Here is a 57,671-nt window from a genome sequence, read left to right as displayed (position 1 = left end):
AATACCAATCCGTCGCTGCCATTCTTGAATAGCCTTCACCCCAATGGGTTGTCCCTGAAGAACTGCTTCCCCATTCATCCGTTTCATTGGCTAGAGGGGCGCGCCAAACATTGATGGAGGGGCCACTCTTAATTACAGTTTTCCCGTTAAAGTGAAGAACAGCCAGTTTTCCCGTTTTCCTGTCAAACCGGTAATCGAACTGAACACATTTTATTATTAAGGTATCGTTGATTTCAGTTACTGTAATTCCGGGTGTATTAATCTTTGCGCTGGTTTCCGGATTCACCTTCCAGGGAAGTGTAAACTGCTCAAAGGCAATTTCAAATCCGGCTTTTGCCCATGGTTTGTCCATTTTCTGATGGAAACTGATTGTCAGAAAATATTCCTTACCGGGAGTAATTTCAGGTTTTGTGTAAGGAACAGAAATCAAAATGGTATCCAGGGGAGCCGCATCAATAGTAAGAACGCCCTGTGCAATGCTTTGTCCATCGGATTCAATTGACCACCTGGTTTCAAGTTCACTTAGCCGGGTAAACAGGTACCTGTTGATTACCTGTATCTTCCCTGAACCGCCATCAAGCAGTCTTACACTCACCGGCTGTCCTGCCTTTTTGATCTGCCACATTTCCGGCTGAGGCCTCCTGTCCGGCCAGATGGCACCATAACTTCTGGCGCCGATACCCAGGCTGAAAAATTCGCCTTCTGCTTTTTCTTTTTCAAAGTCAAGCCACAATGATGCTTTTTGTTTGACAGCCGGATCAGGATTCAGTAATAACTGCGGATCCATTACTTTTGAAAATATTGCCACCTCATCGAAAATACCGTCACAAAGGTATTCCGATGTCTCCTGACCGTGTATTTGAGCGTTACGTCCGACGTTCACAGGATACGGAAAATTCCGGATGTTGCCGGTAGCCGGCTTTTCTCCTGATTTTTTTCCATCGATAAACAGTTGCATTGTAATTCCGTTGTACACTGCGGCAATATGATGCCAGTTATTTTCCCAGTCAGCCGGAAGAGCAACATCCAGTGACTCTCTTCGCTGTGTGGTTATGTAGAATTCAAGTGACCGGGTTCCTTTCTGCACCAGTCCGTACTGATAACTTCCTTTGGTAAGTAACGTGCCGGCCGAACTGTTGAATTTGCGAGGATAAACCCACATAGACAGTGTCAGGGAATCATTTTCGATTTCAACGGCATTATCACGGTAAACTTCAACCCACTGATCATGCCCGTTCAGATCAATGCCTGATCCGGCTTTGCCTTTGGTAAGAAAGGCCCTGCCCATTATGTGAGCCGGTACTTTTGAAGGGGATGCATCGTCAAGTGCACGCACCTTTTCACGCAGACCGGGACTCACAAAATCCCACAGCGCACCGCCCATACTCCTGGGGTATTCATAGATCATGTCCCAGTATTCGTCAAGTCCCCCACCCCCGTTGCCGGCAAGTGACAGGTATTCATCCATGAACGAAGGGCGTGGATCTTCAGATGTAGGCACCATGCCAACCATCAAACGCATTTCAAAAGGAGTATAATAGCGGGGGCCGATGATTTCCTCACACGGGTGGGCGAAGGCATTGCCGCCATACATCCAGAACCGGGTCGGATCGTACTTTTTACCTTCCTCAATAACGGCACAAATGTTTTTCCCTTCTCCACTTTCATTTCCGGCGCTCCAGAATAATATACAGGGATGGTTTCTGTCACGAAGTACCATTTTCCTTACTCTTTCCCTGTACATGTTTTCCCATTCGGGCAGGTTGGAAACATACTCCGTGGCATGCGATTCATCCCCGGTTTCATCCACGATATATATTCCGTATTCATCAGCCAGGTCGAGATAAGCGTTGACAGGCGGATAGTGTGATGTGCGTACACAATTGATGTTGAATTGCTTAAGGAGTTCGAAATCTTTTCTTATTGTTTCAAGATCCATTGTATGTCCCTTATCAGGATGCTGCATATGACTGTTGATAGCATTGAGCTTAACAGGCTTGCCGTTCAGGTAGAAAACCTGGTCCCTGATCTCTGTTTCTTTGAATCCGATGCGCCCGGAAACTATTTCAGTGGTTTTCCCTGATGCATCGATCAATTCCATGACAAGGGTATAGAGATCGGGGGATTCAGCGGACCATTTAAGTGGATTCATTATGCTGTCTGAAAGCATTACGCTATGAGCCGATCCGCCTTCAACTGTAAAAGGAGCCGATGTAATGACCTTCACAGGCTGTTGCTGAGAATTGTAAAGAGTGGCCCTTGCTGTGTATTTCGGTGAGACAGATGAGCCATAGTCCTTCACTTTCATTTCTATTCTGAGTATGGCATCCTCATATTTTTCATCCAGGTCGGTGGTAGCAAACCAATCGTTAATATGAATTTCAGGAACGGCAAAGAGCCACACTTTGTCAAAAATACCCGCCAGGCGCCAGTAATCCTGGTTCTCGAGATAATACCCGTCGGAGTATTTCATCACATTCACGGCAATAGTATTCTTTCCAGGTTTAAGGAAGGAGGTTATATTATATTCTGCAGGTTCCTGGCCGCCTTCGTTATATCCCACCTGTCGGCCATTAATCCAGACAAACGATGCGGAAGCAACCTTCTCGAATCGCAGAAAAACCTGTTTTCCTTTCCATGTTGCCGGCTGTGAAAAGCTTCGCCTGTAAGAACCCGTTGGGTTATATTCATGCGGCACTTTTGGCGGATTGGGTTTAAATGGAGTGGTAACATTTCTGAACATTGGATCACCAAAGCCCTGCATCTCCCAGTTGCCGGGAACTATGATATCAGCCCAGCTCTTATCGTTGAATTTGTCTTCATAAAAATTCCGGGGTGTTCCTTCGGGTGTGTCGGAATAAAAGAATTTCCAGGTGCCGTTAAGGAACAGGCAGCTCGCTGATGCTTTCATATTCTGACCCAGCGCCTCCTGGAGAGTAGCAAAAGGAATCAGCGGTACATGGCCTTCTTCCTGGCCCTGTTCAAACACTGATGTGTTTTCTATGTAATCGTAAACATGATCCAGGTAATTTTTTTGTTGGGCTGAAACAGCCAGGCAGTATGCCAATGCAACTGCTGTGAAAAACGCTTTATTCATGGCAGGGTATTAATTAATGCGTACAAGGTAAAAATAAATAGGCTTGGACACAAATCCAAAATCACTAGCCCCGGCCTTCAGGCCCGGGGCCCACGGACCGAACGATTCCGTCGAATCCCCCGGCCTGAAGGCCGGGGCTAGTGAATCCAGAGAGATTCCTCCTTTCAGTCGGAATGACAGGATTATTAATTAAACATGTGGGGGAACAGGGCGCGGCTCCGCCGCGCCCTGTTCCCCCACACCACCCGGTCACTGCCTGTCATTTCGAGCGAAGCGAGAAACCTCAGTACTCGCTCACCTGGTAAGGATATGCCAGTGCGGGCAGATTGCTTCGTCGCATTTTATTAATACTATAATCAATTATCTGTCCGGCTCCTCGCAATGACGAGCACTTTGCAACGTTCTGCGAGTAATTGCCCTAAAACTTTTTAATATAAAAAGTATTATTTACTTTTAATCCTGATTTGAAAAACCAGTCAGATATGAAATACCTTGCATTCCTTTTGCTCGTATCATTGCTCTTCTGCTTTGATACCCGATCACAATCCGTTGGCCCGATGCCGGCAGGTTTCGATATAGTACGCCCTGTCGTTCCCCACGGGAAAATCGACACCATCGCTTATCCGTCAAAGACCGTTGGTGTCACGCGAAAAGCCCTTATTTACACTCCTCCCGGCTTTGATAAAGAAAAGAAATACCCGGTGCTCTACCTGTTGCACGGGATCGGTGGCGACATGAAAGAATGGCTCAACGGCGGTCAGCCGCAGATCATTTTTGATAACCTTTACGCAGAAGGAAAAATAGAGCCGATGATTGTGGTGATGCCAAACGGACGTGCTATGAAAGACGACAGGGCCATCGGCAACATTTTCGACAAGGACAAAGTGGAAGCCTTTGCCACATTCGAAAAAGACCTGCTCAATGACCTCATACCTTATATTGAAAAGAAATTTCCTGTACTTAAGGATCAGGAACACCGTGCAATCGCCGGTTTATCCATGGGCGGCGGACAGTCACTTAACTTCGGATTCGGCAACATGGATAAATTTGCCTGGGTGGGAGGATTTTCATCTGCACCAAACACCAAATTGCCGGGACAGCTTATCCCTGATCCCGCAAAAACAAAGGCAAGCCTGAAACTGATTTACCTGATCTGCGGTAATAAAGACCGGCTCATCACCTTCAGCGACCGCACCAGTAAGTACCTGACGAAAAACAGCATTCCGCATATATATTATGTCGATAATGGGTACCACGACTTCAAAGTCTGGAAAGACGGCCTTTACATGTTTTCGCAACTGATATTCAAACCGGTTGATCCGTCAACATTTGCCGCCATAAGCAATGCAGGAACCCGTGCCGAATCCAATGTACGCTCGGCTCAATATCCCCAGCTCCGCCCTGACGGAACGGCTGTATTTCGTGTGAAAGCCCCCGATGCTCAAAAGGTGCAGCTTGACCTGGTTAAGAAATACGACATGGTGAAGAACAGCGAAGGAGTCTGGGAGGCAACAACTGATTCCCTGAGCGAAGGATTCCACTATTATTCGCTTATCATCGACGGTGTTGCTGTGTGTGATCCGTCAAGTGAAGCATTCTACGGTATGGGCCGGATGGCCAGCGGTATTGAAGTGCCGTTTGCAGGAGATTCGTATTACGAAACACGGAATGTGCCTCATGGAGATATACGGATCAAACGCTACTTTTCTACAGTAACGAACTCCTGGCGACAATTTTATCTTTATACGCCCCCGGGATACGATCAAAATACTTCTGAGAAATACCCTGTGCTTTATATTCAGCATGGCGGTGGCGAAGACCAGCGCGGCTGGGCAACCCAGGGAAAAACTGACCTCATACTCGACAACCTGATAGCCGAAAAGAAAGCAGTACCTATGATTGTAGTTATGGCCGACGGTAACATGCCGGCTGCCACATTCGGCGAAGAAATCCTTAAACTGTTCGAGGCTGAATTAAAGCAGTGTGTCATTCCCTTTGTGGAGCAAAATTACAGGGTGAAAACCGAAAAGGATTACCGGGCATTGGCAGGACTTTCAATGGGTGGTATCCAGACCCTGTACACCGGAATAAACAATACCCAGCTTTTCTCTTACCTGGGCGTTTTCAGCTCGGGATGGATCAAACCCATGCAGGATGAACTTGCCGGCAGGCAATACGACTTCATGAAGGCCAACGCCGGCATGATCAACTCAAACCTCAAAAAATTCTGGATATCCATGGGCGGCCAGGAAGATATCGCCTGGAAAAATTGCCAGGCCATGATGTCCAAGTTTGATGAGATGAACATCAAGTACACTTACAGCGAGTACCCGGGGGGTCACAGCTGGCCTGTGTGGAGAAATAACCTGTACAACTTTGCCCAGGTGCTGTTTAAATAATTTCCGAAAAACTATCATAACCATGAATACAATGAGATTGCTGCAATCCTTTGCACTAGCCGCTTTTGTCACTTCCTCCGCATTGTTCGGAAATCAAAATTCCGCCGGAGATCCCCCCGTATTTACAAAGGTTGTTTACCTTGGTGACGACCAGGTTTATAAGGATTTCCCGTTGAAAGCGGATGAGTTTTATAATCCGATATTACAGGGATGTTATCCCGACCCAAGTATTACAAGAAAAGGCGACGACTATTACCTCGTGTGCTCATCGTTTGCCATGTTTCCGGGTGTGCCGATTTTTCATTCCCGCGACCTGGTGAACTGGGACCAGGTAGGGCATGTGCTTGACAGAACTTCACAGCTCAAGGTTGCAGATTGCGGCATCAGTGCCGGTATTTATGCTCCCCAGATCCTGTACAATCCCAACAACGAGACGTTTTACATGATTACAACCCAGTTTTCGGGTGGATTCGGAAATATAGTGGTAAAAACAAAAGACCCGATGAAAGGCTGGAGCGATCCTATAAAACTGGCTTTTAACGGTATCGATCCCTCGCTTTTCTTTGATGACAACGGAAAAGGGTATGTTATTCATAACGATGCGCCCGACAGGGGAAAGGAATTATACAACGGTCACCGGGTTATTAAGATCTGGGATTATGATGTGGAAAATGATAAGGTAATTCCGGGAACCGATAAAATTATTGTAGATGGAGGCGTCGATCTGTCGAAAAAGCCCATCTGGATTGAAGCTCCGCATATTTATAAAAAGAACGGAAAGTATTATTTAATGTGTGCCGAAGGCGGCACGGGCGACTGGCACAGTGAAGTAATTTTTATAAGCGACAACCCCAGGGGACCTTATACCCCGGCTAAGAATAATCCTATTCTTACCCAACGGTATTTTCCCCGTAACAGGCCAAACATGGTTGACTGGGCAGGTCATGCTGATCTGGTTACCACTCCCGACGGCAGGTATTACGGGGTTTTCCTGGCTATCCGTCCTAATGAAAAGGGACGTGTGAACATTGGCAGGGAAACGTTTATCCTGCCAGTTGACTGGTCAGGTGAATTTCCGGTTTTTGAGAACGGGCTGATTCCGATGGAACCCAAGCTTAAAATGCCCAAAGGTGTAGCCGAAAACAAAACAGGGAAAGAGGGTTTCTTCCCTAACGGCAACTTCACCTTTACAGAAAACTTCACTGCTGAAAAGCTGGATTATCGCTGGATTGGGTTAAGAGGTCCCCGTGAAGATTTCATATCCGTAACTAAAAAGGGATTGCAGATCACACCTTTTGCGGCCACAGTGAAAGAGGTAAAGCCCACATCAACTCTGTTTATGAGGCAGCAGCACGGCAATTTTTCATTCACCACCGCACTCGACTATAAGCCGGCCACAGAGAAAGATCTCGCCGGTATAACATGCCTTCAGAGTGAAAAATTCAATTATGTATTCGGAATCACTAAAAAAGCCGATTCCTATTACCTGGTTTTAGAAAGAACAGAAAAGGGACAGTCGAAGATACTTGCAAGCACTGAAATTAAGCTGAGTCAGCCTGTTCAATTGCAGGTAAAAGCAGTTGGCGACAATTATACATTCAGTTATTCGCTTAATGGAACCGACTTTATAAACCTGGGTGGCACGGTTTCAGGCGATATTCTGTCAACCAATGTTGCAGGAGGTTTTACCGGAGCCTTAATCGGATTGTATGCCACAGCGGCGAATGATATAGTGCTCTAAGCAGTTTAATATTGAGATAACAGAATAGCAATGAAACAAATAATGATCTTCATCCTGGTTCTGGCCGGAATGCTAGTTTATGGCAGTTTGAGCGGAAATGCACAGCAACTTTATGTGGGATGCAATTATCATCCTCATGACAATAAAAATTCAGTAAAAATAAAAAGTGACATTGAGTTGATGAAAGCTGCCGGATTTTCTGTTGTCAGGTTAGGCCATCTGGCATGGGACAGCTACGAACCATCCGATGGTCATTTCGACTTTGAATGGTTTGATACGGTCATGAACGAATTCAGTAAAGCCGGTATCAAAGTAATTCTTGATATTGCCATTCGTCCTGCCCCGCTTTGGATCCATCAAAAGTACCCGTCAATAAACATTACCGATGTAAACGGGGATACAAAGTACCCTAACCACCGTTACATGGATGACGTAGGCGACCCGAACTATCAGAAATATGCTCTGCGGTTTACCGATGCCATTTCAAAACGGTATGCAAACCACCCGGCGTTGCTGGCATTCGGCATTGACAACGAATCGGGAGACGGACCCATTTCTTATTCTGAAACGGTCAGGCTACGTTTTATTCAATGGTTAAAAATTAAATATACCAATCTTGAAAACTTAAATGAAGCCTGGGCTACACAACGGTGGTCACGCAGAATAAATCAATGGGAAGAAATCGGATTACCGGCAGAAGGTTCCAGGGGCGGAGCTCCGGAGAAAATACTGGATTTCAGACGCTTTATTTCGGATGAGATCAATCAGTTGCTTTTTAAGGTAATTGATTTGGTCAAAGCCAATGCACCCAATGCGAACACCAATACAAATGCGTGGTATTACAGTTGGATGAAATATTTTGATTATTCAGATATTGCCTATTCCGGAAAAATGACCCGCGAGGGTTGCGGTTTCTACCCGGGAAACAATTTAATCACCAATTTCGGGGTTATGAATGCGGCATTCGGAATAGCCCGGATTCAGTTCGAAAGCACAAATCCCTTCTGGTGCAGTGAATTTACCACACACAGTGCTGTACCAAATTCAATACGCAAATCGGCTTATGCCAGCTTGATGTATGGCAACCAGATGGTATGCGGCTGGACATGGCAGAGTATGGTTGCCGGGGAAGAACAGTTTCTTGAAGGAATGGTTGATTGGGATGGCCTTCCAAACCGGAAATATGATGAATACAAAAAAATTGCCACGGAATTTAAAAAGATAGAAAGGTTCTTCCCATACAAACTCCAGGCAGAAGTCGGTTTGGCCTTTTCATTTCCCAGCCAGATTGTCAGTTCCGCTTTTCCTGAACAACATGATAGCCAATTACAGGCCTGCTGGGATCTGTTTTATTGGAGAAATATGGATGCCAGGGTCGCAGAGATCAGCAAAAGTTCACTGGATTATAAAATCTTAATTGTTCCGGGTGTCGCAGTAATGGATGAAACAACAGCAACCAAAATACGCAACTTTGTTAAGAATGGCGGAACCGTTATTATGACCAGTAATTCGGCCATTGTTGACGAATCGGGACAAGTGTTCTCCACCACCCGGCCGGGCCGTTTAAGTGATGTTTTTGGCATCCGTGTCGGAAGTTTTGAAGAAACGGAGTTAATGAACGAATTATCCCGTAAGGCCTATACAGGGAAAAAGATTGAATTTACCTATAAGGGAAAAGCAATGGATACCGAATCGTCGAGGTTTGATATAATTCAACCTGGAGGCGCTGAGGTGATCGGATCACTTACCAGCCTCGATAAGGATTATCCGATAATGACCTCAAATTCCTATGGTAAAGGAAGGGCCATTTATGTAGGTCTTCCGGCAAACGGAGACGTTCTTGGGAGCCTGATTGATGATTTGATTATTGACCTTAAAATTAAAAAGGGACCTGATGTTCCGTCAGGTATTATGGCAAGGCAAATCGACAAAAACCATTATCTATACCTTAATGTAAGCGGGGAACCAAGGGAAATTCAAATTAAGGGAAGTTCACACAGTATCCTGACTGATAAGGATTACGCAGGAAATTTTGTGATTGCCCCGTATGAACCAGAATTTATTGAGATCCGATAATTAACTTACTGTTAAAAAGATGATTAAGCATTTAGCCATACTGTTTCTCGCAGCTGTAACATTAGGAAATAATGTAAAATCACAGGATGCCAGTCCATATTTCCCTGAAAAGGAACTGATAACGACAGGCATTTACTATTACCCTGAACATTGGAACGAAAGCCAGTGGGAGCGAGATATCCGGAAAATTGCTGATATGGGTTTTGAGTTTGTCCACCTGGCGGAGTTTGCCTGGTTTAAAATGGAACCCGAGGAAGGCCGGTTCGATTTTGTATGGCTCGATAAAGTGGTAAGCCTTTGTGCAAAGTATAACCTGAAAGTACTGATGTGCACCCCATCGGCAACCACACCCACCTGGATGCGGTTAAACTACCCGGAGACCTTTATAATGGACGGTCATTACATACGGGGCGAGAATGGTACCCGCGGGTTAGAATCTATTGTCAATCCTAAGTTCCGTATGTTTACCGAGAGAATTGTAACCGAAATGGCCAAACGATACGGTCAAAATAACAATGTGATCGGATGGCAATTAGATAATGAACCCCAGGCACAGGCCGATTACAGTCCTTCTTCGCAGGAGGCATTCAGGCAATGGTTAAGAAACGAATACAAAACAATTGATGCACTGAATTCTTCCTGGGGAACCGCTTTTTGGAGCCAGTGGTTCAACAGTTTCGACGAGGTAATTATTCCCAATACAAACCTTGTAGGTTGGTGGGGGAATAATCCACATGCTTTACTCGATTTTAAAAGGTATTTAGCTGATTCGCAGGCTGATTTTCTCGATTTCCAGGCCGGGATTTTACGAAAATACATTTCGAAAAATCAGTACATCACGACTAATTACACGGCCGTATGCACTGGCTCCGATCCACGGAGGACAAAAATGCTTGATTTTGCAACCTACACGGCATACCCGAATGGCGGCAGCGATAATATAGGTGAGCTGGGCTTTCGCTTAGGCAATAGTTCCGCTGTTTTATTTGCGTCAGAGTACTACAAATCGGTTGGAAGTGTTACCGGGGTAATGGAGATGCAACCTGGTCCTGTTAACTGGGGATCGTATAATCCCCTCCTTTTGCCCGGTACGGTGCGGATGTGGCTGTACCATTCCTTTGCAGCCGGTGGAAAAGTGGCCTGTTCCTACCGGTTCCGTCAAATCCTTTACAGTGCTGAACAATACCATTCTGGCGTGATCCAGACAGACGGTGTAACTCCGTCTCCCGGCGGTGAAGATTATATCCAATTCAACAAAGAGATCAACGGATTACGACAACAATACAAACCGGGTGCTAAGCTTCCTGAAAAACTGGCTGCCAGGTCAACGGCTATTCTCTGGAACCTCGAAAATTACTGGTCAATCGACCGGCAGAAGCAGACCTACCAATGGGATACATGGAATTACCCGGTTAAATTTCTTGCACTGGGGAAATCCCTGGGCGCTCCTGTTGATGTAATCCGGGAATCGGATGATTTTTCCAACTATAAATTTTTAATTGTTCCGGCTTACGAAATGGTCGATTCCGCATTGGTTAAAAAATGGAATGATTATGCTGCCAATGGCGGAAACCTGATAATCACCTGTCGCACGGCGACCAAAGACAGGAGAGGTCATTTCTGGGAAGCGGAAACGGCGGCACCGATATCAGGTCTGATCGGAGCACATGTTAAAGCCACCGACATGCTTTCCAATAACGGGAAGGGTGACATTCTGATGGGATCAAATCATTACAACTGGAATAACTGGGCCGATCTGCTTGAACCGGATAAGAATGAAGATGTACTTGCCACATATGATAATCAGTTCTATAAAGGCAAAACTGCCGTTGTAAAACACAGGATTGGCAAAGGTTCTGTTACGTATATCGGTGTCAGTACCGATGATTTTAAGTTGGAAAAGGATATTTTAACTCAGTTATATACCAACAACGGAGCCACCACTGAAGATTATCCGCAAGGTGTGTATGTTTACTGGCGCGACGGTTTTTATGTTGCCGTGAATTATTCTTCGGATGACTTCACCATGAAAATTCCTGAAAGTTCTAAAATATTTGTAGGTGAAAAAGTATTAAAACCCGCGGGTGTATTGGTTTGGAGGGAGTGAATGCAATAGCCCCGGCCTTCACTAGCCCCGCCTTCACTACCCCGCCTTCACTGGCCCCGGCCTTCAGGCCGGGGCCCACACGACACAAATAATCCGTAGAATCCCCCGGCCTTCAGGCCGGGGCTAGTGAAGGGGGTTACAGGTTAATTTTTTGAAATTCATTCGGTGTTTTTTTGGGACCCATGAGACGAATGGGACCAATGAGACGCGAAAACTACCTGGTACATTTATTGAATTCAGGTTCCTCCTTTCAGTCGGAATGACAATATTATGTTGTTAAAGGTTACAACTTGTCATTTCGAGCGAAGCGAGAAACCTAAGTATTAGCTCACTTGGCAATGAACTTCCTGTTCGGGCAGATTGCTTCTGACCGTAGGAACCGGTCATCGCAATGACGTGCTTTTTATAAAATTACTATCTTTAATTACCCAAATTAAAACCGCATGTTAAAAGCAAGGCCGCAAAAATCCGGTTCCATTTAAACCTGGAGGGGTTTTGATTTGAAACGAGTAAAAATGAAGTGATTATTTTAAATGGTATACACATAAAATGAAACCCGTAGTTTTTTTCCTGTTGTTCTTATTCCCTTTGTTTTGCCAGGGACAGGTATTCAAAAGTTTCAACAAAGTAAAGGACGGAGTTGAATTGATATCGTCCGGAGGCATACTGGGAATTTATCCTTTATCGGATAATACAGTCAGGGTTAAGTTCTTTACACGGGAAACAATGGCATTGCCGGAGCTTGTGTTTATTTTCCCAACAATCACACCTGAATTTACAACCGTTGAATCGGAAAAGAAAATAAAGATTAACTGTAAAAAACTTTCGGTTATAATTGATAAACAAAACGGGAAAATAGAATTTGCTGATTCAGTGGGAAGAATCTTCCTGAGTGAACTGGCTGGTTCGCGCAAACTGATACCGGATTCTGTCATGGGTGAGCCTTGTTTTAAGGCAGAACTCAGCTTTAAATCCCCTGTAAATGAGGCTCTATTCGGCTTAGGTCAGTTCCAGGATGGATTTAATTCGATTCGTAGCGTCAGTCGTCGTTTAACCCAGGTTAACTCGCAGATTTCCATTCCTTTTATATATTCAGACAAAGGGTATGGTTTGCTTTGGCATCAATATGGATTGACCGATTTTAACCCCGCAGATAACAAGATTAACCTCGAAAAGCAGGACACTGAAAACCCGGGTGAAACGAACAAGGCCGATGTTACAACCATATCCGGAACACAAAAAGTATCGCAAAATCAAACATTGTATCACGGCCGGTTTACTATTAAGGAGGATGGCGTTTATTCAATTTTTATGGATCTGGAGGATATGGGTAATCGTCATTTTGTTTCAATTGACGGAAATCCATGCATTGATCAGACCAATATGTGGTTACCGCCAACGGCCAGTGCATTGCTTCATCTGAAAGCTGGAGAACACCGGGTACAATTGATATGCAAATCCGATAACAAACCCGGATTATACTGGAAACTAACGGACAATAATACAACTTTCCGTTCCCCCAATGCAAAAGTTCTTGATTATGTGGTGTTTTACGGACCTTCAGCCGACAGCGTAATAAAATCATACCGGAATCTGACAGGAAATGTTCCGATGTTTCCCAAATGGGCATATGGATTCTGGCAATGCCGTGAAAGATATACTTCGGGATCTCAACTGGTTGAAACAGTCAGGGAGTTCAGAAACAGAAAACTTCCGCTGGACGTTATTGTACAGGACTGGCAATATTGGGGAAACAGCGGTTGGGGCGTTCCTCAATTCGACACTGTTAATTATTCCAATCCATCAGGATTCATCAGCGCATTGCATGATCTGAATGCTCATTTTAACATTTCGATATGGTCGAATCCCGATAAGAATTCGGAAATCGGTAAAGAATTCGTGACAAACAACCGTTTTATACCAGATACCAAATGGCTGGATTACTTCAATCCTGAAACACGAAAAGACTATTGGAGTATCTTAAACAGGAATATGTTTGTTCCTGGTGTGGATTCATGGTGGATGGATGCAGTGGAACCGGAGAATGACGCATTAAAGGGAGTACGAACCTACGTGGGTTTAGGAGACTTTTACCGTTTAACCTATCCCTTAATGGTAAGCCAGGCAGTATACGAAGGCCAACGCAGTGCAACTTCTGAAAAGAGGGTTTGCATCCTGACACGCTCTGCTTTTTCTGGCCAGCAAAGATATGGAATCATCAACTGGTCGGGTGATATTGGCGGCACATGGGATGCTTTCAAACGTCAGATTGTAGCAGGATTGAACTTTAGCATTACCGGTCTGCCTTATTGGACAACGGATATTGGTGGGTTCTTCCGCCCGGGCAGTTCGCAATATACCGACGAAAAGTATCATGAACTGCTTACCCGTTGGTATCAGTGGGGTGCATTCAATCCGGTATTCCGGATACACGGTTACCAATCCGAAACAGAGCCATGGAAATACGGACAAGTCGTTGAAGAAAATATGCGCAGTATGCTGAATCTGAGATACCGCTTACTTCCCTATATTTATTCAGAAGCATGGCAGGTTACCAAAAACGGATCAACCATGATGCGGCCTATGGTTATGGATTTCAGTGAGGATACAACAGCACTGGACCAACCATTCGAATATTTATTCGGAAAATCGATGCTCGTTGCCCCGGTCACAGAAGCCGGAGTGAAAGACCGGATAGTATACCTGCCCAAACAGGCTGAGTGGTTTGATTTTTGGACGGGAAGAAGATACAGTGGCGGACATAGTATTAAGGCAGAAGCCCCGCTGAATAAAATACCCCTGTTTATAAAAGCAGGATCTATCATTCCGATGGGTAAAATAGTGCAGTACGTATCTGAAAAACCTGCAGACACTTTGGAGATACACCTATATAAAGGAAAAGATGCTCAATTCGATCTTTATGAGGATGAAGGCGATAACTACAACTATGAAAAAGGAATTTATACCATCATACCCTTTATCTGGAATGAGAGTCAGCAGACACTGACAATCGGTAAAAGGCAGGGAAATTATCCGGGCTGCCTTTCGAAGAGGACCTTTACTATAGTTCTTGCAGATGGATCGGGTAAAAGTGTACCTAATAAATGCGTTGCTTATTCGGGCGAAAGAATGGACATCAAATTCTGACAGGCCGGGCCTATTGAAACGGGTTACAGATAGATCCACTGTTCAGGTTCCTCCTTTCAGTTGGAATGACAGGCCTCTGCGCCCCAGGTGCCTCAGCGGTTTTCCGAAAGCTGCTTAAACAACTCCGCATCCACCTCTTCCAAACCGGTGATGCTGTAAAGATGATTTGCAGTCACCCAGGGAAGCCAGAACCGGTGACCGCCGACACCGCGACCCGGACCTCCGGGACCCATGCGCCAGTGCTCCTGCTGCCAGCCCGGACCTTTCATATCGTACAATCGGCCTGGAATGGCCACCATTGCCTTTGTATTATGCAGAAGAATACGGGCAACGTTAAGGTAATGCCTGTCATTTGTGTATTTATATAACCTTGCATAAGAAGATGCCGACCAATCGAGGTATTCGTCCACCCCGCCCGGATGAAGGGCTGATATGCCCTGCAGTCCAATCGTAGGCACCCCTTTCTTCCAATGCAGAGATGAATCTTCCGCATCCACCGGCATGGGTACGTTCCATATCCATATCCAGCTTTCTGCAAAATCAGCGGCGGTTTTGGCCCTTTCGAGCCATTTATTTTCCCCGGTTGATTCAAAAAGGCTCAGGAAAGCCTCCAAGCTTAACATCCCGGCTTCCTTATCCGTGATATTCGGGTTATCACTAGCACCGCCAATAAAAAGCCCCCGCTTCCCCCAGTTCTCCCATACATAATCGGCAGCCCTTACAGCAGCCTCCCTGTATTTGGGATCTCCTGTTTCTTCTGACATCAGCACCAGCAAAGGTACCGGGCAGTAGCTTGTTGTTCCTGTAGGTTCGGCCACCTCATTACTACCAGCAACCCATCTTCGGGGGAATGACCCGTCATCCCGTTGCTGCAGCAATAACCAGTCGATATACGTTTTGACCCACCCAAACCATTCGGGGTGATCATATCCATGGGTTCGCTCCCGACGATATGCCCTTATCAATACCCGCATGTCTTCAGTTGCATTTCTTAGCCAGGGAGCCACCCAAACATGATTCCATGGTTTGCCGGTTGCAAAATCATACCCTGTTCCCTGTAAAGGTACTGTCGGCAGTGCACCGATAAGCGATGAAATGATGGATAATCCTGTCTGTCGCATTCTCCGACCTCTTTCTGAAGTATCCCTGTCACTTTCGCGTAGTAACTGGTCGGCACACTCGATTGTTTTCCCCACAAAACCCATGGCCGACATGGTCCAGTTCCATTGCCGGTGCTTGGCAGTGTCCATAGGCGAAATCACAAAAGGAATGGCAGTCCGGCCTTCAATGGTTACCGCCTGGGAAACCATGTGATCGGTAAGAATTCTCCGCATCTGCTCTACATCAATCGGGTAAACTTCCGGGTTCAGGGTGCTCCATGCCCAACGCCACGATTGCCGTGTTACTTCGCTGAACGAGGCACTGTTTCCGAACCGGAATGATACCGCGTATTTATGAACCACACCTTCCGTAACCGGATGATAGCGGCGTATCCATCGTGGCTGCTGGTTGGTCTTATTTACGCGTGGATAAACATTTGCCGTACCGGGAAAAATAAAACCGAATGAAACCGGATCTTTGTCTTTTTGCCAGGCTCCCATGGAACCGAAAAGATACCGGGCATCGGTCATTACATCCTGTGCCAGCCTGGTTTCTTCAACGGTGGTTTCACCCCGTGGCGACGGATCTAATATGGCCACATAGGTTCCGTTGCTGAATGAGAGTGCAAAAAGCGGGGCAGCGAGCATATCTTCACGCATCAGAAACTGATGCGCTGCATAATTGGCAGTACCGCCGGGTGAAAGCTCTCCGTCAAACGAAGGATCGCCGTATAGTGCAGCCGGCGCCAGGCAATTTATATCTGTCCATTTTACTGCAGGGTCGACATTTAAAACAACAGAAGAATTAAACCCTTCCGGAGCATTACCTTTCACCTCAACTTTCCTGCTTACTTTAAGTATAGATCCGTTAACACTCCAGCTATCGGTTACATAAAAAATCACAGTTTCATTGTATCTTATTTTAGCCCGGGCAGTCATTCCGGTGGCTGAATTTGTTACCGATTCATAGCCTGCAGAAAACCAGCGGATATCATTTTCCGCTTTATACACTTCGAGGCTTGCGGGTGCAGGTTGACTAATATTAAGTGATTGTCCTTTTTTAATTTCAATACCCCACGAACCGTTGCTGTTTTTAACAAATGAGACTTTTTCACCATTTTCAAGAGGGCCTAGATCTTTTCTCTGTTGGGCAGAAAGGGGAAACAGGAGAGTCAGGAGAGTCAGAAAGAGAAAAAATTTTTTCATGATTATTATATTATTTTCACTGAATCACTTGGCTAAGCAATGCCTGTGCGGGCAGATTGCTTCGTCGCAATACATTTTTACTATAATCATTTATTTTCCAGCTCCTCGCAATGACGCGCTTTTTTTGGCAGTCCACCTATCCAGCATCAAGCATCAAGCATCCAGAATCACTCAAATTTAAACCAATCCACGCCATAACTATCATTTCCCTTTGCGTGAAACCGCAGCCACACCGCGTGAACACCTTTCAGACCGGGGGCAACCGGCACTTTTATTTCAGTTGCCGTTTTTCCATCGCCGTTGCCCGGAACCTCAATGGTAGCCGGTGCATAACTCCATGGCCTGTCGATGGCCACTTCAATACTTCCTCCATCCTTCCCGGGAATCACGCAAAAGGTAACAGATGAAACGCCGTTACCGAAATCGATGTATTTATAGGCGGCCCTGTCGCCCTCCGCAATAGCGGTTAGTTCTTCATTGTCTTTCGCACATGCCTTCACCATAACCTTCCCATGCATCAAACACGCTCTTTCGGCATCCATTTTATTGCGGGCACTGAGGGGACCAGCCGCACCCTGCGTGGTCATTTCAACCTCGTTAATGCTTCCGTCGGTATTGAACGTGATGGGTTCCAGGCAGGCCTTCCGCATGGTATAGCATCCATGGGTTGCCCTGTGATAGAACACATACCATTGTCCGTTAAACTCCACCAACGAACCATGGTTATTCCAGTTGCCCGGATCACTGTGATCATTGTTAATAATGGTGCCGCCATATTTAAATGGCCCCCACGGCGAAGTGCTTGTCGAGTAACTGATGCACGATGCCATATCATGAATGCTCAACGCGGCATAAACAAAATAATAAATTCCCTTTCGTTTTACCATGTATCCTCCTTCATGGAAACGGTGCTCTTTTTCGGTCACTATGTTTTCCCTGATGGTAGTGGAATCAATTTCAACCATATTGGGTTTCAGTTTTGCCATTTTGGCATTCATCTGACCCCAGATATAATAAGCCTGTCCGTCATCATCAATAAATACACAGGGATCAATCTGGTTGAACCCGCCGGTCTTAATCGGGGTTCCGCCTGTAAAAGGGCCTACAGGCGAAGAAGATGTCGCCACACCTTCTGTTTTTGTGTTATTGGCAAGGCAATAGTAAAGGTAATACGTACCGTTTTTATATTGCACATCCGGTGCATACAGGTAGTCATCGGAATACGGCACCTGGTCACCCGTACCTTTGGATGCAAATGAATTTTCATGAATGGTCCATGTCTTCAGGTCAGATGTGGAAAGCACATGGTAACTCCATGAGCAATAATAAGCCGGGCTTTCATCCCTTGAGCCATAAACATAGAGTTTACCGTCCTTCCAAACATGCGCCGATGGATCAGCAATGTATACACCGGGCGGAACAATGGGGTTCTGGGAATGGAGGGGAAGGAGGAGATTCAGCAGGAGGAGTAACAGGGAATATTTCTTCATGATATAAATATTATAAAACAGAAACAGCTACACTTGGCGGGGAACTTCCTGTGCGGGCAGATTGCTTCGTCACAAGCTTCGCAAGCTCCTCGCAATGACGTGCTTTTATCCGGCATCCAGAATCCAGAATCCAGCATCCAGCATCAATCCACCAAAAACTTATTCAATCCTTCCTTAATTTCATTCGTCTGCCCTTTCCAGATCAATCTGCCTGTAAGCCCCTGCGGAAGCGTGATTTCAATATTCCACTTCCCTTTCTCCAGCACATATTTCACAGCAATTTTACCGGCAGGGTGCTGGATTTCACCGGATGCATTCTTAAGGGAACCCAAATGGGGTTCAATTTTTACTTTTGAGAAACCGGGTGCATCCGTATCAATTCCAAGAATGGTGCGGAAAAATTCGATATTGGGACTTGCACCCCAGGCATGACAATCGGACCTGGCCGTATTGATTTGTGAATCCTCGGCCCATGTGGTGAGTCCCATTTTTATATTCTCACGCCAGATATCCAGCCAGTTCATGTAGTTATTTCCTAAACCGGCCTTTATAAGGGCCATATGAAGGTAATACTTGAAATAAATGGAAGCAGGAGTCAGCGTTTTATCATTCACCAGTTTGGCGGCAATATCCTCAATTTTCTTCGCCGGTGCCACACCGGTGAGGATGGCCAACGCATTGGCATGCTGCGAGAATTTGTCCTTTTCAGGAGTATCAGCAAAAAGCCCCTTCGAATCTGACCAATATTTCGACCCGATCGTGGAAGCCAGCTGTTGCGCCCTGGTTTCATATAATTCACCCATAGCTTTCATACCCATCGATTTTTCAAGATGAGCAGCCAACTGGTAAGCCCATAACAGCTGAAGATCATAAACACATGAGCTGCCATTGGCACCTGCCGGTGCCACTCCACTATTCCATTCAGGAACCCAATCGGTGAAATTCCAGTAAGGAACACTTTTCAACGATCCGTCGGCCTGCTGGTACCGGTGGAAGAAATCGAGTATCTGCCGCGTTCCAGATATTTTATCTTTTATGAAAATGCTATCGGGTCTGTACATATAATAATCATGCAGCATTCCGATGTACCATAATGAGAATGTCGGTATCAGCTGGGGCGAAAAGGACGGATGCCGGCTCAAGGTTATACCTTCGGCTATGCGCGAATGATCCATCAGGTTCATCGCATTTCGTGCCAGGCGGTCATCACCTGTATTGTAATAGCTAACCATCGCCTGTATACGGGTGTCGCCTATATACTGCAACTGCTCATAATACGGGCAGTCCACGTATGTTTCAACAGCGCACAACCGGGCTGTCCTCCAGCCGATGTCGAGGAAGTTCTGGAACTCGGGATTATTCGAGACAAACAGCCCGTTTCTCACAAAGGGATATCCTGTAAAGGTTCCGAAAATATCGTCAATTACAAGAGGGTCGTCATGGGTTTGAACAGTTAGCTGGATATACCTGTAGGTTCTCCAGTAAAGTGAGGTGAACTCCTGTCCTAATGTACCATCTGAAATAAGACTGTCTTTTCTGCCAAGGAATAATTTTCCATCAATTTCATTTCTGTTTCCTTTACCGCTTATTTTTTCAGATCCCATATAACCTCCCGGGAATCCGGGTCCTGCCGGTATAAAAAGAGCTTCGGCATATTTAATCTGAATTGAAGCATCTTTTCCGTTACTGAATATAAGTGTGAGGTAAGCATTTGTAAGATTACCGTTATCCAATAATAGTGTTGAACTCGTATTTGCAGGAACGGTGACTTTTGTAGGTATTGCAGGAAAACTCTGAGTTATAGACCATCCCTTTGATAAACGGATAGTTTGCAAGCGCTGAACTGTTAGTTCCCTTTCCGGGATGGATGACGGAACCAGCATCCAGCCGAATGCATCCTGGATACCTTTCGGCGCTCCCCTTGAAGATGAAATTCCTGCTTTCTTCCAGGTTGAATCATTGAAGCTCATCCGGTTCCAGCCTTCCATGTTTTTCCGCATATCAATGAATTCACCGGGACCTGTTACATAATAACCGATCACCTCATTGGTCGTGAGCGGCTGGTAACTGGTGTCGCGAATGCATTTCCAGGTATCGTTTGTATTAATTCCGGCTTGTGATGGCGAATCACTCTGCAGTATAAATCCTGTTTTCCATGAAATCTGGGCTTCAGGCCTGAGGTTGCCTTCATTCCAGATTTTTGCGGCAACTATGTTTCTTCCTTCAACCAGGTAAGGAGCAATATCCACCGTTTCATAATTCCAGTAATAATAATCGCCCCTTGCCGGTCCCACCGATACCAGCTTTTCATTCACATACAGCTTATACCGGTTGTCGGCTGACACATGGATTACATAGGAAGCCGGTACTCCGCTGACATCGATGAGTTTACGGAAAAGATACACCCCGTAACCATTTTCGGGAGCTCCCGGCACAGTGATCCACTTGGCCTCCCATGGTTTATTCAACAAATCCGGGGAAACCGGTTGTGACTGCACAACGAATGCATAACAGGCGATTACCAGGCAGAGAAAAATCCGATTTAATTTCATTGTTTTTATTTTTGGCCGTAGAGACGCACGGCCGTGCGTCTCTACATGTTGAATTAATTATTCTTTTACAAACCTGTAAATTCCCGATCCCAGGTCCAGCTTTACATATCCGTCCTCAACACCTTCTACCCTGATCTCCTTTATTTGAGCCAGCGGCTTTCCTCCTTCGGTGATTTTTGCAGGGTCATTTCCGGGCACAAACACGGTGCAGCGGGTGTTTACCGGTATTTCAACATCCATTCCCAGTTTTCCGTTGTCCAGCTTCCAGCTGTTACTGAGAGTTCCGTAATACGTGTGCAGGCTGGCTGACACTTTTGCAAATCCGCCTCCGATTATCGGTTTTATAAGGCTGTGTTTATAACCCGGTGCGTCTTCATATGTATCCAGCCCTGCCATCGACCTGTACATCCAGTCGCCGATAGCCCCGTAAGCATAATGGTTGAATGAGTTCATACCGGGAGTCTGGAATGTACTGTCAGGCTTCTGCCCGTCCCAGCGTTCCCAGATTGTCGTGGCTCCCATGGTTACAGGATATAACCACGAAGGATAGGTTCGCTGCAAAAGCAGTTGGTAGGCAATGTCGGAATAGCCAAAACGAGTGAGCACATGACAAAGATAGGGAGTGCCCAGGAAACCTGTTGTCAGGTGGTTACCATACGACTTCACATTTTCAGCCAGTCGGTCAGCCGCCTGTTTACGCAATACCTCGGGAAGCATATCAAAATTAAGAGCCAGCACATAGGCAGTTTGTGTTCCTGAAACCAGCCTTCCGTTTGGCGTCATATATTCCTTAACAAAGGCTGCTTTTATTTTATTCAGCAACAAGGTATAAAAAGCCTCATCCTCTGCTTTCCCGAGTATTTTGGCCGCATTGACAAGCAGTTGTGTGGATCGGGCATAAAAGCACTGTGCAATCAGGTATTTATCGGTTACAGCGGCACGGCCGTCGTTATCGTCGTCGGGCCTGTAAAAAAGCCAGTCTCCAAAGTGAAATCCCGTATTCCATAAATCATTCACCGCCACCTTCCGTATGCTTTCGACATACGTTTTCATCGAATTATACTGCTGTTCAAGAATTTTTTTATCTCCATAAACCAGGTACATATTCCAGGGGACTATGGTGGCCACATCAGCCCATCCGCAACTGTTCACTGATCCGGTTCCCAGTACGTTGGGCACTACAAAAGGAACCTTGCCTTCAACCTGGTCGGCTTCCACATCACGAAGCCACTTGGCAAAGAAACTGTTCACATTCATGTTAAATGCTGCCGTGCGGGAAAAAACCTGTGCATCGCCTGTCCAGCCGAGTCTCTCATCGCGCTGAGGACAATCTGTCGGCACATCCAGGAAGTTTCCTTTTTGTCCCCACTGAATATTATGCTGCAGTTGGTTTATTAACGGGTCCGAAGTGGTGAACTCCCCTGTTGCGGGCATATCGGAATACAGGGTAACTGCCTTAAAATTTTCCGGTTTTATTTCTCCGGGATATCCTTCGATTTTCAGGTACCTGAAACCGTGCCATGTAAAATGAGGGTGGAAAAGCTCTTCGCCGGCACCTTTCAGGTAGAACACATCCTGAGCTTTAGCCTGCCTGAGATTTTCAGTATAGAAATTACCGGACTTATCAAGTACTTCCGCATGCGAAAGTGTAATTTTTGTGCCTTCAGAACCGGTTGCTTTCATTTCAACCCAACCCACCAGGTTCTGCCCGAAGTCGATTACCTGTTCGCCTGCCGGTGTCCTGAATATTTTCACCGGGACAAATGTTTCATGCTGTTTTACAGGCTCATTCCATGTGGCTATAAGGGCATTCATGTCAAGATTTGCTTCTTTAACAGGAAACCACTGTGCATCGTTGTAACCTGGCTTATCCCATCCGGGTTTTGAAAGACGCGCGTCATTGATTTCGCCGTTATAAATCTCAGAATAGGTAATCTCGCCGGTTGAAGATTTCCAGGACCCGTCAGATATGATGCTTTCGGTCGTACCATCAGTATAGGTAATATCAATCTGCATCAACAGGGCAATGTCTTTGCCATAATAATTAAGGTTGTTCATATACCCTATTATGCCCCTGTACCAGCCATTGGCCAGCATCACACCAATGGCATTATTTCCGTTTGTCACCATTGATGTAACATCGTAAACCTGGTACTGAAGTCTCTTTTTATAGGAAGTCCAGCCGGGGGTCAGCCATTCGTCACCCACCCGCTGGCCGTTAATAAAGGCTTCATATAATCCGTGTGAGGTAATGAAAGCATATGCAGAAGCTACTTTTTTTGATACATTAAACTGTTTCCTCATCATAGGACTCGGCCTGAGGGCAGGTTCCTCATATCCGGGAATGATCCATTTAGCTTTCCAGTCGCCCGGTTTAAAAAAGCCGGTTACAAAACGAGCCTGTGGACTCCATTTTGAAACCTTATCATTGTTGTCCCATACCCTGACCTGCCAGAAATAGGGTTTACCCGATTCAAGTGCACTGCCGGCATACGGGACAAAAACGGACTGATCCGACATCACTTTTCCGCTGCTCCATACAGTCTTTTTGCTATTCGTGATCACCTTTACTTCATAAGCCGACTGCATCGCATTTCGCTTTTCAGCGGTTATCCTCCATGTAAACCGTGGCTGAAGAACATCAATGCCAACAGGGTGGATCCTGTTCTCAGTCAATAAATCCGTTACATCAATCTGTGCCTGGACAATCATACAAATCACAGGAAACAAAAGCAGAAGCTGAATTCTCTTTCTCATATGGTTCTGGTTAATAAAACTAAAGTTCTTAAAAAAATCGGATTTTTAAGCATCTGACTACTTCAAAAATCCGGAGGCAGGCTTATTTCCTGTGCTTTTCCATTTCCGGAGCATATCAAATGCAATTCCCGTTTGTTGCGGTGTAAAATTGCAGTGTCCCTGGCCGTTTGTATAAATGACGGCCAGGTTTTGCTGCTTTCCTTTCAGATGAACCATATTATCATAGGCATCCACACCCATTTCAGGCGGGATAAGCTGGTCATAAATGGTATGCATTAAAACAACAGGGCAATTGATCTCACCCGTTCTGTCGTATTTCTCATAAAAGTTTTCCGTACCTTTTTTTGCAGGAACCCTTTCAATTTTCAGGTTCAATGCCAGGTCATCCGGAAACCCGGTGTAAACCATGTTTGTGTTATCAAAAGGATTGCCCTGTGCAAGGGAACTGATATCCCGTAGCACCAGATCATCAAACATAATCACCATGGGCAAGTCAGCAGGCTTAAGATCAAAACGCCTGGCAATTAAAGCTGCCAATGCAGTATCCTTTGAAATGGCGGTCTGAATTGCAGGAAATGAAAGAGCCGGAGCTTTTCCCGAAGTCACATCGGCAAGTGACGGCAATACCCCCGGAAAAAACGCTGCAAAAACAGCATTGATGTCAAATGCCAGTTTGGTCTGAAGATAGGGATGATTTGACAACGGGCACATGGGCATGCCACCCTGGTAGTTCTTACCGAAATATTCGATTGTTGCCAGCGTAATTCCGCCTCCCATCGAATGACCGGTTATATAGCACGTGTCCGGTTTCCCGTATTTTTTCACAAAATAATCCCTTAGAGCTTCGGTGTCATCCACACCCTCAACAAGAGCCCATCCCTTTTTGCGGTATGCCGATCGGGCCACTGCAAAACCCCTGTCTAAAAAGGGTTTGAAAGCACCATCGTTGTGAAATTGTGCCGGATTTGAAGGCATCGTGGGCATTTCATAGCCATGTGCATACATGACAAGGTTATGATTCCAGTTAGCTGGTATCGCAATATGATAAACTGCGCCGTTTATACGGCCTGTGTCAATTTTTGCTTCCTGGGCATTCATAAGAATGGCAGCAGACAAGCAGATCAGTGTTAAGATTTTTTTCATTGAAATATATTTATGGTTCAGGTTTTGCGTGTTGAAATAAACAGGGCTAATGTAACACCGGAAAGAATTAGTACTATGAAACCAAGCATGGTAAGCCCGGCGCCCAGCCCCCTGTGATCGGTAACCCATCCGGCCAGGGGTGCGAACAGTGCGAAAAATACCCGGATTGTCAGGTCGCGGAGAGACATAACGGTTGCCCTTATTTCACTTGCCGTATTCTTATTGATATAATCCTTGAGAACAGGTGTGGCGATTCCCCTGAAAAAATAGAACAGAACAAGGACAGGAATTATGGCAAAAGCAGGGACCAGACCAGAAAGAACCATTAGCAACGGGATCAGGACAGCAACCATTTTGAGTGTGTTCGATTCGCCCAGACGGTTTTCAAGCCGGTGCGCAAAAATTGATGATCCCCCGGTAATAAGATTCAGCGATGTCCACACCGTTCCGTACAATGCCAGCGGAAGCAGCATTTTTTCGAAAAGCGGCTGGGCAAACCATGCCATGAGCAAGGTGGCGGCTCCGATTATGGATGAAAAGAGAAGGTTGAAGCGCAGGTCCTTTTCTTTGAAAACAATCCGGTCGACTGTTTTAACAATGTCTTTCCAACCAAGCGATCGCTTCTGTTCTTTTGAAAAGTGAGGCTCCTGAAGCAACAAAGCAGCCGGGATAGCGCTTGATGCGATAATGGCCTGGAAATAAAAAGGGAATCTCAGTGTAATAAGTGCCAGTGCGCCTCCTGCAAGGCCGGCGAAGGCTTCAGAGAAATTGCCCACTGAAGCATTTAATCCCTCGTATTTGGTGTATTGCTTTTCCCTTTCAGCTGAAGCAAGTGTATCATATAACATAGCTGAATCCGCGCCTGAAATGAAAGCCTGCCCGGTTCCCAGCGCAATTTCCGCCAGGAAAAATCCCCAATACGAATGGGTGAAGGCATATATGATAAAACCTGCTGCACCGGCAAAAGCGCCAAAGACAAGCATTTTTTTTCTGCCAAGAACATCGGCGAAATAACCGCTCGGGAGTTCGAGCACCACAATCACGACCGAATACACCGATTTCAGGATCATGATCTGGGTGAGCGAAAGGTGATTTTCCTGGTAAAAAGGGACAATAATGGGCATTACAAGCGAAAACCACTTTGAAAATTTTATGATATTCAGCTTTACAATATTGCTGCGAACATAAGCAGGAAGCGACCTGTAAACCATCTATTGCAGTTTCTTTATCCAGTTAAAAATGGGTATCATCCATTCATCCGGGTTTAACCTGAGAATAAAGGCATGGTCACCTGCTGTAACCAGGTGCATCTCAACAGGAATTCCATTACGGATCAATGCCTGGTAGAACCGGATACTGTTTTCAACCGGAACGGCAGGATCATCACCCGAATGAGTAATCCAGACAGGAGGAGTGTCTTTGTTTACCTGCAACTCGTTAGAGAAGAGTTTAAGCTTTTCCTCTCCGGGATCGGGACCCAGAAGGTTAGTCCTTGATCCCATATGAGCAATTTCAGGATCCGTGCTGATGACAGGATAGCATAAGATCATGAAGTCGGGCCTGAGACTTGTATTTAAAGAATCCGGAATATACGCTTTATTAAAGTGAGTACCGGCAGTGGAGGCCAGGTGACCTCCGGCTGAGAAGCCCATTATGCCTATGCGATTTGGTTTTATTTTCCAATCTGCGGCATGCTCCCTCACTATTTTAATCGCCTGTTGGGCATCCTGAAGAGGTCCGACTGACTTGTCAATCATGATGGAATCAGAAGGCAACCTGTATTTAAGAACGAATGCGGCTATTCCCTGTTTAATAAAAGCCCCGGCAATATCCGTGCCCTCTCCTTTATAGGTTTCTCCTATATAGCCACCGCCCGGACAAATGATAACCGCCGTTCCTGTTGGGTGTTCAGGCAGAAAAATGGTCAGCGTGGGATTTGAAACTTTGGCATAGCCGGTAATCACACCATTCTGAGATGCCTGTAATTCCTTCATATGACCTGGCTTCGAATTGGGTATTTCCCCGGCGTAAAGCGGTATGATTTGCTGGGCGGACATCGTCATTGTAGTTAACAGAAATGGAATTAAAAGGGTTTTTTTCATATTTGTAATCGTTTTTTCTTTGGATGAGGCCCTGCTTGTGCTGGCAGATTGCTTCGCCCCGCAGGAATCGGGGACTCGCAATGACGTACTTTTGCTCACCTCTCTCATCTCACCTCTCGCTCCTTACTCCTTACTCCTTACTCCTTACTCTCTACTCCCTACTGATTTCTCTCCACCCCCGGCTTCAGATCCGTCAATTCCTGTATCTTAACAGGCCGTCCTTCGTCAATGCTCTTTCGGGCAGCGATGCCTATCATAATGGCCATGACACCATCCCTCAATCCTGCTGCATGTTTCAGCGGATCAACCATGCCTGATGGCCTGAAAATATCATCCCTCAGCCTGTCATCACCTCCGCCGTGGCCTGCACGAACCATAGGGACTTTAATCAATTCCGATTTACCGAAATTTTCTGAAATGATCATTTCGTCATATCCTGATTCTTCGCCGACATTCTGACTCATTTCACGTTTATGACGATCAGCCTGGCTTACCTTCTCCTGTGTCCTCCATGGCAAATCCTGCCATGAATCGATTCTTCCTTTCATCCCGTTGAAAGCGATTGTCAAACCCTCATAAGGTGAATAGGCCGTGAGGGAATAGCTCACCTGTACATCATTGGCATACCGGATCTGCACTGCCATTTTATCAAAAATATCAATATCCGTTCTCCACAAACAGTTATCGCGTATGTAACCGTCATACTTTTCATTTTCAACATACAACTGTATCATTTGCGGGTCAGATGTTATATCCCAGTAGAATTTACAGTTTTTCTTCAGGTCACATGTCCTGCACTTATCGCCCCTGAAGGCATTATTCCTGCCATAATGTTCCAGTTTTCCGTAGGCATTTACCTCAACAGGGTCTGAATCAATCCACCAGTTCAATAAGTCAAAATGATGACTGGCCTTATGAACCAACAGGCTTCCGCTCTTATTCCTGTAGCCATGCCACCTGCGGAAATAGTCGGCTCCGTGGAATGTATTCAGGTACCAGTGAAAATCAACCGACGTTACCCGGCCCGCACGTTGTTCTTCAAGAGCCTGTTTAATGGCTGTAAACAAAGTGCCATACCTGTAGTTAAAACCAACTCTTACTTTTTTCCCTGTCCTCCTTTGTGCATCCAATATTTGCTGGCATTTCACCTCGTCAGTTGTAAGAGGCTTTTCGGTGAGCACATCCGCACCGTATTCCAGACCTTTTACAATAAACTGGTTATGCGTGGCATCCACCGTTGTAACAATGAGCATATCAGGCTTTGTTTCCTTCATCATCAGGTCAAAGTCGGTGAATGTTTTACAACCCACGCCCATGTAATTTTTTGCATAGGCCACCCTTCCGGGATTAATATCGCAAAGGCCGACGAATTCAACAAGATCGCCGTATGTATCCACAACCGGTTTTCCCCAGCATGTGGTTCCGCGGATCCCGGTCCCTACGAGGGCAAGTTTCACTTTTGAGCCTGCAAATGCAAAATCTCTTTCTTCGTTGGCTGATCCCAACAACACTCCGCCGGCTGCAGCCAGTCCTGAAGCCTTAATAAACGTGCGCCTTTCCATGATGTGAAAGTTTAAATAAAAAATGAAGGATGGATTACCTACAGTAAACTTACAAAAAACTGCTATTTTTTTGTTAAACATTTCTTCTTCTTTTATTGAAACAATGGATATATTTAACCCCTTGTTGTTCATTTACCAATTCATGTCTGTTTTTTCGAAGGTTATCTTCCTGGTTTGCCTGATTATTCAGGGACATTGCTATTGTATTGCTCAAAATAGGGATGGAATGAGTAATGCAAGCTCATCTATTCTTAAAACTCATACCAACCGGGTATTAGGGCCGGATGATCTTTTAGTTAACGGCACAAGCTATCTCCCTGAAAATTTGTATGCCACAGGAAGCCCGGACTTCGAGTATACCGCTAATGAAGGTTCCGGATTGTTCATCAAAGGTCAGTATTTTGATGAAATCCGGCTGGCTTTGGATATCGTTTCGGACCAGCTGATCCTTATACAGGAATATGGTAACGGACTGGAAAACCGGATTGCCGTCCATGCCGCATATGCTGATTCTTTTCTGCTGGGTAACTATTTTTTTATAAATCTCAGCAACCCTTCAAGGGGTTATTTTGAGAAAATTGCCGGCGGCAAAGTGACCTTTCTTAAAAAGTACAGAAAAGAATACGTTAAGATATACGATGCTTCAAACAGGGGTAAATATTCAGAGCAGAAATTCTCCTGTTTCCTGTTACATGATGGCCGACTTACACTTGTGAATAACAGGATGAGTTTTCTGAATTATTTCAGGGAAAATAAGAAACCAATCCGGGATTATCTCCGGAAAAATAAAATTTCGATAAGGAACGCCTCCAATTCTCAACTGACAGCACTTATGAACTATTGTAATTCCCTTACTGATGAAAAAAATTAGCTGGCTGCCGGTTGTACTTTCTTTGCTCATTTCAATGTATGCTTCCGGCCAGGATTTTAACTGGAAATCTCAGTTTAACGGCCTGTCATGGAATGAATTTGTACATGCCGCAGAGGAGGCTTACCCGGTTAAATTTTACTATGATTCAGACACTCTGCCTCAAATAAAAGTCCCTTTCTTTGCTGAAAGTATTAACCTGCTTTCTGCCCTTGATCAACTGTTGAACAACTACAGTCTGCATGCCATCACAGACCAGAATGGTCATATCTTTATTGCCGCTCAAAGTGCGCAAATCGAAACCATTTCACCGGGTATTTTCAATACAACCAAAAAAATAGTTCAGGGTAATTCGACTACTCCTGCAAATAACGGGAAGAGCTTTATGCAGCTCAATCAACAAATGGCCGAAAGCCGCATAAATGTTGGAAGAGTGAACAATGACGGAAAAATGAAAGCCACCATTTCAGGCTATGTTCATAATGCCGGTGATAATTCTCCTGTAATCGGTGTGCTCGTGAGGGCTGACAAAACAAACGCCGCTGTAATGAGTGATGTCTCCGGATTCTATACATTATACCTTGATAAGGGGGATTACACCCTGATTGCAGGCAACCTTGAGACCAAGGAGAGGAAAATCAATATCAGGGTGCTTTCTGATGGCCGGCTTGATATCATGCTTGAGCCAAAGCTTGTAACACTGAATGCCGTTGTAATCAGCGCCGATAAACAGCAAATTGTGAAGAACACCCAGATGGGATACCAGAGGCTGGCAACCAAGGAGATCAAAGAAATACCCGTGGTACTTGGAGAACAGGATGTGATTAAGGTGAGCCTTTTGTTACCCGGTATTCAAACGGTTGGTGAAGGCAGTTCAGGCGTTAATGTAAGAGGAAGCCCGACCGATCAGAACCTTTTTATTATCAATAACATTCCTGTTTACAATTCATCGCACCTGCTCGGGTTCTTCTCCGCCTTTAATTCGGATGCCATCAGGGATTTTGAATTGTATAAAAGCAACCTCCCGGCTGGTCTTGGAGGAAGACTTTCATCGGTGTTTGATATCCGTACACGCCAGGGAAATCAGAACAATTTCAATGCCCAGGGCGGAATCAGTCCTGTTACAGCCCGTCTTACACTCGAAGGTCCGATCATTAAAAAGGAAAGCAGCTACATGGTGGCTGTCCGTTCAACCTATTCCGACTGGATATTAGGAAAGATTGATGATCCGGATATCAGCAAAAGCAAGGCCGGTTTTGCCGATGCTATTACCGACTTCTCTTTTAACCTGAACAACAATAACAAGCTCCGATTTTCATCCTATCACAGCACGGATCATATCAACCTGATCAATCAAAGCAGGTATGATTACCGCAATAACGGTGCAGTCCTTGCATGGTCGCATCTTATCAGGGAAAAAAATAATTTCAATCTTTCCCTGATTTACAGCCGATACAATTTTGCTGAACGCAATTCAGAAATGGCCATTTCGTCATATAAGGATAATTTCGACCTACAGCACAGTGAAATGAAGGCGGCATATACGTTCAGACCAAAAGATAAACACACTTTCACCGCAGGTATCAATTCGATCCTTTATCTTGCCGACCAGGGAAATTTCAGGCCGCTTGATACGGCATCTAGGGTATCGAGTCTTAACCTTGAAAAAGAGAAGGCAGTTGAATCAGGTATCTTCATTTCCGACGAATGGACAGTGAGTTCAAATCTGACTCTTACAGGGGCAATCCGGTATAACAACTATCTCTATCTGGGTCCCCAGAAATTGAACATTTATCAGAAAGGCGAAGCTGTTACATTGCAGCATGTTATTGATACTGTCTCCTATGGCAATAACAAAGTAATCAAATCACACCAGGCACCCGATCTGAGGTTTTCAGCACGGTATATGATAACCCCGCTTTTTTCTCTTAAATTAGGTTACAGCAGGATGCAGCAGTATATTTTCATGTTGTCGAACACCATTGCAATTTCACCTACCGACAAATGGAAACTGAGCGATAAATACATTAAACCCATGTGGGGAGACCAGTACTCCTTCGGCATATATAATACATTGTTTGAAGGCAGAGTGGATATCACTGCTGAAGCCTATTATAAAAAAGTAAGGAATCTTATTGATTATAAAAACGGAGCCAACCTTGTAGTAAATGAGAATCCTGAAACCGACATTGTTCAGGGAGACCTAAAAGCGTATGGAGTTGAATTCATGGTAAGCAAGCCAAAGGGCAGATTTAACGGGTGGCTCAACTATACCTGGTCCAAGGCAATTGTAAATATACAAAGCACCATTCATGAGCAGCAGATCAATAACAACAAGCCCTTCCCGTCGAATTATGATAAACCGCATGCTTTGAATCTTGTGGCCAACTATAAGTTTTCACGCCGGTTAAGCGTATCATCAAACCTTGTATATTCAACAGGCCGGCCAATAACCTATCCTGTCGGCTTTTATAACCAGGGAAATATAAGGGTTCCGTTGTATTCACAACGTAATGAATACAGGGTTCCTGATTACTTCAGGGTAGATCTGTCATTTAAACTGGAAGGCAACCTGATCTCGGAAAAATTTGCACACGGCACCTGGATGTTTTCTGTGTATAACATCACATCCCGAAGAAATGCCTATTCAATTTTCTACCGTTATGAAGATGGCACCATGAAGGGTTATAAGATGTCAATTTTCGGTGTTCCCATCGTTTCATTATCCTACAGTTTTAAACTCGGAAATTATGCGAATTAAACCGGTATATATCTTTATTGGATTGATTCTAGCAGCATCGTGTCTCGATCCCTACTATTCCGGAATAAAGGATTATATAGATCTGCCTGTTATTGAGGGCATGATTGATAATGGCCCCGGACCATACACTATCAGAATTACTCATTCAACAGCCATTAATGATATGGCCATTCTACCCTTCAGGCATGCAGAAGTGATCATTGAAGATGACCTGGGAGCATCTGAAACGCTGAAAGAAACAGCTCCCGGTGTTTACACTACTGATCCGGATGGTCTCAGGGGTCAGATCGGCCGAAGTTACAGGCTTAATGTGAAGATAGAGGATCGTACATACCAATCACCTTTTGAATTGATCAATACACCCATTGATATTGACACCGTGTTCGCGAAGATTGAAGAAAAATCGGTTACCGGCGGATTTATTGACGGACTTCAGTTTTATGTGAATACAGCCGCAATATCCGACCGGAACACCAACCTGATGTGGACCTATTCTGAAACATACAAATTCCGTGCGGAATATAAGCTCGACCTGATATACCACGGAGTTGACAGCATTGAAAGAGTTTACACCGATACCGGAAAAGTTTGCTGGAAAACCAATTATTCGCAGGAAACTTATACATGGTCGGCACAAAAGCTCACCGGTGACCGGCTGACTAATTTCCCGCTTCATTTTATAAGCACACTCAGCGATAAAATATCAGAACGATACAGCCTGCTTCTTTCTCAATATTCCATACCACTTCCTGCCTATAAATACTGGAGCGAAATTGCAAAACTTCAGGAGGAGGCCGGAGGGATGTATGCAAGACAACCTTACCAGGTGCAGGGCAATATTGTGGATGTCGATAACCCTGATGCTACCGTTCTCGGCTATTTTGTGGCCGCAGGAATGACAACAAAAAGAATATTTGTTGACCGGCCACCGCTTGTTTTCAACTATGAAGAGTGTAACCCCCTTATTAACTTTTACCAGCTGAATAACCCCAAACAGCTTAGATATCCGCTATATGCCATGGAAGTGGGAGGTGACCAGTGGTTTGCCGGACTTCAGTGCTTTGACTGCAGGGTAAAAGGTGGCAAAATTGAGAAACCCGATTTTTGGACAGAACAATGAAGAACATCTGCCTGGGCATAGTATTTTTTATTTTGGGAAATCTGGTTGTAAGCGGCCAGTCATCCTATAGTGAACATGTCACACTTGAAACAGACAGGGATATCTACATTGCCGGCGAGAACATCTGGTTTCATACGCAGTGCACTGAGCCAAAGGCCGATTCACTGTTAAGCCGGATCATTTACATCGAATTATTCGATCAGAAGCTGAATGCCATTAACCGAAGTAAATTCAGAATTACAGGGGGCTCTTCAACCGGACATATTACAATTCCTGCCGATGTAAATACTGGGAATTACTTCCTGAGAGCATATACCCAATATTCACGGAATCTGCCTTCCGACATGATCTGCACTACCCTGCTGACAATAGTGAATCCTTCAAAGCCTCTTTCGTCTGACGAAATTGCAGATGACGAAAACTTTCTTGCAGTTCCGGCACAGGAAAAATTTACAACAGGTGCAAATTCAATTGTACTCAGGTTGACTCCGTCACTTGTAAAGAAGGTTAAGTTGATAGTGCTGTCAGATGACTCAGGAGATACCATAACCACTCAGAATCCTTTTGAGAACGGACTTTGCAGGCTGGACTTCAATCTTAAAGCTATACCGGTTTCCCTTGTAATTACAATTAATCAACACAACGGAAAAGAGATCAGGAAAGAGATTCCCGTTCAGACCCGGGGGATTTCAAATACCGAACCCACGCTTATACAAAACTTCCTTTCAGGACATAAGCCGGGTTCTGCACTGGTATGTTCAGTGGATAAGAAGCAATATAAGGCCAGGGAAACTGTTGCAATTAACCTTCCGTCACAGAAAATAAATCGTCCCTTGTTTATATCGGTTGCTTCGGATGACGGCCAATTCGAAAAGGGCAGTCTTATACCGTGGTATCTCGCTTATAACAAGGCTTTACTGGCGAATTACCTGGATCACCTTGACTTTCTGAACGATTCAATAATACTGCAACTAAATATCCTTGATGTTTTGTATTCTGCAAAAGGAAATCTTAATACTGATGCAACATCCGGTTTCTGGCTTCCAGAAATGAGAGATGCCGGGATTTCAGGAATCGTCAGAAACAGGAAGACCGGGAAACCGGTAAATGGCATTATGGTGTATGCATCGGTTGCCGATGAAAAAAACCAGGTGCATTTATACAAAACCGGTGATGACGGCAGATTCTTTTTAACATTGAATCATCTCACCGGAATTCATAATGTGTATGTAACGCCCGGCCAATCTGATAGTCTTGACCCGGAAATTTTTATAAATTCAGATTTTGAAAGTACCTATCCCGAATCAGCGGAACTTGTGCCTTTTATTTTGGATTCTTCCGATATCCCCATGCTGAACCGGCTGACCCGGAATGCTTCGTTGTGCAGCATTTATCCTAAATATACACCGGGTGAAGAAAAGATCAATTATTACACTTCTCTGCCTTTATTGAAGCAGGAAAAAATGACTAAACTTTCGGATTATATCGAAATGCCTGTAATGACTGAAGTATTTTCTGAAATTGTACCTTTTGTCACAGCAAAGAAGAAGGACAATCATTATTACATGCAGGTGTTTGACGACAGGTTCGGAGTTGCATATAACGATCCGCTTGTGTTGTTTGACGGTATTCCGATATTCGATATGGACCAGCTTATGGAAGTTTCAACAGACAAGATCGAAAGTGTTGAAGTAACCAATAAGACTCTTCATCTTGGTGGTTTTGTGATTAACGGGCTTATCAGCATCCGCTCAAAAACAACCGATTTTGCGGGGATGAAACTACCGACAGCATCACGGTTCATAGAATTTCATGGCATTACAGAAGAAAGCTTTCCGGTGTTTCCTCAGCATATAGACGGTGAAACTGACAGAAATCCGGATTTCAGAACGCTTTTTTACTGGGGAAAAACTTCTCCGGGACAAAACACTATCTCCTTCTCCACCTCGGACCATGAAGGAAAATTCACTGTAAATGTATCCGATGGCAACAGGAAGGGTAGTGTGAATTTCCAGGTTGGTCAACCATAACCGCCAAGTTAAGTAATCTTTGAGCGGAAATGCTAGGCGAAGTTTGCAACTTCGGTGTGCCTGTGCAGGCAGATTGCTTCTGACCGTAGGAACCGGTCATCGCAATGACGATATGATCATTGCAGCCTAGTACAAAACAGACTCGAAAAATGCTTTCATTTCAGCAATGTAGTATACCCCGTACTTCTTAAATGTGGCCTTTGTTGTTTCATCGGGCTTCCAGTCGAAGAAGGCATGGCCTGCACCGCCAACCTGGACATATTCAACACGCTGCCCGGCTTTCACAAGGGCATCCACATACTTCTTCACTTCGGCGTCGGTAATGAGTCCGTCCATTGTGCCGCGGATCAGGTATTGCGGAACCTGCCTTTCGGAAGCATTGGGTATATTGCTTAGGGGTGCAATGGCTTCTGACCATGATTTATCGGTAGCAGCCGGATCATGGGGATTCAGCAGGTTGCCGCCAAAAACACCGTAGCTCGGTGCTGCAGCTTTGATTGATTTCATCATTTCAGACCTCAGCTGATCCAATGTTTTGTTCTTCGGAATATAAACAGGCATGAATTCGAATACACCGGCCGTTTTTCCAAACCCGCCGCTTCCGATTTTATTTGGCATATTGGCAGCAGCAGCTGAAAGATGCCCGCCTGCACTGTCGCCTGTAAGCGCAATTCTCGAAGCATCTCCGCCATATTCAGCGGCATGTTCCATTATATGGGCTATAGCGCCGAAAACATCCTCTATCAGGTTGGCGGTAGTATTGCCCTGTGCATCTCCGTCACCTTTATCCACCCACCTGTAATCGATACTGAATACAACAAATTTTCCGTCTTTTGTCAGTTCCTTTGCCATTCCCCTCATGATATCCTCATCATTGGCCATCCAGCCCCCTCCATGAATAATAATGATGACAGGCAGGTTCTTTGCGCCTTTCGGAGAATAGACATCATATTTAAGCGCCTTGATCCCCGGTTTGGCGTACACCACATTATGGGTGATGTTAATATCGGGGTATGCATTTTTTTCAATGAAAGAAGCTCCGAGATGCTTTTCCTGGTCAATCGTTATTTTAAACCCGTCCGTTTGCGATTCATGATACATCTGGCCCCATATGCCCGGAATTGTATAATATACGGCATCAAGAACAAATCCCGGATCGGGAATCGCCTTAACTGTAACAACAGTACCGGAAGGATATTTGCCATCAGCCGGAAGTTCAGGCGTAATTTTAACTGTGCCGTTCACCGGCTTATCCATAATAACAGCAAATTTCTGCTGGGCAAATAATCCGGTAAAGCCTACGGCTAAAAGTATAAAGGCAAAAAAAGTTTTCTTTCTCATGATATTGTTGTTTGGTATTGCAATATACTTAATTTATCAATAGTATTAGCCCCAGCCTTAAGGCCGGGGCTATTGAGCTGGTTACTATTTCACTGATACCAGGGTTACCGGGCCGGCCATTCCGGATGGCATAAGCGGTGAATCGGCACGGTAAAAAGGCATCGTGGTGTAGGTAAACTTTATTTTGGCATCCGGTTGCTGATCACCAATGAGCCTGTTTACCCACAGATTGGTGACTTTTACCTCCAGCTGGTTATCACCTGTTTTAATTGCATCCGTAATGTTTACCCGAAAAGGAACTTTCCAGACCACACCAAGCGAGTTACCATTTAAGATAACCTCGGCAAGGTTGTTGACTTTACCGAGATCAAGCCAGATTTGTGATCCGCCTTCGGTAGCCGGAGCTGTAAATGTCTGGGAGTAGATTGCAGTGCCTGAAAAATACTTTATTCCGGAGTCAGTGCTTTTATTCCACAGGGTCAGACTGTCGAATTTGGCATTTTCAGGCGCACCGAGGTTAGGTTGAAAAGCAACCTGCCAGGGTCCATTAAGAATAGCCAGTGTGGTTTCGGTCGACTTTGGAAGCTCCCGTGAATTTTCTTTTGCTTTGGCACGGAAAACAATAAATACAGCATCATTCGGCTGCAGATGAATGGGAACTTTTGTCACTCCATTGGCTATAGAATAACCGGCAGGTTCTGTGGCGCCTGTTTCAGGGTGCCATATTTCGGCTTCTTTTCCCATTACCCTGAAAATGCCTTCAATGTCTTCAACCCTGTTTTTCCGGTTGTTAACCCAGTAAATATCGATATTGCCGGTTTTTCTGTGTACAAATAGCAGTCGGGTATCCGGTTCAGGCTTTGTATAAGCAAAATCTGCCTGTATTTTCATTTCATCGCTTGCCTGCCTAATGGTTGAACCACCGATGACCTTACCTTTGCCATAGGAATTAATACCATTACCTCCAGCCCAAAGTTCATCGGCAAGAATCTTAAATTCCTTTTCATCATCGCTCAAGCTGGGACTTGCCACCGGTTTCGGACCGGCAATAACAGCACCGGCGTTAACCATATCCCCTATCTTTTTAAGTACAGGCAATGTCATGTAAATGGCATTCGAATCAAGCACAAGCATTTTATATTCCATTCCTGTTGCGGTTACAATCATTCCCTTTTTCACCTGAAGCTTATTTAGCACCACATCGCTGTTCACAAAATTGTAATTATATCCTTCGGGAATTGCTGGAAGTTTATTCGCATATAATGCAGTAATATTATTGTCTTCGCCATAATAATAAGCCAGATCGGCAACAAATTTTCCCTGCTGAAGCATGAAGCAGCTGCGTGAAAGGTAATCAATCCATGATTTTGCCTGCTCAGCCCAGGTTTCGTGACGTGTAAACCACTGGCCGAAAGGCCCGAGGCCAAGGCCCGGTATTTTATCATCTACAGGCTGATGCACTGAAGTATGGATTACAAAACGGTTCAATCCATTTGACAGTTCCATATCTGCAGTGGGTTTCAGTGTTGCCGGCGACCAGGCCCATGCAGTTCCTATGGCAGTCATAGATTCTGCGGCAACTATATTCTGGCCGAAAATATGAGCTACAGAAGCCGATTCCCTCACATCCGCCTTGTATCCGGTGGATACTTCGGCGTTCTCCTCAAGGCCCGGGGTCCATGTAGCACTCATCGGTATGGCAGCATTCCGTTTCACTTCCATTCCGTCTCCTATGAACGCTCTTCCTCCCTCATGTGATTCGGTATAACGGCCCATTCCCCTTTGTTTCAATATATCAGTAAGTAAATCGTAATGATTCTTTGTCGTCAGATCTCCGACTGTCTTCCTGAAATCCCATAAAAACCGTTCGCTTGCTTCGGCACTTTTCACTATATGTCCGGCCAAAACAGGAAGCCATGTATACAGATCATAACCTCTCAGCTTTTTAAAATCAGAGGGCATACTGTCAGTCCAGTTCTGTACACCGGCTTCCCAACTGTCGGTTATTACATACTGTAATCCCCTTGACCCCATCAATCCGTCGGTTGCATCCTTATACTGATCAAGATAATTATTGAAATAATCGGTAACATGCTGTGCGCTGAGCTTGTCTACTTCAAGTCCGGTTGCTTCAGCCGAAGCAGGACCATTCATGTGCCCTGTAAGTGAATATCCAAATCTGAGAACTGCCCAGTTGCCTTCAGGAGGAGTCCAATCAAGGGTTCCATCCGCCTTCATTTTATCGGTTAAGATGGTCACATCCGCTTCTGCAATCACCTCATTCTCTTTTGCAGCCGGCGTGAGGGCATAATAAAGGTCATAAGCCGTAGCATACGCCGATTTTTCCTGCGACCGGTTAACTTTCGGAACTGTATATAATTCCAATTCTGCGATGTTAGTGCCTTTCACTCCGCCGTCACTCATTTCAAACCCGTAGAAATCCATTGGCGGTATTTTGACAGTAGGAAAAACGAATCTGAAATACCTTGCCGTCGTTGGATTAAAAGTGATTGTTTTTTCTTCAATACCACTTATTGGAATATCGGTTACTTTCCTGAATGTTTTACCATCATCGCTTGCTTCAAGAGCCCTGTTATCCGGGTCGGCTCCCCTGCCCCACATGCCGGCATAGCCTCCGCCCATAATGGTAAGAGCCTTCATGGTTTGTGGCTGCGAAAATTCAAACTGCACCCATGCTTTTTCGCCGACTTTTGCCGGTGGCAGGTACACACTGTTTTTCAGATCTCCGTCCGTTAACATGGCCAGGGTGAATTTACCCCCACTCGATGTCACTTTCGGGTTCAGGCTTGCCATTGTAACTTCTGTAACAGGCAATTTAATTGCAATTACTGCAGCATCTTTATAGAATTCCGGGATACTGCTGTCAGCTCCCTCATAGCCCCTGAGCGGTATATTCTGATATGTACCCGTTGTTGAGGGTGGCTGCGGGAGTTTCCCTGAAAAAGCCTTACCTCCGGCAACAGGTGTTTCAGTCCAAACCAGCTTTTTCATAGCCTGTTCCGGTTTCACCCAGGGCCCGCCGCTCTCGCTCCAGCCCGGTGAACCTGCAATTGCCATTTCAAGGCCAAGTGAATCTGCCAGTTTTGTTGTATACAAAAACGCATCCTTCCACTCAGGGGTCATGTATACTAATCTTTTATCAACAATCTGGGGTGTGGACAGTGCAGCGTCGAAATTCTGGAAACCTGCAATACCAACCCTGTGCATCCATTCCAGGTCGGCTTTTATACCTTTTTTTGTAATATTTCCGTTCATCCAGTGCCACCATACCCTTGGATGTGCTGAAGCAGGAGGGTTCTTAAAACCGGCCTCGAGGTCGGAGCTGAGTTTTGAATCGTTTTTACATTGCACCAGGATCAGTGAAATCACAAATGCGAGTAGCCAGTATTTACGGATTTTCATAGGTGATGATGTTTAATGTGTTTGAGGTTTATCAAAGTTCGTCATTGCGAACCCCGTTTCCTGCGGGGTGAAGCAATCTGCCGGCACAGGCAGTACTTATCCAGTTGCCCGGACCAAACAGTCGGAATCTTCAATAAATATATAATTCATAACAAGCATCGTCAATGTATAAACTGGATTTTCTTTTATACAAAATGGCATTGGTTTTCGCAGAAACACGTAGAGACGCACGGCCGTGCGTCTCTACAAATGGTATTCAATTGAATTGTCCTATTTCACAAATTTCGAATTCTTCAGGTAATCAGCGCTCTCTTTTATAGCTTCAAGGGAGTCTTTCAACTTTTGAGCCATTACTGCGGGATCCTGGGGACCGAAACCCGGAGGGGGACTGCCTGCAGGCCTGTTCTTCATCATTTCCTTCATGAAATCTTCCATTGATCCGCCTTTTGCCTGGATGTCCTTCATGGCATTCATCATGGCCATCGACTGTTCCCTTTGTTCAGGCGTCATCTTGTCTTCGATTTCAACAAACCAGTTTTTCATGCCATTTTTGTAGAACTGTGTGAAAATCGCATCATAATTGATTTTGCCGCTTGCTCCAACCACATAATCATCTTTAATATGGAGCAACTGGAACCTCTTCGGATATTTCTTCAGGTAGGCAACCGGATCCTGTCCGCCTTGTGTGATCCAATATACATCGAGTTGGAAAATCACTTTTGAAGGGTCAGTATTCTGGAGGAGAAAATCTTCATAAAGCTGATCAGTTCCGGCAACTGTGGCGAATTCCATGTGATGGTTGTGATATCCGAAATGAATACCCCTTTTATTGGCTTCCTCCCCTATCTTATTCATCAGGTCGCACTCAGCCTTAAGTCCTTCAAAATTGCCTGACCACATATTCATGGGGAGTATTACATATTCCGCGCCCATAATTTTATGATCGTCAAAGGCCTTACCCCAGGCTGCGAGTGAACCCGGAACATCCTTCACATCAAATTTTGCGCGGACATGGCTTGATAAAATCTTCAACCCGTATTTTGAAGCCAGTGCAGCATAATCAGCCGGTGAATAGGTACCGGCCACTTTTCCTGAATTGGCATCATAATTTGATATTTCCATTACTTTATAACCATCCTCAGCCAGTGCTTTGAATGTGCCTTCAATATCGGTTTCAAGTCCTTTTACTGAATAGGTAGCTATACCCAGCTGTTTACCGTCACCGGGTGCTCCGCAAAAAGCCGCATTTGTGAGAAACAGTCCCAAAGCTGCTGTCACACCGGCATATAAAATTTTCTTCATAAAATGTTGTTTTTAAGTTCATTTACGATTTAAACAAAACTAATTATTCCTTCAGAGTGTGCCTACCCTGGTCGACATATACGAGGTAAAACAGCATAAAGAATTCCCTTGCATCGATTAAATATCTTTCGACCTGAATTGCGGATATTTCAATTTATCGAACACCTGGGCCTGGTAGTTCGGACCTATCGGCAGCTCCTGTGTTCCTATATCGATGCTGTGCGCGTTGAAGCTTTTTATTCTTTTTACAGAAACTATAAACGAACGATGAATCCGGATAAATTCATTCCGGGGCAGTAACGGTTCAAAAGATGAGATGGTATGTTTGGCAATAATCTTGCCTGAAACTGTGTGTATATAAAGGTAATCCTTAACACTCTCAACGAAGAGGATATCCGCGATCAGTATTTTATGAACTTTCTTGTTTATATTAATGTAAATAAACCGCTCTTCTTCAGGAGACTGTGCAGCCAGAGTGCCTCTTTCAGCCAGGCCCAGAAACTTATCCACTGCCTTGATAAACCGCTCGTAAGAAATCGGCTTCAACAGGTAATCCACCACATTAAGCTCGTATCCTTCAAAAGCATATTCCCTGTAAGCTGTTGTAAGTATCACCCTGGGCGGATTGTTCAGACTCTTCAGAAAATCAGTTCCTTTAATTCCGGGCATCTGGATGTCCAGAAACATCAGGTCGATCTTTCGCGAAGAAAGAATCTGAAAGGCTTCAACAGCACTGCTGAACTCACCTGCAATTTCAAAAAGACCCAGCTTTTCGAGGTGAGTCTTGATCACTTCAATGGCTAAAGGCTCATCATCTATTATCACACACAGATACTTCATTTTTCATTTTTTAAAATATCGTGCCGCAGATCCATGATCAAATGTACTTCAAAAACATTTTCTCCTTTTGTAATTTCAAGCTTATGCTTACCCGGATAAAGCAATTCAAGCCTCCGCCTCACATTATTCAGCCCTATACCTTCTTTATAGTTTTCAGGCTTCCCGACAACGGGCTGATATGAGTTTGTGACATTGAAAAAAAGTTTTTCGTTTTTCACATCCATTTTAATGTGAATGAACGGGGATTCAATATCATTGCTGGCGCCATGCTTAAAGCTGTTCTCAACAAAAGGAAGCAGCAAAAGCGGAGCGATCATGAGACCATCGGTGCTTTCGGGGATTTGAGTCTTAATATCAAGCCTCTTGCCGTATCGCAGTTTTTCCAGATCGATATAACCACAAAGCTGCTTTATTTCTTCATGAAGTTCAACCTCCGGTTCTTTTCCGCTGTAAAGACTGTATTCGAGAAGATTCGAAAGCTGAATGACCATATCGGGCGCCTTATCCGATTTTTTTAAAGTTAGCGCATAAAGGTTATTCAGCGTGTTGAAAAGAAAATGAGGATGGATCTGGGATTTCAACAGTTTAAGTTCCGACTCGAGTTTTTCATTCTGAAGGTTCAACGTAATTTGCTGGATCAGATACCAGCGTTTGAACATGTAAATAGCCACTGCTGTTGCAGGAATCTGGTAATTTAAAACAAGCGGACGGATATACGGAACCATTTCCACCACCGGAGATTTGGATGCATAAGCAAGAGTATACGTTACAGCCAGTCCGAAAACGATTCCGTGTATAATGGTGATGATGAAGAAAATCAGGTATTTCTTGGTAAAAAGGAATTTCGGAAGGATCCAGTAAATTAAAGAATAAGTGGCTGCCATTCTTACGGGCAGCAGGTAGAGATTATAAATAAACTGCGTTTTCTCAAACGGTTCACCCTGGCTGTATGTAATAATATAAAAGAAATACCATACGATCCAGAAGATGACGTGCCACCAGATGCGGTACCTGAACAACAAACCCCTTACGTTTTCCATAGCCCGTAAAAATAATGAATCATTCCCGGTATTTCTAAATAAAGACTACCGGCAAATTGCTAAGCAAGATGCCGGTAGAGGACTAAAATCACTCACTTCAAAAAGACTAAGCGGGCATATCGGGTAATTTGAACCCGTTCAGATAATTGTGTTTTATTAAACCGGATACAAATTCTCTTGCATTCACTTCACTCGGATCGGCAAATCCGGGCATTCCAGGCATAGCAGCCGGTGGCTGGTTTTTAGCACCACCTGCATTCTTAGCAGCGGCATTGGCTGCAGCCATCATTTTCATCATGTCGAACATTTCTGACCAGATGGAAACTTTATCATTAGCACTCACATTGGTAAACTGCATATTCGGGCCGTCCCATTCAAGGATTCTTCCCAGTTTCTGCAGGCGGACTGCCAGGACACCCATAAGCACGATTTCGTTGAAAGGACCGGCCTCGCCGAAATGTGATGCGGTTTTGTCGCGTAAATCAGGATTCTTGCAGGCTGCCACCCAATCGAGGTAATGGTTATTATCAGGAATTACCCTGAGTACTTCGGGTGAATTCGGAACACGGCCTGATAACAGGTATGGATCCATACCATGGCTTCCGAGAATAAGGGTATCCTTTGTTCCGTAGATGGCACAACCTTCACCCTGCCAGGTTTTTCCTTCAGGAAGCACATCCGGGATCATGGCATGGAAACCACCGTCATACCAGGTAACTTCAACTTCAGGCATTGCCATTTTAGGCAGATTCGGACGTGCCGGGAATATCATTTTTACAATTTGTGCATGAGGGCAGGCATCTTTCTTCAGGGTTGTTGATTGTCCCTGGACTTTTACCGGATAGCCCAGTTGCAGAACCTTGAAGACAGGATGCATGTTATGGCAGGCCATATCTCCGAAAGCACCTGTACCAAAATCCCACCATCCACGGAAGTTCCATGGATGGTATGCGTTATTGTAGGCCCTGTAAGGCATATGTCCTAACCACAACTTCCAATCGAGTGTACTTGGAACCTTCATTTCAACAGTCGGAGTATCAAGTCCCTGCGGCCATATCGGACGGGCTGACCATACATCCACTTTACGTACTTCACCGATTTCACCGGCCCATGCCCATGCGCAAGCCTTACGAACACCATCTCCTGATGAACCCTGGTTACCCATCTGTGTGGCTACGCCGTACTTTTTAGCCAGTTTTGTCAGCAGTCTTGATTCATATATGGTGTGTGTAAGAGGTTTTTCGGTATACACATGTTTTCCGAGGGTAATGGCTGTTGCCGTAGGATTGGCGTGATTATGGTCGGCAGTTGCAACCACAACGGCATCAATCGACTTGCCCATCTCATCAAACATCAACCTCCAGTCTTTATACTTTTTGGCTCCCGGAAACTTTGTGAAAGTCGACTGAACGGGACTGTATCCCCAGTCGACATCGCAAACAGCCACCAGTTTTTCGGTCCCCGGAGCCGAAGCCATTCCAAACGGATTGGCAGGCCCTTCCACTTCAGCTTTACAGATACTTGATATATCACCTGATCCCTGGTTACCTGCACCAATAAGGGCTACATTCAAGGTATCGCTGGGAGCCACATGACCCAGTTTTTTACCCATGGCAAAACTTGGGATAATGGTAAACGCCGCCGTAGCTGCTGTTGTGGTTCTCAGAAAATTCCGCCTTGACAGAGGATTTCCGGAATCACCTTTACCTGATTTTTCATTGTCCATATTAATCCGTTTTAAAAGGTTTGTAAATGGTTAAAGTATTATAAAGGCAGTAAAATGAAACTGCAAAATGCTTTATTTCCATAAATTTAAATAAAAAAGGAATCCGCATTCGTGTCGTCGACCAATTGAGGTCAATGGCGGAAATAAACCCTTTAATCAGGGATTAATCTGAAGACAAACCCTGGTAACGAAATCAGCGTATGATCAGTGTTGAAATGGAATGGGGCATGGCAACGGTTTCTGCAGCCTTTCCTGCAATCCATACATTGTATTTCTGACTGTCATCCGAAGTATTCAACACAATTACGGCCAGGCTTCCGTCGGTGTTCTGAAAGGCAACTGATGGCAGCAGATCACGGCTTGACGAACAGGCAATTCTTTTTGCACCCGGCTTTACGAATTTTGAAAAATGACCCAGGTAATAGTAAATGTTCGTGTAAATCAGCTTACCGGTTGCCAGGTCAGCGTGTACAGGTGCGAAACAGAAATTACCCGCGTGATTCGGTCCTCCCTTTTCATCCAAAAGGATATTCCAGTCGGTCCACGCCACAGCTCCTGAGTTGAAATCATTCAGCATCGACTTCCCGTAACGCTCACCGAGCCACCAATCGTGTACCTTCGAAAGATCGAACTTTTCAACACATCCTTCAGTGAACAACACGTTTATAGCGGGATATACATCGGTAACCAGCTTTACGTTCTGAAAATTCATGTCGGCGCCGGTCCACGTTTCATACCAATGGAATCCGATACCCCATACATATTTTGCCGCATCCTTATCGTCAAGGATTGTGCTGGCCCGCTGATAAACCAGGTCACGGTTATGATCCCATGCTATCAGTTTTTTATCGCCAAGACCGTTTTTCTGAAGGGTGGGCCCAAGGAAGTTTTTAATGAAATCGCGTTCCTGTTCGGCTGTATAGATGCATGATTCCCATGTCTGGGTAGCCATGGGTTCATTCTGAACGCTTAATCCCCATACAGGGATGCCGAGAGCCTCATAAGATTTAATAAATTTCACATAGTAATTGGCCCAGCTTTGCATGAATTCAGGCTTCAGTTCACCGCCTTTCAGCATGTTGTTGTTTGTCTTCATCCATGCGGGGGGACTCCATGGACTGACAAACATGGTGAGTTTCCCGCCGGCGGCTTTTATTGCATCCTGTATGAGAGGAACTTTAAATTTTTTATCGTGGGCAAGGTCAAATGTCTTCAGTTCCGCATCATTGTCGGCGACATAAGTATAAGAATCGCTTGAGAAATCGCAGCTGTTTATATTCGTGCGCCCGAGCGTGTATCCGATGCCTTTCTGCGGGTCATAATATGCGGTGAGCAGTTCCTGTTGCGCTTGCTGAGGAAGTTTTGCAAATGTTTCAGCCGAGGCATCCGTTAATGCACCGCCAATGCCGGTGATAGTCTGGAACGAATGACCGGGATCCACAAATATTACCAGTTCGGTTTCTTTTGGCTGATTCATTTCATAGAATGACAAGGTTCCGTTTTCAGACAAACGCAGATCCGATTTATCGGCTGTAGTTATAACGGTTACCTTATTATAATTAAAGGTTGCGGGTTGCTGACTGAAAATCAAAGAGGAAAAAACAAACAATACGGTTACGGACGCGATGAATCGCGTCCCTAAGTGCGGCAGGAAATTAAAATTGACGACCTTCATAGAAATGCAGTATTTTAATTCAAATATAGTATTATTGTTTGACAGGTTTATCTTCGGCGTATTCGAACCAGTCGTAATCGGCCGGTGCGGAAGACTTTCTGCCGTTACCCGTGGAATATAAACCGACATATACACCCGTGAACCAACCCACCGTTTCAGAGCTAAGGTACCTGGAGGGAACTGATTGAATTTCGGTGAAAGGCGTATTATCCTGCGCTACAAGGAATGTAAATTTGGTTTTTTCACCCTTTATCTTAAGCTTTACCGGACCCGGTTTTAAGGTTGTTTCTTTCGACTCATAAATAACGTTTCCGAATCGCAGCCTGCAGAAAGCCACGCGTTTGCCTTTCGATTGCCTGATGAGCAGATCAAAATGGGCGCCGTTATTGAGTAGGGTCAGACCGGCCTCTTCATCGGATTTTCCCGGATTGAATTCAACCTGTGCCGTGGCGGAAAAATAATGATGCTGAAGTCTTCTGCCAACAAATGTGGGTGATTTTCCGTCTTCGATCGTCTGTTCAGAACCCACAAGCCTTAAGAACCCGGCGCGGGTAGTTAATGAATAATTTGATGCTTCGGGATACCTGATGTAATTCCATTCCTGAGGTAATTGTTTATTGTCAAAATCAATCCTGGCCGGAGGAACGGCAAAAGGTTTCAAATGCAGGGTGGAACAAGTCATTTCAGGAGTGACCGTACCATTGCCGTTTATTACCGGCCAGCCGTTCTTTGGCCATGTTACGGGCGCAAGACAGGTTTCCCTGCCCAGCACATGATGGGTGCCGTCGCCGTTGGAACGATAGCCGTGAAATACCATCCACCATGAACCATCATGAGCCTGGATGATATCGGCATGACCGGTACCCTGGATCGGATTTCCCTGTGCAGCCGCGGTAACATGGGTAAGTATAGGATTTGCTTCAAATGAATTATAAGGGCCCCAGATATCTTTGCTTCTTGCTATGGTCTCTGAATGTGCCTCCTCGGTGCCGCCTTCAGCAGCCATCAGGTAATAAAAACCGTCTTTTTTGTAAATATGAGGTCCTTCGGCATAACGCCCTCCTGTGCCATTCCATATCTTCCGTCCTTCTGTCAGGAACTTTCCTGTTTTTATGTCGATTTCATTCAGTATAAATGTTGAAGAAATGACATACACTTTACCGTTATCATCAAAATAAAGGTCAGGATCAATACCTCCTGCCTTGATCCATACCGGATCCGACCACGGGCCGGCCGGATTGGTGGCCGTTACATAAAAGTTACCTCCGTATGCGATATTGGTGGTGATCATATAAAATGTGCCTTCATGATACCGGATAGTTGCGGCAAAAATATTAATTCCGTTCGGCAGCTGGGTTGGCCTGTCGAGCACATGACCTATCTGTTCCCAGTTAACCAGGTCTTTGCTGTGAAAAACAGGAACACCCGGGAAAAATTCAAAAGTACTTGTAATTAAATAATAATCGTCCCCTACCCTGCACACGCTTGGATCGGAATAGAACCCCGGAATAATCGGGTTGTGATAGGTTACCTGCTCATTCGGGTTTAATACTGCTGTAAATGGTGTGTTCTGTAATTGGGCGTTCAACGCGGCAAAAACAGTGAAACAAAAGAACAATAATGCTGAGATTCTCATGGGTACTTCTTGTGAAATGACTAATCGGAACCAATACTGGCAAGTTAATACAAATTATCCGGGTTAAATTATTTTTTAAGAAACACTCTCCTTAAATCCTCTACCTGGTAATCTTTGATAGGTATAAGTTTACCGATTGGTTTTGCCAGCACAAGCGATTTGGCACTGAACTCGGCTACCTCAAGCCTGTCGAATGTCTGTAGTAATTTATCACCGGTTACAATTACCGAATCATTCTCAACCAATATGGCAGGAGTGCTTTCAGAAAGCATTTCCGGAATTTCATTCCTGCCTTTAAAATGAATTCCATAGGGCAAAATCGGGATATCCTGGAGGAATATCCAGCTTTCAGGAATTGTCCGCACATCAAGCTCGGAGCGTGTCACACTGAAAGCCATCAGGTATGGCGGTTGTGTGAGAATGATCGAATTAATACCCGGATTGCGTCTGTATATTTCCTGGTGCAGCCAGGTGGCACGACTCGGAATTCTTCCGGATTCCCTTTTTCCGTCTTTTATCTGAACGATATCGTTTAATTGAAGGTCCCATCGCGGTACATCCCTCGGTGTGATCAGAAAATCATCTCCACGCCAGCGAACCGAAACGGTTCCGTAGGAGCTGATCATCAATCCCTGGTCGCAGGCCCTGTGCACGATCCGGCAAATTTCAGTGCGCTTCTCCCGTTCGTCCGATGGATGGTCAACTTCTTCTAAAACCGGCAACAAACCCGGAACCTGTGCTTCGAATTCCTCAATCTGGTCATTTGCCAGGTAATGAGGTTCCCCAATCGTCTTGCCAAAAAGGATGGTCCGTGCACAAAATTCAAGGGTCTCAAACCGCTGGAATGCATCCATGAGGTCAGCGCCGCCTACAACTGTCCCATGGTTCTCCATGATAATTGCCTTGAATCCTTTCATGAATTCATCGGCAATTTTTTGGCCCAGCATCTCGCTTCCGGGAAGTTCATAAGGCGCGTACCCAATGGGACCGCAAATGTACTTAGCCTGGCTGATAATATTGGTATCCGGCACCTGGTGAACTATGCTGAAAGAAACCAGTGCAGGCGGGTGAGCATGGATAATGGCTTTCAATTCAGGGCGCATCCCGTAAATAGCCCTGTGAAACGGGAATTCAGAGGATGGCTTATGTCGACCGGTAATAGTACCGTCTCTCCTTACACACATAATATCCGAAGGCTTCAGCGTGCCCTTGTCCACAGCTGAGGGAGTAATCCAGATATCGCCGTTTTCATCAATCACTGAAATGTTACCGCCTGTTGTGGTAGTCATCCCCCGGCGGTAAATCCTGTCAATGATCAGCACAATCTGATCGCGGGGATGCATGAGTTCGGGCTGTAATATTGAATTCATTTCTTAGTCTGTTAGTCTGTAGTCTGTTAGTCTGTAGTCTGTTGGTCTGTTGGTCGGGGACCTATGGGACCTATGGGACCTATGGAAACCACCCATTGTCTCGCACTCTCCCAATCTCCCTGTCTCCCTGTCTCCTCCTCTAACAGACTAACAGACTACAGACTAACAGACTATTTCTTTCAATCCCAGATCAATCTCCGGCAGTTCTTTATCAAATGCAGCTTTATACATAATTATCGCTGCACCCAGCGCTGTGGCATTATCCACTTCTGACGTAAATACCTTTTTACCCGGCAACCGGCCTGCTACAAGCCTTGTAAACAATTCATTCCTTGCAAATCCACCCGTAATAAATACCTTTTTGGGCTGATCATCGGAAGGAATTACCAGATGTAACGATTCCATGGCCAGGTCCACCAGGTCCGCCATCAACTGATGGTATGCGTCGTCAAAGGTAAGAAAACCCGTGAGCGGTGCAATGTCTATATAGTCAGCCGGAACCCCTTTATGGAAAAAATACCGTTCTTTTTTATTCAAAAGTCGCGACACCTTTAATTCACTTGTTTTTACTGATTTGTAAAAGTTCTCATGAGTACCGAAATGTTTATTCAGTCTTTCCACATTTACATCATGAATGTGCCCGAGGAAAAGCCGTGATGACTTTACCTGCTTTTGATGAATGCTCATGTAACAAAGGGAATCTTTCCTCAGTTGCTCCCCGGTTAATGGTTTCTGGTTAAAAGGGTTCATGAAAATACACCAGGTGCCCGTAGAGATCAGAATGAAGGGTTCATTTATGGCTTTCAGGTAAGGAACCAGCGATGATGAACTGTCGTGTATGCCGATACCAGTGCTTGACCGGCAAGTGTTGAATTCAACCGGATAAAACGTATCATTGGCAAGCGGATCAGGAACACGTATCCCTTCATCAGCAAGCCATCGGTGATATTGGTTTGAATCAAAATCCCACATAGCAGTATGGCATCCGATTGAAGTGTATTCCGAGGAGGTTTTGCCGGTAAACAGATAACTAACGTATTGCGGAAAATGGAGACTGCAATGAATTCTTCTGAATATATCCGGTCGTTTTTTCTTAATCCAAAGGATTTGGAGGCCTGAATTCAGCATACCCAGTGCGGGGGAAGCTGTTTTCCTGCTGAATTCTTCAACTCCGTCGTATTTCTCATAAAAACCATTGAGTACATCATCAGGCATTGGCTTCAGGTAATTGTAGACCGGCGTGAGTGGCTTCCCATTACCATCCAGGTGCATCAGGCTGGCTCCATAGGTTGAAAAATTAAGGGCTTTAATCTTGAATTCTCCTTTGTTAATGAGCTTTTCAATGCTTTGTTTCATCCATGTTTCAAGCAACCGGATATCATCGCATTCAAACCCGTCCTCATCCCTTGTTTCAGGAAATTTCTGCTCTTCCTGCAAAACAAGTTTCAATGACTCATCAAAAAGCAGAAGCTTTTTGTTTGTTTTGCCGATGTCGAATATGGCGATCATTAGGCTGTTAGTCTGTTAGGAAAAGCTGTCATTGCGAGGAGCGTAAGGCATAATTGATTATAGCAAGATGTATATGCGACGAAGCAATCTGCCCGAACCAGAAAGGCCTTACCAAGACAGTTTTTCGGAACAGATGTGGTTCTATCATCGTTTTGCCTGTGCTTGCAGATTGCTTCGTCGCAAGCTTCGCAAGCTCCTCGCAATGACGAGCTTTTTGCATTCATCACCTCTTACTCAATTCCTCCCTCTCATACTTCTGAATTTCACCAATATAATCCTGTGCCACGGGAACATTGCTGGTGAGGCAGTAGTAATCGTAAACTGCACCAAGGGGCTTGGTTTTCATGATCTCAAGGAGGGCAAGGCGTTCGAAATTCTGCCCGGCCTCTTCATATTTCCTGAGCATTTCAAATGGTTCAAGCAACGCGTTGAGGAATGCCAGTTGTGCCGAGCGGGTCCCCACCACGTAGGCGCCAATGCGGTTCAGACTGGCATCGAAGTAATCCAACCCGATATTAACACGATTCAGGGCTTTGCAACGAACAATTTCATTGGCTATCAGCTGGATCTCATCGTTGTATATCACCACATGATCGCTGTCCCACCGCACACCGCGAGTTACATGAAGCAGCAATTCATCGATGTACAAAAGAACAGATGATATCTTATCCCCCACCTGCTCGGTTGGATGATAATGGCCATTGTCAAGACAAATCAGCTTATTGTTTTTGATGGCATATCCGAGGTAAAACTCAGCGGAACCAACAACCATCGATTCAGAACCAATGCCGAATAATTTACTTTCGATGGCATCTTTAAGGTATTGTTTTGAATACCCCGTCTTAAAAATCTCATCGAGGGAATCCTTCAGCAATGCCCTATGGGTATATCGGTCCACGGGGGTATCCTTTGAGCCGTCAGGTATCCATATATTATTTACAGCGGGTGTGCCAAGTTGTTTGCCCATTTCTGCGGCAATCTGCCGTGTACGCTTCACATGCTCAATCCAGAACTTCCTGTATTTCTCATTCTTACTGGATAAGGTAAAACCATCATTGGCATAAGGGTGCGAAAAACAGGTGGGATTGAAATCAAGTCCCGCCGTATGTTTCTTTGCCCAGTCGATCCAACCCTGAAAATGTTTTACCTCGATCTGGTCCCTGTCTACTCTCTGTCCTCCGAAATCCCCGTAGATCGCATGCAGGTTCAACCGTTGTTTACCCGGTAACAGGCTCATCGCTTTCTCAATGTCCTGCTGCAATTGGGAAATTGTCCTGGCCTTTCCGGGATAGTTGCCGGTAGCCTGGATCCCGCCTCCGCCCAAAACGGCGTCAGGAGTTTCAAATCCCCCCACATCATCGGTCTGCCAACAGTGAAGGCTGATCTTTATATCATCCAGTTTTTTAAGTGCCTCATCGGTGTTGATGCCCAGCTCAGCATATTGGTCTTTGGCATGACTGTAGGCTTGTTCAATGGTTTGTTTTTTCATATTTTGGTCTTCTTAAATCATTATTCGGTGTTCCTTGTTCAGTGTTTCTGTTAGTGACGATAGAGACTATAGGGACCTTAGGGACTATATCCAGCATCAAATCTTAATCACAAAGGTAGATGCAATCAATATCAATATTCCTGCAATCAGAACGACAATCGTCTTAATTCCTGCACCCTTCCATTCTTTAAGGATGATGCCCCAGATATTGCTGAAAGCGATATTCATCGACATCAGGATACTCCAGGCAAAGGCTACCATAGTGGCAGGAAGCTTGCTTTCACCCATGCCCATGAAAAAGAACTGTAAATACCACAAAGTGCCGCCGATTAGGGCAAACACAATATTGTTGAGAAGGACCGGACCGGAAACTGAAAAATAATCGCGGCCTGTTCTGTTTTTAATATTCAGGAACACACAATACACCAGATTGGTAAGAAGTCCGCCGAAGGTTACAAACATAATCACGGGGTTCTTGGCAAACAAAGGATTTGCACCAGCCTGAATGGCGGCCTGTTTCAGGGGATCACCGGCAGTGAGTCCGAAATTGAAACACGCACTCATCACACCGGCCAGGATGGCTATGAGGATTCCCTTTTTCAAGGCGAATTCCTTTACAGCAGCTTTTCTCTGTTCCTCTGACAAATTCCGGTTCTTTAAAGCAGCCGCATAACCAATAACGGCAATGCCTGCAATACTCACGGCCACACCAGCCAGCATCAGGATACCCGACCGGTCGTTCAGCAAATTCTGACCGGCAATCAGCGGGGGAACCAGGGTGCCGATACCTGCACACAAACCAAGGGCAATCGACTGTCCCAGCGCTACGCCCAGGTACCGCATGCTCAACCCGAAAGTGAGCCCGCCGATGCCCCACAATGCACCGTAAAAAACAGCCATTCCTTTTGCCGATGCGGGTACTGATATAACTATTTGTCCCAGTGTGCCCGAAGGAACAGTTAACCAGGCGAAAAGCACTGGCACTATAAGCCATGAGAAAAGGCCCTGTACAAGCCAGTAGGATTCCCATGACCATCCCCGGATCTTTTTAATGGGAACATAAAAACTGGCAGCACATATGCTGCCAATGGCCATCAGAAGAATGCTCAATATGGAATTCATAATATGAAAAATATTAGTAAATTGGCTCCGGGTCATCCCAAATATATCACTCATTCCTTGCTATTTCAATATATAATATGGCATATTCTTTATACAAAATGGCATGACACATGACAGGCAATTTTAAATACCTGACTCATAATCCCGATGACCAGAAATGGGGAATCTATCTTACAGTGGCCGGTTCTGCCAGGGTGGATCCCCAAAGCAACTATCCTCCCTCAGGCCACCCTGCAGGATATCATTTCAACTGGTCAAAAGGACGGGTGTTGTACGAATACCAGCTCAATTACATCACACAGGGAGAAGGCATTTTTGAATCCCGCGACGGAGCCATTCCTGTGAGGGAAGGATCTGTAATCCTTCTTAAACCCGATGAGTGGCATCGCTACAAACCACAAAAGGAGACGGGCTGGACTGAACATTACATTGGCTTTAGCGGTCCTGTTGCCGAAACGATGATAAATGCCTCATTGCTGGGAGAAGTATCGGTTATACACATTGGTTTTCATGAAAATGTGATCAATATTTTCCAGGAGATATTCAACCATGTAAAATCCGAGCGACCGGGATATCACCAGATTTGTTCAGGACTTGTGATTCATATTATGGGACAGATCATTTCTCTTAAAAAAAATGAAGATTTCAATCATAATCAGCTTGAAAAGACCATTCAGAAAGCATGCCTTGTTATCCGGGATAACCTTTCCTCAAATATTGATATAGAACGGCTGGCAGCCGGCCTGAATATCAACTATTCGCTTTTTCGCAAGGCATTCAAGAATTATACGGGCCTGTCGCCCATGCAATACCACACTTCGCTTCGGATGAAACAGGCGGCTTATCTTCTTGCCAACACCGATCTGAGCATCAAGGAAATCTCATTTAACCTGGGCTTCTGTTCGGTATTTTATTTCGGAAAACTTTTCAAAGAAAAGATGAATATGACACCCGGAGCATTCAGGCAAAGAATTAGTTAAATCGATTTCTCTGTTTTAAAATTTCGAATTATATTTGAATATAAACCCTTAGGCAGAATGGAACCCGTTAATCCCGACCTCCGGCTGGCTTCTGATTTTCTTGAATTTACAAACCGTAATATCTTTCTCACAGGAAAAGCAGGAACCGGAAAAACTACATTTTTAATTAATCTCCGGAAGAAATCACCAAAGCGCATGATTGTTCTGGCGCCCACCGGTGTTGCCGCAATCAATGCCGGCGGCGTGACAATCCATTCCTTTTTCCAGCTACCATTTCATCCGCATGTCCCTGTGCAATACCTGAATCAGCCTGTTTCTCCGGCACCTGAGGAATCGTCCTCCTTCAAAATGAGCCGTGAAAAAGTAAGGATCATCAAGGGTCTTGACCTGCTAGTTATTGACGAAATCAGCATGGTGCGGGCTGATTTGCTCGATGCAGTTGACTTGGTTCTAAGAAGATACAGGGATAAAAATTCCCCTTTTGGCGGAGTACAGTTATTGATGATCGGTGATATCCAGCAGCTTGCACCGGTAGCCAAACAGGAAGAATGGGAATTGCTGAGGCAGTATTACGACACGGCCTTTTTCTTCAGCAGCCTGGCACTGAAAAGTACAAATTACGTTACAATTGAATTAAAGCATATTTACAGGCAGCACGACCAGCATTTTATCGACTTGCTGAACAAGGTAAGGGATAATCAATTGGACGGTTCCGCCCTGCAAATCCTTAACAGCCGGTATAAGCCCGATTTCAGGCCTGATGACAGCAGCGGTTATATTACACTCACCACTCATAATTCGCAGGCTGACTCGATAAACGAGCGAAAACTTAATGAACTTCCTTCGGTACCCCTTGTATTTAAAGCGGAAATAGAACCCGAATTTCCTGAATATGCCTTTCCTACGGCTTCTGAACTTGTACTGAAAAAGGGGGCCCAGGTCATGTTCGTTAAAAATGATATTTCAAGGGATAAACTGTTCTTCAACGGGAAGATTGGTGTGGTTGAGGGATACGATGATGACCGGATTCTTGTAAAATGCAAAGGAGAAAACACAATTGCTGTCGAGAAGGCGGAATGGCAGAATATGAAATACTCGCTTAACGAGGATACCAAGGAAATTCAGGAAACTGTGATTGGCAAGTTCACACAATATCCCCTAAAGCTGGCCTGGGCCATTACAATTCATAAAAGCCAGGGATTGACATTCGACAGGGCAATTATTGATGCAAAATCCGCTTTTGCTCACGGCCAGGTTTATGTGGCACTAAGCCGGTGCCGGACACTTGAAGGCCTGGTACTGAGTACGCCGGTTGTAAAAAGCGGAATTATAAGTGATCCGGCAGTGAAAGGGTTTGTAAAAGAAGCCGCAAGGAACAGTCCGGACGAAAGAATCCTCACGCAATCAAAATGGACGTACCAGAATATGCTGCTGGCAGACCTGTTTGATTTTACTCCTGTTTTAAGAGGGGTTTATTATATCCAGAAGATCATCAATGAGCATGCTGAAAGCCTTGTAGGTCAGCCGTCCCAGGTTACAACAAAAATTATATCGCAGATTAAAACTGACCTGTCTGAAGTTTCTGAAAAATTCAGCCGGCAGACTAGTCGCTTGTTATCAGGGAACCCGGATCTTTCAGCTAACCGGGAACTGCAGGAACGAATTTCCAAAGCCTGCGGATACTTTTCAGAAAAACTAAGTTCAGTCGTTGCCGAGATCAAGGATTTGCGGTTGGAAACGGATAATAAGACGGTAAGGAAATCGCTGACCGATGCACATGGAAAAATAATCCAGGAAGCCTCCATAAAACTGGCATGCCTTGAAAAGTGTCTTAAAGGTTTTACCATCTCAGCGTATCTTGAAACCAAGGCCAAAGCAACCCTTAGCATTCCGGAACCTAAGGTCAAACCGCCAAAGGTGTTTGTGAGCATTTCCGATACGTCGGGTGCTGAAGAGAATCCTGCACTTTATAACAGGATCAGGAAATGGAGAGATGCCAGGGCTGCAGAAAGCAGTTTACCGGTTTACATGATCCTGCCGTCAAAAACAATTGCCACACTTACTACTGTTATGCCGCATACAATTGATGAATTAAGCCGGATAAAAGGTTTAGGAAAAAGGAAAATCGATCAGTTCGGTGAAGATATTATTACAATCATCCGGAATTATTGCGAGCAAAAGCATATAGAACCTAAAGTGTGGGTGCCGAAAGAAATTCCCGTTGACAGGAAAAAAGAAAAGAAGCCTGAAAAAAAACCGACAAGGGAGGTGACCTTTGAATTGTATAAAAGCGGTAATACCATTTCAGACATAGCCACTTTAAGGGAAATGTCGGTAACCACAATTGAAGGGCACCTTGCCGAACTGGTTGAAGCAGGAAATCTTTCAATCGATGAACTTGTGGATCCCGATCTGAATGAACGCATAGCCGGTGAATTCGCCCGCCGTGATACCCTGCAGCTTGGTCCTGTAAAAGAAGTTTTTGGCGATGAAGTAACCTGGGGCCAGCTGAGATTTGTGGCAAGCCACCTGAGAAGAATGAGAGGAGAGAAGAGAGAGGAGAGTCAGGAGTAACGAGTTTAGCCACGGAGTGGCGACATCTTTGTAGTAAACGATGACCATATTTACCTCCAGCCACGGAGTGGCGACATCTTTGTAGTAAACGGATGATCACCCCACCCCTGCCCCTCCCCTAAAAGGGAGGGGGCGTCAGATTCGTGGAATTATGGGGTAGAAGAAACCTGAATCTATTTTAACCCGCCAATTCCAGAAATGTATCTCCCCTCCCTTTTAGGGGAGGGGCAGGGGTGGGGTGCTGGTTGGTTGGATGCTGAACGGTTGTCCGAAATCGTACATCAAGTGAATCTATCTGAAACAGTTTTGAAGTGAAGCACAATTAGGCGAAAATGATTGTATTGTTCTGTTTTTCTGTGTTTTATACACTTTGGCACGGAAGATGT

At 45.0% G+C, this 57,671-nt stretch carries 32 protein-coding genes (1 of these 32 running past the window's edge); 11 read left to right on the top strand and 21 right to left on the bottom strand.

Going from position 1 to position 57,671, the window contains the following annotated elements; translation table 11 throughout:
- A protein-coding gene (locus VK179_10465) for a glycoside hydrolase family 2 TIM barrel-domain containing protein (protein ID HLO59156.1) crosses the window boundary here: on the bottom strand, positions 1–3,097 show its 5' portion. It extends 674 nt beyond the left edge of the window; the window shows 3,097 of its 3,771 coding nt (coding positions 1–3,097); the start codon lies at positions 3,095–3,097; the stop codon falls past the left edge of the window.
- A gap of 482 nt (positions 3,098–3,579) precedes the next feature.
- On the opposite strand from VK179_10465, the gene VK179_10460 reads away from it, so the two are divergent.
- From VK179_10460 to VK179_10440, 5 genes are all read left to right on the top strand, one after another.
- Positions 3,580–5,496, top strand: coding sequence for an alpha/beta hydrolase-fold protein (locus VK179_10460; GenBank protein ID HLO59155.1), 1,917 nt, complete (start codon positions 3,580–3,582; stop codon positions 5,494–5,496).
- A gap of 22 nt (positions 5,497–5,518) precedes the next feature.
- Complete coding sequence (locus VK179_10455) at positions 5,519–7,237, top strand: glycoside hydrolase family 43 protein (GenBank protein ID HLO59154.1); 1,719 nt, start codon at positions 5,519–5,521, stop codon at positions 7,235–7,237.
- A 30-nt stretch (positions 7,238–7,267) separates the two neighbouring features.
- Positions 7,268–9,313 (top strand): beta-galactosidase, encoded by a 2,046-nt coding sequence (locus VK179_10450; GenBank protein ID HLO59153.1) that lies wholly within the window; start codon positions 7,268–7,270, stop codon positions 9,311–9,313.
- Between the two features lie 19 nt (positions 9,314–9,332).
- Positions 9,333–11,420, top strand: coding sequence for a beta-galactosidase (locus tag VK179_10445; GenBank protein ID HLO59152.1), 2,088 nt, complete (start codon positions 9,333–9,335; stop codon positions 11,418–11,420).
- 549 nt (positions 11,421–11,969) lie between these two features.
- Complete coding sequence (locus VK179_10440; GenBank protein HLO59151.1) at positions 11,970–14,567, top strand: TIM-barrel domain-containing protein; 2,598 nt, start codon at positions 11,970–11,972, stop codon at positions 14,565–14,567.
- A gap of 92 nt (positions 14,568–14,659) precedes the next feature.
- On the opposite strand, the gene VK179_10435 is transcribed toward VK179_10440, so the two are convergent.
- The 8 genes from VK179_10435 to VK179_10400 all read right to left on the bottom strand — a co-directional run bounded on the left by VK179_10435 (position 14,660) and on the right by VK179_10400 (position 28,479).
- A complete protein-coding gene (locus VK179_10435; protein HLO59150.1) occupies positions 14,660–16,873 on the bottom strand; it encodes a hypothetical protein in 2,214 nt (737 codons plus the stop codon).
- A gap of 167 nt (positions 16,874–17,040) precedes the next feature.
- On the bottom strand, positions 17,041–18,363 hold the full coding sequence (locus tag VK179_10430; protein HLO59149.1) for a family 43 glycosylhydrolase: 1,323 nt from the start codon (positions 18,361–18,363) through the stop codon (positions 17,041–17,043).
- A gap of 143 nt (positions 18,364–18,506) precedes the next feature.
- Positions 18,507–20,915, bottom strand: coding sequence for an alpha-L-rhamnosidase C-terminal domain-containing protein (locus VK179_10425; protein HLO59148.1), 2,409 nt, complete (start codon positions 20,913–20,915; stop codon positions 18,507–18,509).
- A 57-nt stretch (positions 20,916–20,972) separates the two neighbouring features.
- Complete coding sequence (locus tag VK179_10420) at positions 20,973–23,672, bottom strand: family 78 glycoside hydrolase catalytic domain (protein HLO59147.1); 2,700 nt, start codon at positions 23,670–23,672, stop codon at positions 20,973–20,975.
- A gap of 57 nt (positions 23,673–23,729) precedes the next feature.
- Positions 23,730–24,815, bottom strand: coding sequence for a hypothetical protein (locus VK179_10415; GenBank protein ID HLO59146.1), 1,086 nt, complete (start codon positions 24,813–24,815; stop codon positions 23,730–23,732).
- A 17-nt stretch (positions 24,816–24,832) separates the two neighbouring features.
- The gene (locus VK179_10410) at positions 24,833–26,026 is read right to left on the bottom strand and encodes an MFS transporter (protein HLO59145.1); all 1,194 of its coding nucleotides are present in this window, start codon (positions 26,024–26,026) and stop codon (positions 24,833–24,835) included.
- The gene (locus VK179_10405) at positions 26,027–26,917 is read right to left on the bottom strand and encodes an alpha/beta hydrolase (GenBank protein HLO59144.1); all 891 of its coding nucleotides are present in this window, start codon (positions 26,915–26,917) and stop codon (positions 26,027–26,029) included.
- A 158-nt stretch (positions 26,918–27,075) separates the two neighbouring features.
- Positions 27,076–28,479, bottom strand: a complete 1,404-nt coding sequence (locus tag VK179_10400; GenBank protein ID HLO59143.1) for a Gfo/Idh/MocA family oxidoreductase — start codon at positions 28,477–28,479, stop codon at positions 27,076–27,078.
- Between the two features lie 226 nt (positions 28,480–28,705).
- Here VK179_10400 and VK179_10395 point away from each other — a divergent pair, with 226 nt between their 5' ends.
- The 4 genes from VK179_10395 to VK179_10380 are packed head-to-tail and all read left to right on the top strand — an operon-like array spanning position 28,706 to position 35,258.
- Positions 28,706–29,350 (top strand): hypothetical protein, encoded by a 645-nt coding sequence (locus VK179_10395; GenBank protein HLO59142.1) that lies wholly within the window; start codon positions 28,706–28,708, stop codon positions 29,348–29,350.
- Positions 29,337–32,108: a carboxypeptidase-like regulatory domain-containing protein gene (locus VK179_10390; protein ID HLO59141.1), complete on the top strand. Its 2,772-nt coding sequence runs from the start codon at positions 29,337–29,339 to the stop codon at positions 32,106–32,108. Before VK179_10395 ends, VK179_10390 begins: the two co-directional genes overlap by 14 nt.
- Positions 32,098–33,228, top strand: a complete 1,131-nt coding sequence (locus VK179_10385) for a DUF4249 domain-containing protein (GenBank protein HLO59140.1) — start codon at positions 32,098–32,100, stop codon at positions 33,226–33,228. The genes VK179_10390 and VK179_10385 overlap by 11 nt, the downstream gene beginning before the upstream one ends.
- On the top strand, positions 33,225–35,258 hold the full coding sequence (locus VK179_10380; protein HLO59139.1) for a hypothetical protein: 2,034 nt from the start codon (positions 33,225–33,227) through the stop codon (positions 35,256–35,258). Before VK179_10385 ends, VK179_10380 begins: the two co-directional genes overlap by 4 nt.
- A 126-nt stretch (positions 35,259–35,384) precedes the next feature.
- On the opposite strand, the gene VK179_10375 is transcribed toward VK179_10380, so the two are convergent.
- The 12 genes from VK179_10375 to rhaT form a co-directional block, all read right to left on the bottom strand.
- The gene (locus VK179_10375; protein ID HLO59138.1) at positions 35,385–36,599 is read right to left on the bottom strand and encodes an alpha/beta hydrolase; all 1,215 of its coding nucleotides are present in this window, start codon (positions 36,597–36,599) and stop codon (positions 35,385–35,387) included.
- Positions 36,600–36,683: 84 nt separating this feature from the next.
- A complete protein-coding gene (locus VK179_10370) occupies positions 36,684–40,022 on the bottom strand; it encodes a glycosyl hydrolase (GenBank protein HLO59137.1) in 3,339 nt (1,112 codons plus the stop codon).
- Between the two features lie 270 nt (positions 40,023–40,292).
- Complete coding sequence (locus tag VK179_10365) at positions 40,293–41,324, bottom strand: sugar phosphate isomerase/epimerase (GenBank protein HLO59136.1); 1,032 nt, start codon at positions 41,322–41,324, stop codon at positions 40,293–40,295.
- A gap of 117 nt (positions 41,325–41,441) precedes the next feature.
- Positions 41,442–42,164, bottom strand: coding sequence for a LytTR family DNA-binding domain-containing protein (locus VK179_10360; protein HLO59135.1), 723 nt, complete (start codon positions 42,162–42,164; stop codon positions 41,442–41,444).
- On the bottom strand, positions 42,161–43,204 hold the full coding sequence (locus VK179_10355; protein ID HLO59134.1) for a histidine kinase: 1,044 nt from the start codon (positions 43,202–43,204) through the stop codon (positions 42,161–42,163). The genes VK179_10360 and VK179_10355 overlap by 4 nt, the downstream gene beginning before the upstream one ends.
- A 106-nt stretch (positions 43,205–43,310) precedes the next feature.
- On the bottom strand, positions 43,311–44,930 hold the full coding sequence (locus tag VK179_10350) for a Gfo/Idh/MocA family oxidoreductase (GenBank protein HLO59133.1): 1,620 nt from the start codon (positions 44,928–44,930) through the stop codon (positions 43,311–43,313).
- Positions 44,931–45,123: 193 nt separating this feature from the next.
- Positions 45,124–46,605, bottom strand: a complete 1,482-nt coding sequence (locus VK179_10345) for a glycoside hydrolase family 30 protein (protein HLO59132.1) — start codon at positions 46,603–46,605, stop codon at positions 45,124–45,126.
- A gap of 31 nt (positions 46,606–46,636) precedes the next feature.
- Complete coding sequence (locus VK179_10340) at positions 46,637–48,241, bottom strand: glycoside hydrolase family 43 protein (GenBank protein HLO59131.1); 1,605 nt, start codon at positions 48,239–48,241, stop codon at positions 46,637–46,639.
- Between the two features lie 68 nt (positions 48,242–48,309).
- Positions 48,310–49,611: a class II aldolase/adducin family protein gene (locus VK179_10335; GenBank protein HLO59130.1), complete on the bottom strand. Its 1,302-nt coding sequence runs from the start codon at positions 49,609–49,611 to the stop codon at positions 48,310–48,312.
- A 162-nt stretch (positions 49,612–49,773) separates the two neighbouring features.
- Positions 49,774–51,120 (bottom strand): FGGY family carbohydrate kinase, encoded by a 1,347-nt coding sequence (locus tag VK179_10330; GenBank protein ID HLO59129.1) that lies wholly within the window; start codon positions 51,118–51,120, stop codon positions 49,774–49,776.
- A gap of 223 nt (positions 51,121–51,343) precedes the next feature.
- Positions 51,344–52,609 carry an L-rhamnose isomerase gene (locus VK179_10325; GenBank protein ID HLO59128.1) on the bottom strand — a complete coding sequence of 422 codons (1,266 nt, stop codon included), beginning with the start codon at positions 52,607–52,609 and terminating at the stop codon, positions 51,344–51,346.
- 96 nt (positions 52,610–52,705) lie between these two features.
- The gene (gene rhaT, locus VK179_10320; GenBank protein ID HLO59127.1) at positions 52,706–53,731 is read right to left on the bottom strand and encodes an L-rhamnose/proton symporter RhaT; all 1,026 of its coding nucleotides are present in this window, start codon (positions 53,729–53,731) and stop codon (positions 52,706–52,708) included.
- Positions 53,732–53,841: 110 nt separating this feature from the next.
- On the opposite strand from rhaT, the gene VK179_10315 reads away from it, so the two are divergent.
- On the top strand, positions 53,842–54,711 hold the full coding sequence (locus tag VK179_10315) for an AraC family transcriptional regulator (protein ID HLO59126.1): 870 nt from the start codon (positions 53,842–53,844) through the stop codon (positions 54,709–54,711).
- A 57-nt stretch (positions 54,712–54,768) separates the two neighbouring features.
- Positions 54,769–57,285 carry a helix-turn-helix domain-containing protein gene (locus tag VK179_10310; protein HLO59125.1) on the top strand — a complete coding sequence of 839 codons (2,517 nt, stop codon included), beginning with the start codon at positions 54,769–54,771 and terminating at the stop codon, positions 57,283–57,285.
- The last annotated feature ends 386 nt before the right edge of the window (positions 57,286–57,671 follow it).

The sequence above is a fragment of the Bacteroidales bacterium genome, assembly GCA_035299085.1.
GTDB lineage: Bacteria > Bacteroidota > Bacteroidia > Bacteroidales > UBA10428 > UBA5072.
This window is presented reverse-complemented; position numbering and strand designations above follow the sequence as displayed.

Coding starts and splice junctions, on each gene's coding strand:
- VK179_10460 (HLO59155.1), top strand. CDS start 3,580: ATGAAATACCTTGCATTCCTTTTGCTCGTATCATTGCTCTTCTGCTTT.
- VK179_10455 (HLO59154.1), top strand. CDS start 5,519: ATGAATACAATGAGATTGCTGCAATCCTTTGCACTAGCCGCTTTTGTC.
- VK179_10450 (HLO59153.1), top strand. CDS start 7,268: ATGAAACAAATAATGATCTTCATCCTGGTTCTGGCCGGAATGCTAGTT.
- VK179_10445 (HLO59152.1), top strand. CDS start 9,333: ATGATTAAGCATTTAGCCATACTGTTTCTCGCAGCTGTAACATTAGGA.
- VK179_10440 (HLO59151.1), top strand. CDS start 11,970: ATGAAACCCGTAGTTTTTTTCCTGTTGTTCTTATTCCCTTTGTTTTGC.
- VK179_10435 (HLO59150.1), bottom strand. CDS start 16,873: ATGAAAAAATTTTTTCTCTTTCTGACTCTCCTGACTCTCCTGTTTCCC.
- VK179_10430 (HLO59149.1), bottom strand. CDS start 18,363: ATGAAGAAATATTCCCTGTTACTCCTCCTGCTGAATCTCCTCCTTCCC.
- VK179_10425 (HLO59148.1), bottom strand. CDS start 20,915: ATGAAATTAAATCGGATTTTTCTCTGCCTGGTAATCGCCTGTTATGCA.
- VK179_10420 (HLO59147.1), bottom strand. CDS start 23,672: ATGAGAAAGAGAATTCAGCTTCTGCTTTTGTTTCCTGTGATTTGTATG.
- VK179_10415 (HLO59146.1), bottom strand. CDS start 24,815: ATGAAAAAAATCTTAACACTGATCTGCTTGTCTGCTGCCATTCTTATG.
- VK179_10410 (HLO59145.1), bottom strand. CDS start 26,026: ATGGTTTACAGGTCGCTTCCTGCTTATGTTCGCAGCAATATTGTAAAG.
- VK179_10405 (HLO59144.1), bottom strand. CDS start 26,917: ATGAAAAAAACCCTTTTAATTCCATTTCTGTTAACTACAATGACGATG.
- VK179_10400 (HLO59143.1), bottom strand. CDS start 28,479: ATGGAAAGGCGCACGTTTATTAAGGCTTCAGGACTGGCTGCAGCCGGC.
- VK179_10395 (HLO59142.1), top strand. CDS start 28,706: ATGAGTAATGCAAGCTCATCTATTCTTAAAACTCATACCAACCGGGTA.
- VK179_10390 (HLO59141.1), top strand. CDS start 29,337: ATGAAAAAAATTAGCTGGCTGCCGGTTGTACTTTCTTTGCTCATTTCA.
- VK179_10385 (HLO59140.1), top strand. CDS start 32,098: ATGCGAATTAAACCGGTATATATCTTTATTGGATTGATTCTAGCAGCA.
- VK179_10380 (HLO59139.1), top strand. CDS start 33,225: ATGAAGAACATCTGCCTGGGCATAGTATTTTTTATTTTGGGAAATCTG.
- VK179_10375 (HLO59138.1), bottom strand. CDS start 36,599: ATGAGAAAGAAAACTTTTTTTGCCTTTATACTTTTAGCCGTAGGCTTT.
- VK179_10370 (HLO59137.1), bottom strand. CDS start 40,022: ATGAAAATCCGTAAATACTGGCTACTCGCATTTGTGATTTCACTGATC.
- VK179_10365 (HLO59136.1), bottom strand. CDS start 41,324: ATGAAGAAAATTTTATATGCCGGTGTGACAGCAGCTTTGGGACTGTTT.
- VK179_10360 (HLO59135.1), bottom strand. CDS start 42,164: ATGAAGTATCTGTGTGTGATAATAGATGATGAGCCTTTAGCCATTGAA.
- VK179_10355 (HLO59134.1), bottom strand. CDS start 43,204: ATGGAAAACGTAAGGGGTTTGTTGTTCAGGTACCGCATCTGGTGGCAC.
- VK179_10350 (HLO59133.1), bottom strand. CDS start 44,930: ATGGACAATGAAAAATCAGGTAAAGGTGATTCCGGAAATCCTCTGTCA.
- VK179_10345 (HLO59132.1), bottom strand. CDS start 46,605: ATGAAGGTCGTCAATTTTAATTTCCTGCCGCACTTAGGGACGCGATTC.
- VK179_10340 (HLO59131.1), bottom strand. CDS start 48,241: ATGAGAATCTCAGCATTATTGTTCTTTTGTTTCACTGTTTTTGCCGCG.
- VK179_10335 (HLO59130.1), bottom strand. CDS start 49,611: ATGAATTCAATATTACAGCCCGAACTCATGCATCCCCGCGATCAGATT.
- VK179_10330 (HLO59129.1), bottom strand. CDS start 51,120: ATGATCGCCATATTCGACATCGGCAAAACAAACAAAAAGCTTCTGCTT.
- VK179_10325 (HLO59128.1), bottom strand. CDS start 52,609: ATGAAAAAACAAACCATTGAACAAGCCTACAGTCATGCCAAAGACCAA.
- rhaT (HLO59127.1), bottom strand. CDS start 53,731: ATGAATTCCATATTGAGCATTCTTCTGATGGCCATTGGCAGCATATGT.
- VK179_10315 (HLO59126.1), top strand. CDS start 53,842: ATGACAGGCAATTTTAAATACCTGACTCATAATCCCGATGACCAGAAA.
- VK179_10310 (HLO59125.1), top strand. CDS start 54,769: ATGGAACCCGTTAATCCCGACCTCCGGCTGGCTTCTGATTTTCTTGAA.